42 protein-coding genes and 3 pseudogenes (2 of these 45 cut by a window edge) are annotated in these 57,671 nt (G+C 70.2%); 21 read left to right on the plus strand and 24 right to left on the minus strand.

Annotation, left to right across the window (positions count from 1 at the left end):
• The 5 genes from BG482_RS02715 to BG482_RS40440 form a co-directional block, all read left to right on the plus strand.
• Nucleotides 1–228: the final stretch of a glycosyl hydrolase 53 family protein gene (locus BG482_RS02715; protein ID WP_069767192.1), read on the plus strand. Its footprint begins 828 nt before the window's first position; only the last 228 of its 1,056 coding nucleotides appear in the window; its start codon lies beyond the left edge, outside the window; its stop codon occupies nucleotides 226–228.
• A 44-nt stretch (nucleotides 229–272) separates the two neighbouring features.
• Nucleotides 273–1,358: a rhamnogalacturonan acetylesterase gene (locus BG482_RS02720; protein ID WP_069767193.1), complete on the plus strand. Its 1,086-nt coding sequence runs from the start codon at nucleotides 273–275 to the stop codon at nucleotides 1,356–1,358.
• Between the two features lie 165 nt (nucleotides 1,359–1,523).
• On the plus strand, nucleotides 1,524–3,779 hold the full coding sequence (locus BG482_RS02730) for a glycoside hydrolase family 2 TIM barrel-domain containing protein (RefSeq protein WP_218108761.1): 2,256 nt from the start codon (nucleotides 1,524–1,526) through the stop codon (nucleotides 3,777–3,779).
• 65 nt (nucleotides 3,780–3,844) lie between these two features.
• Nucleotides 3,845–5,221: a right-handed parallel beta-helix repeat-containing protein gene (locus BG482_RS02735; RefSeq protein ID WP_079141535.1), complete on the plus strand. Its 1,377-nt coding sequence runs from the start codon at nucleotides 3,845–3,847 to the stop codon at nucleotides 5,219–5,221.
• Between the two features lie 590 nt (nucleotides 5,222–5,811).
• Nucleotides 5,812–6,033 carry a transposase family protein gene (locus tag BG482_RS40440; RefSeq protein WP_256096214.1) on the plus strand — a complete coding sequence of 74 codons (222 nt, stop codon included), beginning with the start codon at nucleotides 5,812–5,814 and terminating at the stop codon, nucleotides 6,031–6,033.
• 168 nt (nucleotides 6,034–6,201) lie between these two features.
• On the opposite strand, the gene BG482_RS02740 is transcribed toward BG482_RS40440, so the two are convergent.
• A complete protein-coding gene (locus BG482_RS02740; RefSeq protein WP_069767195.1) occupies nucleotides 6,202–7,113 on the minus strand; it encodes an SDR family oxidoreductase in 912 nt (303 codons plus the stop codon).
• Between the two features lie 148 nt (nucleotides 7,114–7,261).
• Here BG482_RS02740 and BG482_RS02745 point away from each other — a divergent pair, with 148 nt between their 5' ends.
• Nucleotides 7,262–8,191 carry a LysR family transcriptional regulator gene (locus BG482_RS02745; RefSeq protein WP_256096215.1) on the plus strand — a complete coding sequence of 310 codons (930 nt, stop codon included), beginning with the start codon at nucleotides 7,262–7,264 and terminating at the stop codon, nucleotides 8,189–8,191.
• A gap of 1,061 nt (nucleotides 8,192–9,252) precedes the next feature.
• On the opposite strand, the gene BG482_RS40445 is transcribed toward BG482_RS02745, so the two are convergent.
• From BG482_RS40445 to BG482_RS02750, 3 genes and pseudogenes are all read right to left on the minus strand, one after another.
• Nucleotides 9,253–9,801, minus strand: a complete 549-nt coding sequence (locus BG482_RS40445) for a putative immunity protein (RefSeq protein ID WP_079141536.1) — start codon at nucleotides 9,799–9,801, stop codon at nucleotides 9,253–9,255.
• Nucleotides 9,802–10,084: 283 nt separating this feature from the next.
• Nucleotides 10,085–10,470, minus strand: a pseudogene (locus BG482_RS40455) (transposase); the annotation flags it as partial.
• Between the two features lie 397 nt (nucleotides 10,471–10,867).
• Nucleotides 10,868–11,125: an amphi-Trp domain-containing protein gene (locus tag BG482_RS02750; RefSeq protein WP_069767197.1), complete on the minus strand. Its 258-nt coding sequence runs from the start codon at nucleotides 11,123–11,125 to the stop codon at nucleotides 10,868–10,870.
• A 372-nt stretch (nucleotides 11,126–11,497) separates the two neighbouring features.
• On the opposite strand from BG482_RS02750, the gene BG482_RS02755 reads away from it, so the two are divergent.
• A complete protein-coding gene (locus BG482_RS02755) occupies nucleotides 11,498–12,865 on the plus strand; it encodes a DUF2252 domain-containing protein (RefSeq protein WP_069767198.1) in 1,368 nt (455 codons plus the stop codon).
• Between the two features lie 219 nt (nucleotides 12,866–13,084).
• Here the strand turns inward: BG482_RS02755 and BG482_RS02760 are convergent, their stop codons facing one another.
• Nucleotides 13,085–13,453 (minus strand): DoxX family protein, encoded by a 369-nt coding sequence (locus tag BG482_RS02760; protein WP_069767199.1) that lies wholly within the window; start codon nucleotides 13,451–13,453, stop codon nucleotides 13,085–13,087.
• Between the two features lie 154 nt (nucleotides 13,454–13,607).
• Nucleotides 13,608–14,060, minus strand: a pseudogene (locus BG482_RS40460) (nuclear transport factor 2 family protein); the annotation flags it as partial.
• A gap of 64 nt (nucleotides 14,061–14,124) precedes the next feature.
• On the opposite strand from BG482_RS40460, the gene BG482_RS02765 reads away from it, so the two are divergent.
• The 3 genes from BG482_RS02765 (at nucleotide 14,125) to BG482_RS02775 (ending at nucleotide 16,675) form a co-directional block, all read left to right on the plus strand.
• The gene (locus tag BG482_RS02765) at nucleotides 14,125–15,015 is read left to right on the plus strand and encodes a LysR family transcriptional regulator (RefSeq protein ID WP_069767200.1); all 891 of its coding nucleotides are present in this window, start codon (nucleotides 14,125–14,127) and stop codon (nucleotides 15,013–15,015) included.
• Between the two features lie 383 nt (nucleotides 15,016–15,398).
• Complete coding sequence (locus BG482_RS02770; protein ID WP_069767201.1) at nucleotides 15,399–16,088, plus strand: metalloregulator ArsR/SmtB family transcription factor; 690 nt, start codon at nucleotides 15,399–15,401, stop codon at nucleotides 16,086–16,088.
• 32 nt (nucleotides 16,089–16,120) lie between these two features.
• Nucleotides 16,121–16,675, plus strand: a complete 555-nt coding sequence (locus BG482_RS02775; protein WP_069767202.1) for a DUF3291 domain-containing protein — start codon at nucleotides 16,121–16,123, stop codon at nucleotides 16,673–16,675.
• Between the two features lie 172 nt (nucleotides 16,676–16,847).
• Here BG482_RS02775 and BG482_RS02780 read toward each other — a convergent pair whose 3' ends face one another.
• The 6 genes from BG482_RS02780 to BG482_RS02805 all read right to left on the minus strand — a co-directional run bounded on the left by BG482_RS02780 (nucleotide 16,848) and on the right by BG482_RS02805 (nucleotide 23,920).
• Nucleotides 16,848–17,249: a hypothetical protein gene (locus BG482_RS02780; protein ID WP_069767203.1), complete on the minus strand. Its 402-nt coding sequence runs from the start codon at nucleotides 17,247–17,249 to the stop codon at nucleotides 16,848–16,850.
• A gap of 418 nt (nucleotides 17,250–17,667) precedes the next feature.
• Nucleotides 17,668–19,299: a glycoside hydrolase family 13 protein gene (locus BG482_RS02785; protein ID WP_069767204.1), complete on the minus strand. Its 1,632-nt coding sequence runs from the start codon at nucleotides 19,297–19,299 to the stop codon at nucleotides 17,668–17,670.
• A 71-nt stretch (nucleotides 19,300–19,370) separates the two neighbouring features.
• Nucleotides 19,371–20,291, minus strand: a complete 921-nt coding sequence (locus BG482_RS02790) for a carbohydrate ABC transporter permease (RefSeq protein ID WP_079141538.1) — start codon at nucleotides 20,289–20,291, stop codon at nucleotides 19,371–19,373.
• Nucleotides 20,288–21,268, minus strand: a complete 981-nt coding sequence (locus tag BG482_RS02795) for a carbohydrate ABC transporter permease (RefSeq protein ID WP_069767205.1) — start codon at nucleotides 21,266–21,268, stop codon at nucleotides 20,288–20,290. The genes BG482_RS02790 and BG482_RS02795 overlap by 4 nt, the downstream gene beginning before the upstream one ends.
• An 82-nt stretch (nucleotides 21,269–21,350) precedes the next feature.
• Nucleotides 21,351–22,643, minus strand: coding sequence for an ABC transporter substrate-binding protein (locus tag BG482_RS02800; protein ID WP_141746535.1), 1,293 nt, complete (start codon nucleotides 22,641–22,643; stop codon nucleotides 21,351–21,353).
• A gap of 218 nt (nucleotides 22,644–22,861) precedes the next feature.
• Nucleotides 22,862–23,920 carry a LacI family DNA-binding transcriptional regulator gene (locus BG482_RS02805; RefSeq protein WP_069767207.1) on the minus strand — a complete coding sequence of 353 codons (1,059 nt, stop codon included), beginning with the start codon at nucleotides 23,918–23,920 and terminating at the stop codon, nucleotides 22,862–22,864.
• 103 nt (nucleotides 23,921–24,023) lie between these two features.
• Between BG482_RS02805 and BG482_RS02810 the strand changes: the two genes are divergently transcribed.
• Nucleotides 24,024–25,349, plus strand: a complete 1,326-nt coding sequence (locus BG482_RS02810; protein WP_069767208.1) for a glycoside hydrolase family 32 protein — start codon at nucleotides 24,024–24,026, stop codon at nucleotides 25,347–25,349.
• A 273-nt stretch (nucleotides 25,350–25,622) separates the two neighbouring features.
• Here the strand turns inward: BG482_RS02810 and BG482_RS02815 are convergent, their stop codons facing one another.
• The 4 genes and pseudogenes from BG482_RS02815 to BG482_RS02825 form a co-directional block, all read right to left on the minus strand.
• Nucleotides 25,623–27,908, minus strand: a complete 2,286-nt coding sequence (locus BG482_RS02815) for a glycoside hydrolase family 3 N-terminal domain-containing protein (RefSeq protein WP_079141541.1) — start codon at nucleotides 27,906–27,908, stop codon at nucleotides 25,623–25,625.
• 790 nt (nucleotides 27,909–28,698) lie between these two features.
• Nucleotides 28,699–29,415: a DUF1345 domain-containing protein gene (locus BG482_RS02820; RefSeq protein WP_069767209.1), complete on the minus strand. Its 717-nt coding sequence runs from the start codon at nucleotides 29,413–29,415 to the stop codon at nucleotides 28,699–28,701.
• A gap of 463 nt (nucleotides 29,416–29,878) precedes the next feature.
• Nucleotides 29,879–30,055, minus strand: a pseudogene (locus BG482_RS44890) (VOC family protein); the annotation flags it as partial.
• A gap of 270 nt (nucleotides 30,056–30,325) precedes the next feature.
• The gene (locus tag BG482_RS02825) at nucleotides 30,326–31,324 is read right to left on the minus strand and encodes an NADP-dependent oxidoreductase (protein WP_069767210.1); all 999 of its coding nucleotides are present in this window, start codon (nucleotides 31,322–31,324) and stop codon (nucleotides 30,326–30,328) included.
• A 123-nt stretch (nucleotides 31,325–31,447) separates the two neighbouring features.
• Here BG482_RS02825 and BG482_RS02830 point away from each other — a divergent pair, with 123 nt between their 5' ends.
• The 5 genes from BG482_RS02830 (at nucleotide 31,448) to BG482_RS02850 (ending at nucleotide 38,721) form a co-directional block, all read left to right on the plus strand.
• Nucleotides 31,448–32,323, plus strand: a complete 876-nt coding sequence (locus tag BG482_RS02830) for a LysR family transcriptional regulator (protein ID WP_069767211.1) — start codon at nucleotides 31,448–31,450, stop codon at nucleotides 32,321–32,323.
• Nucleotides 32,324–32,502: 179 nt separating this feature from the next.
• The gene (locus BG482_RS02835; RefSeq protein ID WP_256096216.1) at nucleotides 32,503–32,973 is read left to right on the plus strand and encodes a LysR substrate-binding domain-containing protein; all 471 of its coding nucleotides are present in this window, start codon (nucleotides 32,503–32,505) and stop codon (nucleotides 32,971–32,973) included.
• Nucleotides 32,974–33,147: 174 nt separating this feature from the next.
• Entirely contained in the window at nucleotides 33,148–36,510 is a 3,363-nt protein-coding gene (locus tag BG482_RS02840; RefSeq protein WP_256096217.1) for a discoidin domain-containing protein, read from the plus strand.
• A 261-nt stretch (nucleotides 36,511–36,771) separates the two neighbouring features.
• A complete protein-coding gene (locus BG482_RS02845) occupies nucleotides 36,772–37,503 on the plus strand; it encodes an ABC transporter ATP-binding protein (protein ID WP_069767212.1) in 732 nt (243 codons plus the stop codon).
• 216 nt (nucleotides 37,504–37,719) lie between these two features.
• The gene (locus BG482_RS02850; RefSeq protein WP_370745738.1) at nucleotides 37,720–38,721 is read left to right on the plus strand and encodes an ABC transporter ATP-binding protein; all 1,002 of its coding nucleotides are present in this window, start codon (nucleotides 37,720–37,722) and stop codon (nucleotides 38,719–38,721) included.
• Between the two features lie 47 nt (nucleotides 38,722–38,768).
• Here BG482_RS02850 and BG482_RS02855 read toward each other — a convergent pair whose 3' ends face one another.
• From BG482_RS02855 to BG482_RS02865, 3 genes are all read right to left on the minus strand, one after another.
• Nucleotides 38,769–41,603 (minus strand): hypothetical protein, encoded by a 2,835-nt coding sequence (locus BG482_RS02855; protein ID WP_256096218.1) that lies wholly within the window; start codon nucleotides 41,601–41,603, stop codon nucleotides 38,769–38,771.
• Nucleotides 41,604–41,662: 59 nt separating this feature from the next.
• Nucleotides 41,663–44,935, minus strand: a complete 3,273-nt coding sequence (locus BG482_RS02860; RefSeq protein WP_069767214.1) for an ABC transporter permease — start codon at nucleotides 44,933–44,935, stop codon at nucleotides 41,663–41,665.
• Between the two features lie 462 nt (nucleotides 44,936–45,397).
• On the minus strand, nucleotides 45,398–45,697 hold the full coding sequence (locus BG482_RS02865; RefSeq protein WP_069767215.1) for a hypothetical protein: 300 nt from the start codon (nucleotides 45,695–45,697) through the stop codon (nucleotides 45,398–45,400).
• A 200-nt stretch (nucleotides 45,698–45,897) separates the two neighbouring features.
• Between BG482_RS02865 and BG482_RS02870 the strand changes: the two genes are divergently transcribed.
• From BG482_RS02870 to BG482_RS02880, 3 genes are all read left to right on the plus strand, one after another.
• Nucleotides 45,898–46,899, plus strand: a complete 1,002-nt coding sequence (locus BG482_RS02870) for an SDR family NAD(P)-dependent oxidoreductase (RefSeq protein WP_107450333.1) — start codon at nucleotides 45,898–45,900, stop codon at nucleotides 46,897–46,899.
• Nucleotides 46,900–46,947: 48 nt separating this feature from the next.
• Complete coding sequence (locus tag BG482_RS02875) at nucleotides 46,948–48,003, plus strand: terpene cyclase (protein WP_069767216.1); 1,056 nt, start codon at nucleotides 46,948–46,950, stop codon at nucleotides 48,001–48,003.
• 171 nt (nucleotides 48,004–48,174) lie between these two features.
• On the plus strand, nucleotides 48,175–48,426 hold the full coding sequence (locus BG482_RS02880) for a WD40 repeat domain-containing protein (RefSeq protein WP_256096220.1): 252 nt from the start codon (nucleotides 48,175–48,177) through the stop codon (nucleotides 48,424–48,426).
• Between the two features lie 18 nt (nucleotides 48,427–48,444).
• Here BG482_RS02880 and BG482_RS02885 read toward each other — a convergent pair whose 3' ends face one another.
• Nucleotides 48,445–48,852 (minus strand): hypothetical protein, encoded by a 408-nt coding sequence (locus tag BG482_RS02885; RefSeq protein ID WP_069767218.1) that lies wholly within the window; start codon nucleotides 48,850–48,852, stop codon nucleotides 48,445–48,447.
• A 645-nt stretch (nucleotides 48,853–49,497) separates the two neighbouring features.
• Here BG482_RS02885 and BG482_RS02890 point away from each other — a divergent pair.
• Nucleotides 49,498–51,258, plus strand: a complete 1,761-nt coding sequence (locus tag BG482_RS02890; RefSeq protein ID WP_069767219.1) for a S8 family serine peptidase — start codon at nucleotides 49,498–49,500, stop codon at nucleotides 51,256–51,258.
• A 310-nt stretch (nucleotides 51,259–51,568) separates the two neighbouring features.
• Here BG482_RS02890 and BG482_RS02895 read toward each other — a convergent pair whose 3' ends face one another.
• From BG482_RS02895 to BG482_RS02910, 4 genes are read right to left on the minus strand one after another with little or no spacing between them, the layout of a single operon-like run.
• A complete protein-coding gene (locus BG482_RS02895; protein WP_069767220.1) occupies nucleotides 51,569–52,957 on the minus strand; it encodes an acyl-CoA reductase in 1,389 nt (462 codons plus the stop codon).
• On the minus strand, nucleotides 52,957–54,297 hold the full coding sequence (locus tag BG482_RS02900; protein ID WP_069767361.1) for a hypothetical protein: 1,341 nt from the start codon (nucleotides 54,295–54,297) through the stop codon (nucleotides 52,957–52,959). The genes BG482_RS02895 and BG482_RS02900 overlap by 1 nt, the downstream gene beginning before the upstream one ends.
• A gap of 10 nt (nucleotides 54,298–54,307) precedes the next feature.
• Entirely contained in the window at nucleotides 54,308–55,033 is a 726-nt protein-coding gene (locus tag BG482_RS02905; RefSeq protein WP_069767221.1) for an ABC transporter ATP-binding protein, read from the minus strand.
• A gap of 11 nt (nucleotides 55,034–55,044) precedes the next feature.
• Nucleotides 55,045–56,289 (minus strand): ABC transporter substrate-binding protein, encoded by a 1,245-nt coding sequence (locus BG482_RS02910; protein ID WP_069767222.1) that lies wholly within the window; start codon nucleotides 56,287–56,289, stop codon nucleotides 55,045–55,047.
• A 129-nt stretch (nucleotides 56,290–56,418) separates the two neighbouring features.
• Between BG482_RS02910 and BG482_RS02915 the strand changes: the two genes are divergently transcribed.
• Nucleotides 56,419–57,671: the 5' end (the start) of an ATP-binding cassette domain-containing protein gene (locus tag BG482_RS02915; RefSeq protein WP_069767223.1), read on the plus strand. It continues 1,444 nt past the right edge of the window; only the first 1,253 of its 2,697 coding nucleotides appear in the window; it begins with the start codon at nucleotides 56,419–56,421; the stop codon falls past the right edge of the window.

Below are 57,671 nucleotides of genomic sequence, written 5' to 3' on the forward strand. Positions count from 1 at the left end.
TACGGCAAGCCGTTCCTGCAGAGTGAATTCGGCGGCCGGGTGGACCGGGCGTCCGCCACCCAGGCCTCGCTCGTCGCCTACATCAAGGCGCTGAAGGCCACCGGCGGCCAGGGCGTCTTCTACTGGGAGCCGGAAGGCATGTCCCCGTTCACCGGCTACAACATGGGCGCCTGGGACTCCTCCACCAAGCGGCCCACCGTCATCATGAACGGCTTCACCCAGGCCTGAACGACGCGCCTTCGCAGCATGCGCAGAACGGACCGGCGACTTCAATGCACACAACACTTTCTCTGCCCGGGCGTCGCAGGACATGCGCGGCCGTGGCCACCGTCCTGGCCCTGGCGGCTCTGACCGGCACCAGCGCGGCACACGCCGGCGCCGCCGGAAGCCAGGCCCTGCCCAACGGTTGTTCCGGCACTTCCCCGATCGTCTGCCATTACTCCGTCGCACCCGGCAACTACGACGTGAGCGTCTCCCTGGGCGGCGCCACCGCGGCCGGCCAGACCGACGTGTGGGCGGAAGCCCGGCGCCTGTTACTGCCGACCACCAAGACTGCGGCCGGTACCAGCGCCACATACGGTTTCACGGTCAACGTTCGCCAGCCCGAGGGGCAGCCCACCGGTCAGGGCGGCACCGGGACTGCCGGCTTGGACCTGCGCTTCAGCGGAACCAGCCCTCAAGTGGCAGCCGTTTCCGTCAAACCGGCACCGCACTCGCTCGCCGCCTACCTGGCCGGCGACTCCACCGTCTGCGACCAACCCGCGGCCCCCTACACCGGGTGGGGCCAGATGATCACCACGGCGGTCGGTCCCGGTGCGGTCGTGGCCAACTACGGCGACTCGGGAGAGAGTTCGGGAAGTTTCCTGTCCAACGCGGCTCTCTTCCCGGCCCTGCTGGCGAAGGTCGCAGCCGACGACCTGGTTTTCATCCAGTTCGGCCACAACGACAAACAGACCGCCGCTTCCGACTACCGCAACAACCTCACCACCATGATCACGCGGGTAAGGGCCAAGGGCGCTCTGCCCGTCCTGGTGACCCCGCCCGTGCGCCGTCTCTTCAACGGCAACGTGCTCACTCCCACAGCCCTGCACGTCAACGGCGCCGGCGTCAACCTCCCCGCCGAGATGCGCGCCGTCGCCACCGCAGAGAACACACCCCTGATCGACCTCACCGCCAAGAGCAAGGCACTGGTCGAATCCCTCGGTCCCTCCGCCTCCGCCCAGCTCTACCTGCGCTCCTCCGCCGATGGCGTCACGGACAACACCCACTTCTCGCAGTACGGCGCCGGCCGGATCGCCGGGCTCGTCCTCCAGGGGATCCGAGAACAACACCTTTCCCTGACCTCATACCTCCGCTGACGAAGTCACCCCAGCCGCGGCACCTGCCGTGCGGGCGGCGAACAGAGAGGACCGACCGTGTCGCCCTTGTCCCCTCCGAGAGGCTCTCGGTGCATCAGCCGCCGCAGCATGGTCGGCCTCCACACCACGGTCGGTGGCGCCACGGCCCGGAGAATCCGACTCTGCGTGCTCGCGCTCATGCTGGCGGTGCCGCTGGTGGTGCCCTTCACGACCGACAGCGCCTCGGCCGACGCCATTCCCGCAACAGCAACAGCAACAGCAACAGCAACAGCAACAGCAACAGCAACAGCAACCGGTAAACCCGTGAGCGGCGCCAACCGGTTCCGGACGGTCACGGACTTCGATCCGGGGTGGCTGTTCGACTACGGTGACGCGAGCGGCGCCGGCGCCGCATCCTACGACGACGGCGGCTGGCGCAAGGTCACCGTGCCGCACGACTGGAGCATCGAGGGCGAGAACCCGCCCGCCAGCCCCTTCTCGCAGTCGGCGGCGAGCACCGGCCGCGGAGGCTACCTGCCCTCGGGCATCGGCTGGTACCGCAAGCACTTCTCGCTCGTCGGGGTGCCCGCCGCACGCAAGGTGTACATCGACTTCGACGGCGTAATGGCCAATGCCGGCGTGTACGTGAACGGCACGCTCATCGGTACCCACCCGTACGGGGCCACCAGTTTCCGCTACGACATCACCTCGGCCGCGAAGTTCGGCGGCACCGACAACGTGATCGCCGTGAAGACCGACACCAGCCGGCAGCCGGCCTCGCGGTTCTACACCGGTGCGGGGATCTACCGCGACGTCCGCCTCATCGCTACGGACCCCGTGCACATCGACCAGTGGGCCACCCATGTCACCACTGCGAACGTCACCGGCTCCGCCGCCACGGTCCACGCGCAGACGACCGTGGTCAACAGCGGCAGCACGGCGGCGAGCGTGAGCGCCCAGGGCGTGCTCAGCGATCCGGGCGGGACGATCCTGCCCGGAACCGCCACCGGCCGGAAGACCGTTGCGGCCGGCGCCTCGGCCACCTTCACCTATGACATACCGGTCACCAACCCCGAGCTCTGGGACCTCAAGAGCCCCGACCTGTACTCGCTCGCGACCAAGGTCGACGTCGGCGGCATCACCGTCGACGACGACATCACATCGGTGGGCATCCGCAGCCTTGCCTTCAGCCCCTCCACGGGGATGAGCCTGAACGGCCACAGCGTCAAGTTCCAGGGTGTGGCGATCCACCAGGACTACCACGGGCTCGGAACGGCCGCACCGCAGCGCGCCGTGCAGCGCCGGCTCGCGCAGCTCAAGGCCCTTGGCGTGAACGCGATCCGGACGGCGCACGAACCCCCGAGCCCCGCCTTCCTCGATCTCACCGACCGGATGGGCTTCCTGGTGCTGGACGAGTTCTTCGACGTGTGGACTCAGCACAAGTACTCCGACGTCGGCGACTACGCCACCTACTTCAACCGGAGTTCCGTCTCGCCCACCGGCGCACCGGCCGTGCCGGGCGCTTCAGGACCGGCGCCCTGGTACCAGGTGGACACCACCAGTACCGTCCTGCGCGATCGCAACCATCCCAGCGTGGCGATGTGGAGCGCCGGCAACGAGATCCGCGACCCGCTGTCCACCCGTACGTCCCTGCTGAACAGGATCGTGTCGATCTCGCACGCACTGGATCCGACCCGCCCGGTCACCCAGGCGCTCTTCCGGCCGGGCGACAACGGCGACGTCACCGGCGCCACCCGGACCGCCCTGGACGTCTTCGGCGGCAACTACCGGCCCGACGACGTGATCAAGGCGATGGGCATGTCGCCGGTGCGGCCCGGGCTGTTCACCGAGATGGGCACGGCAACCTCGTCGTGGACGACGGTGAGGAACAACCCCGGCGTCACCGGCGAGTTCCTCTGGACCGGCGTCGACTACCTCGGTGAGGCCGACGGACTGTGGCCCACCGTCGGAAGCACCGCCGGCCTGATGGACGCGGTCGGGACGGTACGGCCCATCGGATACTCGTGGCAGACCACATGGGGCGCACCGCGGACGCCGTCGCCGGCCACCGGCACCGCAGCGAGCCAGGTGCTGCTCGCACCCGACCACCCCACGGTGTCCACGGACGGGGACGACATCTCGTACGTGAAGGCGACCGTCGCCGACTCGGCGGGCCGAGTCGTGACCGGCTCCTCGGCTGCGGTCGCTTTTACCATCAGCGGACCAGGCGTGATCGTGGCGGTCGACAGCGGCAGCCAGACACAGGAGAGCTTCCGCGGCACCGTGCGCAAGGCCTACCAGGGTGTCGCCTATGCACTCGTGCGGGCTACCGGAGCGGGCAGCATCACCGTGACCGCGAGCGTCAACGGCCTGGCTTCGGGCACGACCGGTCTGACCGGCACCACGGTCCCCTTCGTGCCGTGCGCGGGCAGCTGCGACTGACGGCGGACGCCTTGCCGCCTCGCTTGAATCAATGCCATCCATCCCAATGAAGTGGAGTCGGTCGCATGAGGCTTTCAAGGGTTGTGAAGCCCGTCGTCCTGGTCTCGACGGTCGTGGCGGGTCTCACCGCGCTCGTCGTGGGCCCGGCGGCGGTGGGCACCGCGGCCGCCGGAAGGGTCTACTACGTCTCCCCTACAGGGACGGACAGCGCCGCGGGAACGCAGGCGGCTCCGTGGGCGACGATCGCCCACGCGCAGTCCGTCGTGCAGGCCGGTGACACGGTGTATTTCCGGGGCGGCGCCTACACCTACACCCGTGCGGCAAGCAGTTGTCGGAGCCAGACGGACAGGGTCGACGCCATCACCCTGAACAAGGGGGGCAGTGCGGGGAACCCGATTCGCTACATGGCGTATCCGGGAGAAAGGCCGATCTTCGACTTCTCCCGCGTGAAGGACGACTGCCGGATCAAGGGGTTCGACGTCACCGGCAGCTGGATTCATCTCAAAGGGCTTGAAGTCACCGGCGCTCCCCAGAACAACAACCTCAACCACGAGTCCTGGGGGATCTGGGTGTCCGGGAGCAACAACACCTTCGAACAGCTCGATCTTCACCACAACATGGGACCCGGCTTGTTCCTCCAGGACGGCGGCGGCAACCTCGTCCTCAACTCGGACTCCCACGACAACTACGACCCGCACACCTCGAACGGGGCCGGCGAAAGCGCCGACGGCTTCGGGGCGCACATCTCGGCCAACCACCCCGGAAACGTGTTCCGCGGCTGTCGCGCGTGGTGGAACTCGGACGACGGGTTCGACCTCATCAACGCCTTCTCGCCGGTGACCATCGAGAATTCATGGGCCTGGCTGAACGGGTACCTGCCAGGCACGACCACCGCGTCCGGCAACGGGAACGGCTTCAAGGCGGGCGGCTACGGCGGAAAGTACGTCTCCAACGGTGTGAAGCACACCGTCCGTTCCTCGGTGGCGTTCAACAACAGGTCGTCGGGCTTCTACGCCAATCACCACACCGTGGCGGACGACTTCTTCAACAACACCAGCTACAGCAACCACCCCGACTTCAACATGCTCGGAATCTCCTCGAGCGGTGCCGCCATCGGCCTGGGCAAGCTGCGCAACAACATCGCCTACGGCGGCACGCTGCTGTCGAACATGACCGGGACGAACGCCGCGAACAACTCCTGGGACCTCGGAGTCACCCTCCCGAACGCAGGATTCCAGAGCGTCTCGACCTCCGGATGGGACGCGCCCCGGCGGTCGGACGGCGGCCTGCCGGTGCTGCCGCACCTGCACTTGGCCCCGAACAGCGCCTTGATCGACAAGGGAGTCGACGTCGGACTGCCGTACAGCGGGGCGACCCCGGATCTAGGCGCCTTCGAATCCCCCGGTCGGGGCGCAGGAAGCTCGTCCCGCCACTCGGGGTGAGCCTCGAACCGGCAGGCTGAGCCTCGCGCGCCGTCCCGGTTCGCCTTCCTCACCAGCGCCGACGCCGCCTCCTCGTGGGCTTCAGAGGACCCGGGACTGCACGTGGTCGCCGATGACAGCGTCGCTGCCCCGGCCCGGCACACCGGCAGCGACGCTAACGCAGTGTTCGACAGCGGTGATGTCAGTGGAGGCCACGTCAGCCATGAGGGTGGGCATACACCTAACCCACAGATGAGTAAGAAGCAGAGGCAACGTACCGGCGCGGCGCGGCGCGAGGACGAACGGAGGAACACCGCTCGTCGGCATGGAGGCGCAGCCGGCCCCGGACAGCGAGCCCGGCTCCCTTCTCTCGCGGCGGCTTCGGCTTGCTGCGCACCGACGCGTGCCCGCCCGGCCGGTCGCCAAATGCCCCGCTCGGCGAAGGGCTCGACGAGGGCGCGCCAGCGAACGCCCCCCGAACCAGGGCTTCGGCGTAGTCGGCTGGCGTCCGGTTCATGACGGTCTGTCAGGTTGATCGGCCGGAAAAGCGGGACAGGCACGGCATCCAAGATCATGGAGTTCTCGACGCCCCGTGACCTGCCTGGAAGACCGTGCCTGCCGACGCGTCATCGCTGATCCCGCCTGGCCTTGACCAACTCCGCGAGCATCCCGCGGTCACGCCGGAAGACGTGCCCGGGCTGCTGGAGCGCCTCGCCCAGGTGCCCGATCCGCGTGATCCCCGCGGAGTGCGCCACGCTGTGGTCGTCGTCCTCGCCTTGGCCGCCTGCGCCGTGCTGGCGGGGGCAACGTCAATACTGGCGGTCGACGAGTGAATCACCGACGCTCCGCCGTCGCATGGCGTATGCGGCTTGCTCATGTGAGCCCGAGGGCGTAGACGGTTTTGGTGGTGGTCTTGCCGGCCTTGCGGTTGGTGCGGCGGCGCTTGATCGGGACGGCCTGCCGGGCCCCGGGCCACCCAGTGTGCCCTCCAAGATGAATCGTCAATCGTTGAAGTAGTGGTCTTCCTTGATGTCCGCGATCAGCGTGGGACGCGTCGGCCGCCATCCCAGGCGTTCCAGCGTCACCGCGCTCGACGTCGGGCTGTCGATCGACACCAGGGGACCGAGAAAACCGAAGTGGTTGCCTGCGTCCTCGGCCGCGACGCTGACGACCGGCACCTTCAGCTGACGGCCGATGGCCTCAGCGATCTCCCGGAACGGCACCCCCTCATCGCCGACTGCGTGCAGACGCGAACCGGCAGGGGCGGCCTCCACAGCCAGCCGGTACAGGTGCGCCGCGTCCAGTCGGTGCACCGCAGGCCACCGGTTCGATCCGTCGCCGACATAGGCGGACACGCCCTTCGCGCGGGCGATGCCGATGAGAGTCGGGGTGAAACCCTTCAGGTCTCCCTCGCCGTGCACCAGCGGCGCGAGCCGTAGCGCAGCCGAGCGCACGCCGCGCTCTCCCATCGCGATCACGGCGTGCTCGGTCGGAACCCGCAGGGCCCACGCCCCCAGCCTTTCTACATCGGGAGTATCCGCTTCCGTGCCCAGTCGGCCGAACGTCAGGCCCAGGGTTCCCGAGGTCACCACGAATGGTTTGTCGGAGCCTTCAAGTGCTGCCCCGATCGCCTCGACGGCGCTCAGTTCGACCCGGGCGCGAGCGGCCGGATCCGTGGTCTCGGTAATGTGCTGGTTGGCCGCGTAAATGACCCCGTCCGCTGCAGTGGCGCCAGCACGCAAGCTGCCGAGGTCTTCCAGTTCGCCGCGGCGCACATCTGCGCCGACCGCTGACAACGTTGCGGCGGCCGAGTCTGAGCGGGCGAGGCCGATGACCTGATGGCCTGCTCCGAGGAGCTCGCGGACAACCGCGGATCCGATGTACCCGGTGGCACCGGTGACAAAAATGCGCACGATGACAATCCTCTTGTGGCGTCGAGTCAGCCCGGCCTATGGAGAGGGGTGGGCTTGTGCCTCAACGCTAAGAACCGCAGGCACTCCGCGTCCAAGTCCTGTTCCGCACCACGTGATGCGAAAGGGGTATCACGAGTATCCTGGCGGTGTGCCCGGCCATCCCTCCTCCTCGGCGGACCTCGACCTGCGCCTGGTGCGGTACTTCACGGTCGTCGCCGAGCACCGCAACTTCCACCGCGCGGCCGACGCCCTGCACCTCGCCCAGCCGTCGCTGAGCCGACAGATTCAGCGTCTCGAAGAACGAATGGGCGTCCGCCTGCTCGATCGCACGAAACAGGGCAGCCACCTCACCGAGGCGGGCCGGATCTTCCTGCCCCAGGCGCACGCACTCCTGCACTCCGCCCGGCAAGCCGTGGCGACGACCCGCGCCGCCGTTGGCCCCGCCGAATTCACCATCGGATACACGGGCGGCCTCATCGTGACCACCGCGGCGCGCGAACTGCGCAACCGGCGTCCCGACGCCGAGGTGCGCACCCTGCATCTGGACTTCAGCCAGGTAAAGGCGGCCCTCCTGGACTACCGGGTCGACGTGGTCCTCGCCCGAGAACCGTTCCCGACCGACCAACTGCGCGTGACGGACCTCTACGAGGAGCCCCGGGTGCTGCTGGTGCCCACCTTCCATCGCCTCGCCGGCCGCACGTCGGTCACCATTGACGACTTTGCGGACGAAGCCCTGGTCCGGTACACCGACGCGGCCTATGACGCATTCTGGCGTCTCGACCCACGCCCGAATGGACGTCCGGCACCCGAAGGCCCACTCGTCGCATCCGCGGCAGACAAACTCGAACTCATCGCCAGCGGCCAGGCCCTCGCCCTCGCGCCGGCCCGCGGCGAGCACACCTCCCTTCGACACGACCTCACGACCATTCCCGTTGAAGGAATCGAACCGTGCCGAGTCGTGCTTGCGACCAGGGCCGAAGACCGTGGACCGCTCGTCGAGGACTTCCTCGACATTGCTGTGAACCAGCTCATCAGGAGGGGCGCGACGCGCTCCCCAGACCTCGGGAAAATGCACTGACAGAGACCGACAACGGCTTGCAACCTCAATGGTTGGCGCAGTTAAGGATCAAGTCGACCGGCGCAGGTGCGAAGCCTGCCCCCAGCGCCGCGCACTCTTCATCGAACAATGCCTGGTGATCCGCAACAGGAGCCCACCCAGACCCACCCCGACCGCCGCGCGAGACCACCTTCGCCGAGGACGCCTCCCAACGCGGCCTGGCAACGCCCCCGCGCGATGGCGGCCTGGTGCAACGTCGCCATCGGAGCCCTGCGCCTGGCTGGGGCGACGCAACGCCCGCAACGCGGACCGCCCCCTCGCCCTCCTCGGACTTACCTGATCACGAAACGGACCTCACGCGACAACGCCGAAGCCCTGCCCCCCCCGAACCAGTCTGGATCGAACCCACAAGAGGTAGACATGTCCGCATCAGTGCTCGACATGTCGATGTCACTCGACGGAACACCTGGTTCGGAGAAGCCAGCCCGGATTGTCAGTCGGCAGGAACGTCCCGAAGAGGGAGTCGTACTCATCGCCCGACGCGGTCACCACCACCTGACGCCGGTTCGGTGCTGGTCACCGCATCCCGCAGTCGAGCGATGAGTTCAGGTACGGGCACCTGTCGCAACGACAATGCCGCAGCAACGCGAGCCCGGTGTTTGGCGATCTCGGGTTCGTCACGCATCAGGTCCCGCTCAAGGAGAGCAGCAGCGGCCTCCATGGCCTCCAAGCTGGGATGAGGTCACGGCGCGGACCCTGACAGGAGCCACTGACACGGCTCCGGGCCACCTCGTCGAGCCGGTTCAGAGAAGACTCCCAGAGCGCGAAAGCCGCAGAGGCCGCCTCCAAGGCCATCTGCGGCTACGACGCAGGCAGGAAGCTCAACGGCCACAAGCGCCACCTGGTCGTCGACACCCGTGGACTGCCAGCCACTGATCACCTGGGCCGCCATCACGTTCATGACCCGGCGTCCTGCCCGCAAGGGCGTCATCCCCGGCCGACCGGGGAAAGCAGCGTCGACTGCTGCCTGAATGAGGGCTGGGATACGCGGTCAGGGGGCCGCGCCAACTGGGCGCCGCAAGTCATTCAGCGAGGGTGCGCGAACGAAGGTCGGCATCCAGCATGCGAATCAGTTCACCCACCCGTCCACCGCCACCTGGCGCCGCTGGATACCGTTTGAGCACCTCCACGACGACCGGCGTCGCACGATGCACCGCTCGCTCAACGTGTTCGACACCAATGCCCGGATCGTGCCCAGCGACGAGTTCGGCTGCTCTTGCCGCGTGAGCGCCGGCTCCGAGAATGTGCTTGACCTGGGTTGCCTTGGCCAGCGGATGCAAGTAGGCGGCGCCTGCCGCAGACATCGCTGCCCGAGCTGCCTCACGCGCAGCCGCAGTGTCCGCGCTCCTGGCTGCCTTGAGGGCCGCCCACGCCGTGTCGCGCAAAGACTTCCCTCGCTCACCTCCCCGGGCGAACTCCCATGCGGCGCCGATGGCGTCTCGAGGCCGCGAGTCGCTCGGCTGATCGGCCTCGAATACCTCGAGCACCACCTCCGCGCACGCCGCAGCGAACGCGGTGACCTCACGAAGGTCTTGCTTGCTGAGAGCAATCTCAATCTCGTCCCCTGCCATAGGTCCATCCTCGACCACTGCGAAGGACAGCAAGGCGGCAGGGGAGTTCCGGGCTGCTGATCGTGGTCAGTCCTCTTCGATCAATCGGTGCGGACGTCTTTCGCTCCGGCTGGGAGACGGTCGTGCTCGCGGCTCGGGAGCGTGCCCGCTCGCGACAGGCACTCATGGTCGAGCGCTTCGGCTTGTCAGGAGCCGTGCAATACGACTGCTCGATGTGCCGCCGGTTGATCAGCAGGACGCCGGTCGGAGCGTACCTGCCGGGCAGCTGGCCACCACGCTCGCGCAGCCGGTCCGGACAGGCGGTCAGCCTGCGGGCGATGCTCGCGAAAGCGAGAAAGTGATCAGCCCTGCGTTCGTAACGACGGCGAGTCGGCGCAGCCGGCAAGCCAGTCCATCGCTCGTTCGATCGTCCAGCGGTGTCGAACGAGTCGCTGTGAGGTCTCGATGCCCTTATGTGCGATGCGGTGCTGAATGCCACGCTGTGCCTGCCACTGCCGCAGGTGACGGTAGTCGTAGCCCTTGTCCGCGTGGAGCTTGCCGGGCCTTCGTCGGCGTGGTCCTCGGCGGGACCGGATCGGAGGGATACCGCTTCACGAGCGGGATCAGGGCCTGACTGTCGTGGACATTGGCACCGGAGGTGCCGACGGACAGGGGCAGACCGGTCCGCTCGGTGCGGCCTACCAGGCCAGTCCCGAAGTCGGTCCTCAAGGACCAGGTTGTCGCCGCGGGCCCGGGGCTGAAGCAGGTCGATTCGGCGGCGAGGCCAGCCGGATTTCCCAGCGCGGGCGTGGAACGGTCCGAAGCCCGGGCCAAGGCCAATGCCGAGAAGCTCGGATCAGCGTCGGGGAGTTGCAGGCAGACTTTGCGGCGGGCCCGCACCAGTTGTGGAAGATGATCAGGCAGCAGGCAGGCCCACCCTATGGGCGATGACCGCAGCCGGTTCGCCCAGCAGCTCACAGGCCAGGTCCAGCAGCGGGGGGCGCCAGTTCGGGGTGATCGTCCCTGCTCTCCGCCATCACCAGCTCGGCTGTCGTCAGCCGTCTCTCACGGTCAGGGTGGGCTGCTGTCAGTCCTCCTCCGCGGTCCTGTCCGGTGCCTGCGGCATCCGCCAGGACAGTTCGACCTCCAGGTCGATCTCGCCGTCCTCCAGCTCGACCTCGATCTCGGTGTGGAGTTCGTCCGGGATCCGCACCGTGAGTCGGCCGGGGCCGAGTTCCAGTTCGGCTTGCCCACCACGCCTGACGGCGGCTGCCAAGGCCTCGAGTTGATCAGCCGCCTCGGCGCGCGACAGCGTCCGCTTCTGTTCGAATTCGAGATCGCTCACGGCAGCCTCCCGGGACCGTCGGTCGGAAACAGCGGGCGTCTCCCATTGTTCCCCCGCTCCCCCACGTCGGCCCGGCGAGGCCACCCCTGGCACCCGGTCCCGTCTTATGAGGTGCGACGGCTCGAAGTGGCGGCTCTCGCCGGGCATGGGACGCTGGAAGCGACACCCGCGAACAGGCACATGGCCGACGACAGACCCACTGACCGAGTTCCGGAACACGGGCGCCGGCCGACAGGAGCACCATCGCGCGGGCGGCCGGGCATCTTCGCACAGCGACGGGCTCCGGCACTGCGACTTCGTCCGGCGGGGGACGAGCGTGCCGACCACAGCGCCACGCCTCACCCGAGGCCCACCCCCTACAGGAGTCACCCCGTGGCCACGACCTCCCGCTCCCTCGACGAGCCCCCTGCGTTCGACGACTCCCCTGACACAGGACGGGCGGCGCGTGAACGCCTCCCCCTGTTCCTGCACGGTGAGTGGACTTCCTCGCCGCAGCGACGTGACCTGGTGAAGATCCTCCAGGAGGAGGCCGGGCCGCGGATCCCCGAGCTGATGCCGATCCGCTACAACAGGATGGCCGGGTCGCTGTCCGCCTTCTACCGCGGTACGCCCGCCGTCATGGCCGCCGACCTCGCCGGTGTCCCGGATTCCGGGTTGACCGTTCAGCTCTCGGGGGACGCGCATCTGTCCAACTTCGGGTTGTTCGCTTCCCCGGAGCGCCGGTTGCTCTTCGACCTGGACGACTTCGACGAGACGTTGCCGGGGCCCTTCGAGTGGGACGTCAAGCGCCTGGCCGCCAGCATCGTCGTGGCCGCCCTCGACAACGGCTCACCCGAGCAGGCCGCGGCAACCGCCGCGACCGAGGCGGTCCGGGGCTACCGTACGCATCTGGCCGAACTCGCCGCTGCCACCGAACTCGCCGTCTGGTACGAGCACATCGCGGCCGACGGCCTGCTCCAGGAGGTCGGCGACTTGCTGGAGCGGGCTCGGCTGCACAGCAGCCTGGACCATGCGCGGGAGACGGACAGCAGCAAGGCCATCGCCAAGCTCACCGCGCCCGGTTCTGACGGCCGGCCCCGTTTCGTCCACGATCCTCCCCTGGTGGAACCAGTGGCGGAGAAGGACCGTGCCGTGGTGAAGCACGTCTTCGAGGACTATCGCGCCACTCTGCCGCCTGCGCAGGCGAGGTTGCTGGACCGCTTCCGGTTCGTGGACGCGGCGCGCAAGGTGGTCGGTATCGGCAGCGTCGGTACCCGCTGCTACCTCCTGCTGCTGGAGGGACGGGTGGCGGGTGACCTCCTGCTGCTGCAGGCCAAGGAGGCGGAACCCTCCGTCCTCGCTCCGCACGTGCAGGTGCCCGTCTCCCACGAGGGGCGGCGCGTGGTGGAAGGCCAGCGGCTGCTCCAGGCCTTCGGTGACATCTTCCTCGGCTGGTCGACCGGACCCACCGGACGTCACTTCTACTGGCGCCAACTGCTCGACATGAAGGGCTCCGCGTCCCTCCAGGGCATGTCGGACAGCCTGATGCGCCAGTACGCCGCTCTGTGCGGCCGGGCGCTGGCACGCGGCCACGCACGCTCCGGGCACCGCGCCGCCGTCGCGGCCTACCTCGGCGACGACGACTCCTTCGACCGGGCCATCACCGCGTTCGCCCTCGCCTACGCCCGGCAGACCGTCGCCGACCACGCCGTCTTCACCCGGGCCATCAGCGACGGCCGGCTGCCCTCGGTCCGTTCCTGAGGCCCGTCTCCCTGCCCGTCACCGGCCCTGGGCCACCGCGGAGCGGAATCGGCGCGCCGGAGCCGGCTTCGAGAACGGTCACCTCGTCGAACGCCCCGGGGAACCCGCGCAGCGTGACCCGCCTCGGCCGACTCGCAACTCACTGGCGCTACTCTCGTCGGCGCGTGCGATGCATGGTCACTGAGGCGGGAAGAGCGCCAGCGATCGCTCGGACCCTGCTCAGGCGGCAAGATGTCCCCCCGCTATGAAGGCGGCGAGCACGAGATAGATCGAGTTCAGCATGACGAGCTTGGACTGGCCGAGGCGGCCATGGGTGACCATCGCGCCGACCATCAGAAGGATCCAGCACAGAGCGGTCACCGGCACCATGACCGGTGCGATGCCCAGCGTGGTGGGCAGGATCAGGCCCGCCGAGGCGAACAATTCCAGGATCCCGAGAGCCTTGACGAATCCGTCGCTGGCATGTGCGGTCCACTCGCCGCCATGCTGCGCGGCCAGCTTCTCCTTGGGAATGAACGTCTTGGTGATGCCGCCGAGCAGGGCGACGGCGGCCAGCAGCCCGGCAGTGATCCACAGTGCGAGGTCCATGAGGTACTCCTGATCTGGGTGGAATGAAGGAGGTCGGATCGTTCGGTTCCGGGCCGGTCGTGCGTCGCGCCCGGCCTCGGGGAGCTGCGGTCAGCGCCGAGCCCGCCGACGGAGTGGAGGCCGGGTACCTGACCTCGTAGAGGCGTTCGTTGAACCACCAGCCGTCCGGGGTGCGCTGGTCGTGGTCGTGGTCGTGGTCGTGGTACATGGCGCGGCGCAGGTGGGAAGCGCCGTCGCGCCTCCGCCCGGATTCCTGGATGCAGGCGCGGCCGGTCGCGGTGTCACCGTCCAGCCGAATGACGCCTGGGTGAACGTCCCGCACGAAGGACTGCCAACACCCTTGCCCCCCCCACGCGGCCCCGGCACGGATCTGCTCCCGGCTGACGACCTCCTGGTCGACGTGCGTCCACCGCATCACGCCCCGAGGTGTGAACAGCGAGGCATCACGGTCGAAGTCACGCATCATCACGGCGTCGGTGAGCTCGGCGCGCAGCGCCTCGATCTCGACTCGATCGGCGATCGCCTGCATGGCGCTCATCGTTTTCCCTGCCTTATCGATGCGTTCGTCAGGCACGTGCCGCCTGTCAGGTGGTGGTGTACTCAGCATCGATGCAGGTCAGCGGCGGATCAATGTAGAGTTCACGCAGAGACCCATAACATGGGGGTTATCCATGGAGCTGCGCGACATCGAGATCTTCCTGACGCTGGCCGAGGAACTGCACTTCGGCCGCACCGCCGAACGGCTCCACGTGTCCCAGGCCCGCGTCAGCCAGGCCATCGGCAGACAAGAACGGCGTCTCGGCGTGGCCCTGTTCGATCGCACCAGCCGGCGCGTGAGCCTGACTCCTGTCGGCCGACGCCTCCGTGAAGACCTCCAGCAGGCCCTCGACCTCCTCCAAGCGGGCCTGGCCCGCGCCGAAGCGGCCTCCCTGGGCGCCGGCCATACCCTGAAAGTGGGCGTCTTCGGCCACGCTGGACACGAACTACGGCCACTCGTCGACGCGTTCCTCGCTCGTCACCCCGGCTGCGACGTCCAGTTCGGCGAGATCAACGGCAGCGACCCATTCACCGCCCTGCGCACCGGGGACCATGACGTTCATGTGCTGTGGCTGCCCGTTGCCGAACCGGACCTCACCGTCGGTCCCACCGTGCTCACCGGAGGCCGCGTGCTGGCCCTGTCGACCGGCCATCCGCTGGCCGATCGCGACAGCGTGTCCCTGGAGGATCTCGCCGACAATTACGTCGTCGACCTCGGCCCCGAGGCCCCCGAGTACTGGGTATCGGCCATGGTTCCCACGCGCACACCGCTCGGCCGTCGCATCCCCCGCGGGCCCGCCGCACGGACCTTCCACGAGATTCTCTCCCTGGTGACCGCCGGACGCTGCGTCCATCCGCTCGGCGAAATCGTCGCCCGCTACAACAACCCCCCTGGCATCGCGTTTCTGCCCATCCACGACGCCCCCACCATCCAATTCGCCCTGACATGGCGCTCCAACCACGACAGCCCTGTCATCCGTGCGCTGGCCCAGACCGCCGCCGACCTCGGCCCCATCTCCTTGTGACCGAGGGGACTCCTCCAACCCCACCGCGCCGGTGGCGGCTGGGGTTGCCCCCAGATCTGTTCGCGGACGTGTCGGAGAAGCTGGTGGATGCCTGGCGTACGCGGGCGTCTCGAAGGAGTACCCGGCGAACCTGGAAGGATGGAAGCCGCCACGACGGCCGACGCTGGCCACGCATCGGGATTGTGGACTTGGACGTCGGGCGAGTGTGGTGCTCGGGGCGGAGACCGCCGGGAGCCGGGCGGATGCTCCATGTCCGGCAACGCGCACAGCTGCCGCGCGGGCTCGGAAGGTGTTCTTCAGGGCGCGCAGGGCCGGATCCCAGCCGCTCCATCTCCGCTCATCTCCGCTCTATCTCCGGCCTGTGTTGTTCATAGAATGGCCGAGTGGAGGACATCGAAGCGATCGCGGCGTTGCAAGATCCGGTGCGGCGCCGCCTGTACGAGTTCGTGGTGGGACAGGGTCGCGAGGTCGGCCGCAATGAAGCCGCGGAGGCGGTCGGCGTCGCGCGCACGCTCGCCGCGCACCATCTGGACAGGCTGGCCGAGGTGGGGCTGCTGGAGAGCGGCAGCCGACGCCTGACGGGCCGCTCGGGACCGGGGGCGGGCCGTCCCGCCAAGGTGTACACGCGGGCGCAGGCCGAGCGAACGGTGTCACTGCCCGCCCGGGACTACCGCACCGCCGCCGAGCTGCTCGCGGAGGCCGCCGAGCACGCCGGGCTGGATGCCGGGCTCACGGCGGCCGCGCGCCGCCGTGGCGAGTCCCTGCGCGGCTCGACGGCGCCCTGCGGCGGTCTCGAAGACGCCATGGAGATGCTGGCCGCCCGTGGCTACGAACCGCGCCTGGAAGAGGACGAAGGCGCCGGGGGGTCATCCGGGGCGGCCGTGCGCGTCGTCCGGATGCGCAACTGTCCCTTCCATGCCGTCGCCGAACGCTTTCCACCGCTGGTCTGCGGCATGAATCTCGCGCTGCTGGAGGGGCTGATCGGCACGGACGGTCCCGTCCGAGCCCGCATGGACGCCCAGCCGGGGAAGTGCTGCGTGGTGGTTGAGAATTCTAAAAACAACAGTGATTGACATAGAAATGCGGGCCGTGCTGGGATGACGTCATGACCGCATCCACGCATGCCGCCCACCTCGCCCAACTCAACGTCGCCACGCTCCGCCACCCGCTGGACGACCCGCGCACGGCCTCGTTCGTCGAGATGCTCGACCCGGTCAACGCCGCCGCCGACGACGCGCCCGGCTTCGTGTGGCGGCTCGTGGAGGAGGGGGCGCCCGACGCCACCGGCCTGCGCCCGGCGGGCGCGAACGTCATCGTCAACCTGACGGTGTGGCAGACCCAGGAAGCCCTGTGGGACTTCACCTACCGCAGCGGACACCTTGGGGCGATGCAGCGGCGCCGGGAATGGTTCGAGCGGCACGCCGAGGCGCATCTGGTGCTCTGGTGGGTCACCGCCGGTCACCTCCCGACCGTCAACGAGGCTCTGGAGCGGCTGGCGGACCTGCGGGCGCACGGGCCGTCTCCCCGCGCGTTCACTTTCGCCACCTCGTACACCGCGGCCGAGGCCGCCCAGCATCTTCAGACCGTGCCGTCGGCACAGCCTGAGCAGGCCGCACGCAGCGCGCGGCCGACACCGACCGGGGACGCGGCGGCGGTGTAGGGCGGCGGACAGTGCCTGAGGGCCGGGCAAGGACCGAGCCGGTGGATCCGGGCTCAGTCGGGGCGTCCGACGACTGCGGGGCCACCCCGTGTGCAGGGGGTGGCCCCGAAGGTGAGCGTCAGATCGATTCACGGGCGCCTGGGGCGTCGTCGGATACCGCGCCGCCCCTGTCTCAGCTGGATCCGCAGCCGCGCGGCAGGCAGGCGCGGAAGGCCAGGTTCTTGAGACCCGAATACGGGGTGTGGTCGTGCGTGCCGACAGCCACCTCGTAGCCCGCGTCCCCGGTGGCCCGCCAGGTGTTCGGGCTCACCCGCGCCTGGAGATACATGATGCCGTTCGTACGTGACTGGTCGTTCCACTCGGCGTCGATGACGCCGTTGTACGCGCCGTGACCATCCGAGGTCCAGTTCCAGCACACGTAGGCGGAGGCCCGGTACCCCGAGACCGCCGGAGTGTAGAACGTCATGCACTTGCGGCCGTCGGCCGCCGCTGCGGGCCCGGCCGTCGTCGCGCCGATCCCGATGGTGAGCAGAGCAGCCGCGACTACGCCGCCGACGGTTTTTCCCAGAGCCATGGTCGATCCTCCCGCAGGTTCTCGCATCGCCTTCCGGCGAGCCCGGTCGATCCGAGCGTCGCAGAGGCCCCAATTCCCGTCGTACGGCGCTCGGTTGGCCTTCCCGGTAAACTTGCGCGGTAGCACCTGCCACCCCGCTCCACCCAGGGCGGTACCTCGGTTCCACGGTCTTCCCGCCGCCGACACGGGCGGCTCCCTCGGAGCGGCCACCGGCTGACCCGCCGTCTCTGGCGGCCGCCGCGCGCAGTACGCCGCTGAACTGAGCCGCCGCTCAAAGGGCGAATCCCGCCAACAGCAGGAACCGAGTGCCTGCGACGTCGAAGGCAAAGGGTGTGGAGCCGGCACGGAGAACCAACTCGGTCGATGGACCAGGGCCCGTCCGGTCGGCGGGGAGGACACCGGACGGGCCCTGGTGGATTCAGGCGGTGCGCAGCCAGACCGTGGTGTCCTGGGGCAGTAGTCCGTCGTGGTCCAGGGGCCCGGAAGCGAGGAGCACGTCGTGGGCTTCGGGGAGAGCCATGGGCCGGTGGGAGAGGTTGACGGCGCACAGCAGTCCGTGGCCGCGTTCGAAGAGGAGTGTGCCGTCGGGGCTGTCGAGCCAGCGGAAGTCCTCGCCGCCCAGGGCCGGGGTGCTGCGGCGCAGGCGCAGGGCGTCGCGGTAGAGGCGGAGCATGGAGGCGGGGTCGGCCTGGTTGGCTTCGGCGGTGTACGACTTCCAGTTCTCGGGCTGAGGGAGCCAGGGGGTGGTGCCGGGTGGGCCGAAGCCGAAGGGTGGGGCGTCGCCGCTCCAGGGCAGGGGAACGCGGCAGCCGTCGCGGCCGCGGGCCGTGTGGCCGGAGCGTTCCCAGGTGGGGTCCTGGAGGACGTCGTCGGGGAGGTCCTCGACTTCGGGGAGACCGAGTTCCTCGCCCTGGTAGATGTACGCGCCGCCGGGCAGGGCCAGCATGAGCAGGGCTGCGGCGCGGGCGCGGCGGGTGCCCAGGTCCAGGTCGCAGGGCTGGGTGTGGTCGCGCAGCGGGGCGGTCACTCCGGTGTGGGCGCGGCCGTAGCGGGTGACGTGGCGGGTCTCGTCGTGGTTGGACAGGACCCAGGTGGCCGGGGCGCCGACGCCCGCGAGGTCGGTGATGCTGCGGTTGATGACCGTGCGCAACTCGTCGGCCTGCAGGGGGCATTTGAGGAAGTCGAAGTTGAAGGCCGTGTGGAGTTCGTCCGGGCGGAGGTAGCGTGCCAGGCGTCCGGGGCGGACATGGGCCTCGGCGACGAAGACGCGGGGGTCGGGGTAGCTGTCGGCGATGGCGCGCCAGTCGCGGAAGATGTCGTGGACGCCGTCGCGGTCCCAGTGCGGGTGGTTCGGCCGGTCTTCGTGGGCGATGACGGAGAACTCCGGCAGGCCGAGGTCGGGCAGTGCAGGGTCCTTGGCCATGCCGTGGGCGACGTCGATGCGGAAGCCGTCGACGCCGAGGTCGAACCAGAAGCGCAGGATCGACTCGAACTCGGCGCGGACCTCGGGGTTGTCCCAGTTCAGGTCGGGCTGTTCGGGGGCGAACAGGTGCAGGTACCACTGGCCGTCGGCGGTGCGGGTCCAGGTGGGTCCGCCGAAGGCCGCGTGCCAGTCGTTGGGGGGCTCGGATCCGTCTTCGCCCCTGCCGTCACGGAAGACGTACCTGTCCCGCTCGGGGGAGCCGGGGCCGGCGGCGAGCGCCTCCTTGAACCAGGTGTGCTGGTCGGAGGTGTGGTTGGGGACGATGTCCAGGATGACGCGCAGACCGAGTCCGTGGGCCTCGGCGATGGCCTGCCGGGCCTGGTCGAGGGTGCCGTAGGCGGGGTGGATGTCACGGTAGTCGGCGACGTCGTAGCCGCCGTCGGCCAGCGGGGAGGGGTACCAGGGGTTGATCCAGATCGCGTCGATGCCGAGGTCGGCCAGGTAGGGCAGGCGGGAGCGGAGGCCGGCGAGGTCCCCGGTGCCGTCGCCGTTCCCGTCGGCGAAGCTGCGTATGTAGACCTGGTAGATCACGGCGGAACGCCACCAGGTGTCGGGTGTTGTGCTCACGGTGTGCCGGGTCCTGACTGTTCGTTGTGCAGGTGGGGGCGGTGTCGCCGGTGAGGGCCGCGCGGACCGGGTCAGCCCTTGACGGCGCCGCTGGTCAGGCCGCGGACGAAGTACCTCTGCAGGAGCAGGAAGACGGCGAGCGGTACGAGGACGGAGAACAGGCCGGCGGCCGTGACGAGTTCCCAGCCGGTGCCCTGCTGGTTCAGCAGGTTGCTGACGGCGATGGTGACCGGCTGCTTGTCGCCGGGGCCCACGAAGACCAGGGCGACCAGGAGGTCGTTCCACACCCAGAGGAACTGGAAGATCGCGAAGGAGGCCAGCGCGGGGGCCGACATCGGCAGGATCAGCCGGTAGAAGGTCTGGAAGTGGCTCGCGCCGTCGATCTTCGCGGACTCGATGACGTCCCTGGGGAGGGTCGCCATGTAGTTGCGCAGCAGGTATACCGCGAGCGACATGCCGAACCCGATGTGGGCGAGCCAGGCGGCAGGGAAGGTGCCGTTGAGTTGCACGGAGGCGTACAGCTTGATGATCGGGACGAATGCGACGTAGTTCGGTACGACGAGCAGGCTCACGATGACGATGAAGAGGGTGTCGCGTCCCTTGAACGTCATGAAGGTGAAGGCATAGGCGGCGAAGGCGGCGATGAGCAGCGGCAGGAACACCGCCGGGAGGGTGATGGCCATGCTGTTGAGGAAGGCCGTGCCCAGGTCGGCCTGTTCGATGGCCTTGGAGTAGTTGCCGGTGGTCAGGTGGGTGAAGCCGCCGGGGTGGGCCAGCAGGGTCCACCAACCGCTGGAGCCCGCGTCGTCGACGCTGCGGAAGGACGTGACGACCACCCCGAGGGTGGGCACCGTCCACAGGGCGCACACCAGGAGCACGCTCAGCTTGGTGGGCAGCCTGCGCCCTGCGCCCCTGCCGCGGGGTGTCCGGGCGCGGCGCGGCCGCGCCGGGGCGGAGACCTTCTGCGTCGTCTGCGTGGTCTGGGTGCTCATGCCGACTCCTCCGCCCTGAACTGGCGAATCTGGTAGATCATGATCGGCACGATGGCGATGAGCAGCATGACGACGATCGCCGACGCGTAGCCGTAGTTGTAGTTCGTGTAGAGCTGGTTGAAGAACTCCAGGCCCACGACGTTGGTGTTGAACGATCCGTTGGTCATCACGTACACCACGTCGAAGACCTTCATCACGGTGATGAGGACCGTGACGAAGACGGTGATGATCGTTCCGCGGATCTGCGGGATGATGATCCGCCAGAAGATCCGGCCCTCGCCCGCGCCGTCCAGCCGGGCCGCCTCCAAGGTCTCCATAGGGACGCCCTTGATGGCGGCGGACAGCAAGACCATGGAGAAGCCCGCCTGTCCCCACAGCAGCATGATCATGAGCAGCATGCTGTTGGCGTGCGCGGTGCTCTGCTGGAGCCACGGCACGGGGTCATGGCCGAAGGCGGTGACGACCCCGTTCAGCAGGCCGGTCTGCTCGGTGCCGGCGGGCTGGGCGGCGTACATGAAGCGCCACACCGTCGCGGAGCCGACGGCGCTGATGGCCATGGGCAGGAAGACGATGGTCTTGGCGGCGTTCTCCGCGGAGGAGGACAGTCGGTCGGCGAGCAGGGCGACGAGCAGGCCCACCGCGATGCAGGCGGCTGGGACCAGGGCTATCCACAGCAGCGAGTTGAGGAGGGTCTGCCGGAAGGCCGGCGTGCCGAGGAGGCTGCTGAAGTTGTCCAGTCCGACGAAGCGGGTGCCGTCGCTGCTCTTGAGACTGTCGACGACGGTGACGACCGTGGGGTAGACCAGGTAGACGCCGATCGCCGCGATGGCCGGCGCGATGTAGAGATAGGGCTTGATCCGGTCTTCCCAGCGGCCCGGGAGGACTTCGGCGAGTTTGTTGAGCACCCAATAGACGGCCAGGGCGGCGGCGATGCCCGCCAGCACCGTGAGTACCGTCGAGAGTACTTGGCTGACCACGGCGGTTCCTTCCTCGAACACGGGGGTATCGGGCGGGGCGGCGGGGCGCCGGGAGTGCGTCCCGCCGCCCCGCCGTGCGTGGTCAGCCGGCGGGCCAGCTGGCGTCGATGTTCTTCAGGGCCGTGTCCAGCGACTCCCCGCCCGTGATCCAGGCCGTCATGTCCTTCCAGAAGGTGCCGGTGCCGACTGCGGTGGGCATCGCGTCGGAGCCGTCGAAGACGAAGCCGGTGGAGTCGTAGGCGACCTTGGCGACCGACTGGGTCGTCTTGAGCGGGTAGGCCGAGAGCGGGAAGTCCTTGTGCGGGGAGATGAAGGACGAACCGTTGCCCGCTGCCGTGGTGCCGAGGTCGGTGGCCGCGAGCAGTTTCATGACCTTGCGGGCGGCGGGGCTGTCCTTGTAGATGGAGGCGGTGTCGCCGCCGCCCTCGACCGGGTTCCCACCGTTCGCGGTGGCCGGCGGCAGACCGAAGACGCCGACCTCGGAGTCCAGGTTCTTCTGGACCGTCTTGGGGAAGAAGCCGGTGATGAAACTGCCCTGCTGGTACATGTAGCAGCCGGGCTTGCTCTTGAACATCGCGTTGCCGGCGGTGCCGAAGGCGTTGCTGGCGATGGATTTACGGCCGCCGAGCACGTTGCCGTCGGTGAAGGCGATCTTCTCGAACTGGGCGGCGGCCTTGCGGACCAGCGGCGAGTCGAACGTGACCTTGTGCGAGATCCACTCGTTGTACTTGTCGACGCCGCCGTACTTCAGGACCAGGTTCTCGATCCAGTCCGTGGCGGGCCAGCCGGTCGCCGTGCCGGACTCGATGCCCAGACACCAGGGCGTGTTCCCGTCGGCCTTGATCTTCGCCGTGAGGGTGTTGAGTTCGTCGAGGGACTTCGGCGCGGTGTACCCGGCCGACTCGAACGCCTTCTTCGGGTAGAAGACCAGGCCCTTGACGTTCATGCTGACCATCAGGCCGTAGGTCTTGCCGCCGGCCTTGGCCACGTCCAGCGTGCCCGCCGTCATGCTCTTGCTCAGCGCGGGAAGGTCGAGGACGTCGTCCAGCGGGGTGATCTTGCCCTTGGACGCGAGGTCCTTGACGATGCCCGGCTGCGGCAGCAGCGCGATGTCCGGCGCGTCGCCCGCCTGCACCTTCTGCACGAGCAGCTGATTGATGTTGTCCACCCGGCGCCACTCGACGGTGAGGCCCTGGGCCTTGGCCTCGGGGGCGAGCTTGGCCTTGAGACCGTCGATGATCGGCTGGTCCATGCCCGTCCAGATCGTGATGGTCTTCTTGTCGCTCGCGCTGCCGGAGCCGGACGCGCAACCGGTGGCGAGCAGGGCGAGCGCGCTGAGCGCACTGACACCCACAACCAGCTTCCGTGTGGACATGTGTTCCTCCTTGGCCGGTGCGCCGGCGGTCGGGGAGCCGCCGTCATGCACCTGAGGTGACCTGGTCTGCCGGGGCGGGTCTTGCACCAGGCCACCGCGGCGGGTTACTAATTCGGGTTAGTGGCCGAAAGCTAGCCGCCAGCCGTTTCGTGCGTCAAGGACTTGTTACGAGGGAGTTATCCGTGGATGACCATCCGTATCCGCGGGGCCGGCCCGGCTCAGGCCCCGGCGGGCCCGCCGGCCGGCGGAGCTGTGGAGGCGCGCAGCACGAGCGGGCAGTGCACCACGGTACGGCCGCCCTGCAGGGCAGGACCGCCCGCGGCCAGCTGCTCGGCGGCCAGTCGGCCCATCGCGTCGTACGGCAGCCGTACGGTGCTCAGCGCAGGGTGGATCTCGGCGGCGAGCTCGAACTGGTCGTCGTAGCCCATGACCGAGATGTCCTCGGGCACCCGGACCCCTGCCTCCAGGAGCGCGAGGAGCGCGCCGAACGCCATCCGGTCGTTGCCGCACATGATCGCGGTCGGCCGGGGACTGCGCTGCAGCAGTTTGCGGGACAGTTCGTACCCGGAGTCGGCGTGGTAGTTCCCGGACAGGACGGTGGACCGGCGGGGGTCGAGGCCCGCACCGCGCAGCGCCTCGCGGAATCCGCGCAGCCGGGCCTTGGTGGCCCAGACGCTGGCCGTACCGGTGAGGTAGGCGATGTCCCGGTGTCCGAGATCGAGCAGCGCCTGGGTGGCCTCCCGTCCGCCGCGCACCTCGTCGGGCAGGATCGTCGGGAAGGGGTCACCCGGGACGAAACAGTTCAGAAGAACCGTCGGCACCCGCGCGGCGTCGTCCGGGAGCGTCACCGATCTGGTGCCGGCCACGGCGAAGATCAGGGCGTCGGCCTGCCGGTCGAGGAGCTCGCCGACCAGCTGCGCGGCCTGGCGGTTCGAGCCGCCGGTGTTGACCAGGACCAGCAGGTTGCCGTGACGTACCGACGCTTCGTGCGCCCCCTTGATCGCGGCGGCCGCGAACACGCCGAAGTCGATGTCATGGCTGACGAAGCCGATGGTCGCGCTGCGCCCCTGGCGCAGCCCCTGCGCGGCCCGGTTGGGGCGGTAGTCGAGTTCGGCGGCCGCCTGCAGAACCCGTTGCCGGGTCTCGTCGCTGATCGTCTGGCCGGCTGTCCGGTTGAGGACGAAGGAGACGGTCGCCGGCGAGACGCCGGCCAGCCGCGCGACGTCGGCTCGGCGGGTCCTTCTGTCCCTGGGTGGGTGATCTTCATGGGTTGACACGCGGCAAGAGTACGAGATGCCCCGCCCGTGAGGATCGGTCACCGCACCGGCCGGTCTGATCTGCTCAACAGCGCATTCCATCATGATGAGAGGTATCTGCGATATGCCCACATGGCTGCACTACGCACCCGCGAAGGGCTGGATGAACGACCCCAACGGGCTGATCCACTGGCGGGGCCGACACCACCTGTTCTACCAGTACAATCCGGACGGAACGGAATTCTCCAACCAACACTGGGGCCATGCCAGCTCCCCGGATCTGCTCACGTGGACCGAGCATGAGACGGCGCTCTTCCCGGGCCCACCCGAAACCGCGCCGTACGACGCCACGGCCTGCTTCTCCGGCTGCGCCGTCGCCCACGACGGCGGCGTCTCGATCCTCTACACCGGTGTCCTCGGCGACGCCCAGCTTCCCTGCCTGGCACATGCCACCGACGACGGGCTGTCGGGCTTCGTCAAGGATCCGGCCAACCCCCTCGTCCCCGCACCGCCCGCCGCCGACATCACCGAGTTCCGCGATCACAGCGTGTGGCGCGAGGCCGGGGAGAACGGCGGGGCCGGCCGGTGGCGGCAGCTGGTCGCCGGCGCGCGCCGCGCGCACGGGGGCTCGGTGTTCGCCCTGTCATCGGCGGACCTGCGGGCGTGGGACTACGACGGCGTCTTCGTCGACCGGGCCGCCGCGAAGGTACCGGGAGCGGTGTGGGAGTGCCCGGACCACTTCACCGTGGAGGGCACGGGGGCGCTGCTCGTCTCGGTCATCCACGAGGACGGTGAGGAGGGGCCCGCGGTCTGGTGGATGACCGGCCCCGCGTCGGACAACGGTTTCGAGGTGCGCGAGAGGGGCGTCGCGGACGTCGGCGACCGCCTCTACGCCCCTCAATCCTACTGGGCCGCCGACGGCCGCCGGATCCAGTTCGGCTGGATCCGCACGCACGAGGACCCGGCCGGCCTCGTCGGTCCGGCGGTGGGTTTCATGTCCCTGCCGCGCGAGCTCTCGGTACGGCAGGGCCGCCTGCACTGCGAGCCGGCGGCCGAGCTGACGCAACTCCGACGGGCAGCGACACCCCTGCCGGAGACCGGCGCGGTCCGCCTTGATGAGGGAAGGGTCGCGGGTGAGCTGGTACTCGACTCCAAGGCAGCGGACGGCGTACGGAGCGTCGTCCTGCGTTCCGGGGACGGAGCCGAGATGACCGTGAGCCTGGCGGGGTTCGCCGCAGCCGACGGAGAACTGCGTTTGTTCTGGGACGCCGGCATCGTCGAGGTCTACCGCGGAGGCATCGCGGGGACCTGGTCGGATCTGCGGGTCGCCGAGGTCGCCGAGCTGCGGCTGGACGGCGGCCCGGGTGCGGCGGGCGGCCGGGCCCAGCTCTGGGAACTCGCCCGGCCGGACCGCCATACCGGTCCGGCCGCCGGGCACGCCGTCGGATGACGACACCTCCAGCAGCACATGGCAACGAACGGGGCGCACGCCACGCCCCGTCATCCCGGCGTCCAGCGGGTCCCGGTGACCGGACGGCCGAGGCTCTCCTCAACCTCCCGCACGCGGCAGACCCAAATGGAGAATTCTCGGCACGGGTCTGATCGACGCGGCTCCGTCATCGTGGCCGATGCCTGGAACTCGGTGTGGTGCAGGGCCGGAACGTCGGCTCCGGCCCTGCGGGGCCGACTCGGATGAGCGGCCCCTGGTCGCCGACTCGGGCGGTCAGCTGATCGTCAGCGTCGTCCTGGCCGTCGCGGTCGAGCTGTGTCCCACGTAGATGTCGATGTCACCTGTTTCGAGTTCGAACCGTCCCTGCGTGTCGTGTGTCCAGAAGCCGAGGTCCTCGGCGCCGAGGCGGAAGCGGACGGCGGTGCTCTTGCCCGGGGCCAGGCTCACCCTGCGGAAGCCACGCAGTCTGCGGACCGGTTGCACGATGCTCGCGACGGGATCGTGGAGGTAGAGCTGGACGACCTCGTCGCCCGCGCGCTCGCCGGTGTTGCGTACGGTGACCGCCACCTCGACCGTGTCGCCCTTGCGCAGGGCCCCCGCCGAGATCCGTCGCTTGCTCAGGGCGGGATCGCTGATGGTGAACGTCGTGTAGCTCAGGCCGTGTCCGAAGGGGAACTGCGGTCCGTCGGGCAGGTCGAGGTACTTGGAGGTGTATTTGTTGTCGGCGTCGTAGGGGCGGCCGGTGTTCTCGTGGTTGTAGTGGATCGGGATCTGTCCGACGGTGCGGGGGAAGCTCACCGGGAGCTTGCCGCCGGGGTTGACGGTGCCGAACAGCACGTCCGCGACGGCGTTGCCCGCCTCCATGCCGGAGTGCCAGGCCTCCAGGACGGCGGGGGCGGCATCCAGCCAGCTCCCCATGGTGAGGGGGCGCCCGTTGACCAGGACCACGACGAACGGCTTGCCGGTGGCCGCGATCGCGGTGATCAGATCCTCCTGCGCCCCGGGCAGCGTGATGTCGCTGCGGGCACTGGCCTCGCCGCTCATGGCCGGGGGCTCGCCGACCACGACGACGGTGACGTCCGCGGCCTGGGCCGCCGCGACCGCGTCCTTGATCCCCGAGGTGTCCGTACCGTCCGCGTTCACCCCCGCGACGGAGGTGACCTTGGCCTGCGGGGCCGCCGCCTTGATGCCCGCCAGCACGGTCACCGCGGGAAACTTCCCCGCCCCGGGGCCGGACCAAGTCCCTTGCAGGTCCGTGGAGTCGGCGAAGGGGCCGACCACGGCGATGGAGTGGGCCCCCGGGTGGAGGGGCAGGGCGTTCTCGTCGTTCTTCAGCAGCACCATGGAACGCGCGGCGGTCGCCCGTGCCGCGGCGCGGGTCCGCTTCGTCGGCTCCGTGATCGCCGCGGCCTCGTCGGCGTAGGGGTCGTCGAAGAGCCCGAGGCGGAACTTCAGGCGCAGGATGCGGGAGACCGCGTCGTCGAGGCGGCGGGCCGTGATCCGGCCGCTCTTGAGGAGTCGTCTGCCGTGGTCGGCGAGGTGGGTGCTGACCATTTCCATGTCCACCCCGGCGTTCAGGGCGAGCCGGCCGGCGTCGGCCCCGTCGGCGGCGAAGCCATGGACGATCAGTTCCTGAACGCCGGTGTAGTCGCTGACGACGAACCCGTCGAAGCCCCACTCGTCCTTGAGGATGTCGGTCAGTGTGTGCCGGTTGCCGTGGGCGGGGACGCCGCTGACGGTGTTGAAGGAGGCCATCACGGTGGCCACTCCGGCGTCCAGGGCCGCCTTGAAGGGCGGGAGGTAGTGGTTGCGCAGGTGGGCCTCGGAGGTGTCCACGGTGTTGTAGTCACGCCCGCCCTCCGCGCCTCCGTAGGCGACGAAGTGCTTGGCACAGGCCGCGAGCCGGTTGCCGGCGTCCAGGTGGGTGCCGTCGCCCTGGTATCCGCGGGTCTTGGCCGCGGCGAAGGCCGCCGCGAGGTAGGGGTCTTCTCCACTGCCCTCCGCGATGCGGCCCCAGCGCGGCTCGTGGGTGACGTCCATCATCGGCGAGAACGTCCAGCGCACGCCGTTGGAGCGCGCCTCCGCGGCCGAGACCTCGGCGTCTCGCTCGGTCACCGACGGGTCGAAGCTGGACGCCTGCGCGAGCGGGACGGGGAACGTGGTCCAGAAGCCGTGGATGACGTCCAGGCCGAACAGGAGCGGGATGCCCAGCCGCGATTCCTCGACGGCGAGGCGCTGGAGCTCGTTGGTGGATTTGGCGCCGTAGATGTTGAGCACGGACCCGAGCCTGCCGGTGCGGGCGGCCTTCTCCGCCTGATCGGTCTGCCCGCCGCCGGGACCGGTGTCGCCCGTCCAGGACAGCTGCTGCAGTTGCCCCAGCTTCTCCTCGACGGTCATCCGGCCCAACAAGGCCTTGATCTTCGCCTCGTAAGGGCCGGCCTCGTGCTTTGCGGCCGCGATCGAAGCGGACTGCTCGGCTCGTGCGGTTCCCGTGGCGGCTGCGGCAGCGACCGTACCGCCGAGTGCCGTGATGACCGTACGCCTGCGTACAACACCCATGCCTTCATCCTTTGAATAGGAGGGGCGGATAAGGGGTGACTCCTGAGCGCGTGTCTTTCAACAATTGCATTACGTTACGGAATGGTTGCGTCCACGTCAACGCCTTCTCCGGTGGTGACCCTGCAGCAATACCCCTTGGGAGTCGGTGAGTTATCCGCACTGGGATTGATCGGCGGCAGTGACCCGCATCGCCGAAGACGCCTGCGGACATCGGCGTCGGGTTTCGCTTATGAAACCCCTGCTGCGACTGCGGTGGGATATCTGTGCGGGTGGTTTCATCCGCCGGGCGGTGCTCGTCGCACGCGGTCGCCAGGGCGCCGAGCAGTTCGGTGCGTTGCTGGAGTTTGCTGGCTGTTGACGGTGAGGGCGTGGGCGCCGGCCATTGGGCGTACCGGTCGATGGATTCGCGGACGCCCGCCGCCAGCGTCGGCCAGGGCATTCTCCAACCGGCGAGGTGACCGGAAAGGGCCTGCCGATCGGCGGACGTGGGGGCGGTGTTTGCGGCAGGCCAGCGGCTGACAGTCGGCCACGACGGGCTGATCCGCGCGAACCTCGGGACTGCGGAATCAGGGCCCGGTCGGGGTTGTAGACGCAGGTGATCTTGGACTGGAAGGCCCACTGCCGGTTCGATTGGCCCGTGTCGGGCCACTGGATCACGTCGGCGCCGTCCGCGGTCGAGGCGCCCGAGACGCCGTCCGCCAGGGACGTGACGCAGACAGTGGGCCGAGGTCGCCGGGGCCGTACGACCCCGGTGCCGTCGTAGAGGAGGCGGCCTCGGCCACGCGGCCGGTCAGTGCAGGATGCTGACAGCCCGGGCGATCACGAGGAGGGAGGTGAACAGAGCGGAGACGCTCTGGATGCTCATCAGGAGCTTCGCGCGGGTCGACAGCGGCATCGTGTCGGTCGGACTGAACGCCGTGGAGTTCGTGACGGACATGTAGAGGTAGTCCACGAGGGTGGGGACCCAGTCCGACGTGCCGCTGGCGCCGTCGGCCACTTCCTCGATGGCGTCGTCATTCTCGTCCTGCGAGAAACGGAAATCCGCCAGGGGCAGCGCCGAGCGGGGCAACTGAGTGCGGCTGACGGGGCCGCCGCGGTCCAGCTCCCAGTAGGCCAGGCCGAAGACGATGATGTTGGTGAGCCACACCTGCAGGGCCGCCAACAACAGGGACCGACCGTCCTTCACCCCGGCGTACACCAGCTCGTGGACCAGGATGGCCAGCGCCACCAGATTACTGACGGCGATGACCGCCACGAGCGTGAGGGAAAGCACCCGGAATGCCTTCGTCTGCCGGGTCAGACGCTTCGGGTTGATCGCAATCAGCGGAATGAGCAGCAGGCACTCCAGGACGGGCAGCACGTAGCGCGGAGCGACCAGCAGCCGTTGCGGCAGGAACAGGTACAGGGCGATCGCGGCGAGCGTCGCGACGACCGCCGGCAGCCGCACTTCGCCCCTGCGTTCGTGCCGGGGATGCCTGGTGCTCGCCTCCGCACGCGTACGTGCCATATCGACTGGTCCTTCCGGTCGCCGCCACTGACAGCGCCACGACGCCTGCGTCCTTCAGCGGTGCAGGCCATCGGGCACCCCCAGCATCTACCCCGAGTATGGCTCTCCCCCGCCTGCCCGGTCCGGCGCGCGCGGCGCCGGCGTGACCGTCCGCGAGGGCCAGGCCGCGGGAAGGCAGGACGGCCTTCACGTGTAGGCCACGCCCTGTCGAGCGAGTGTGGAGGGGGGCGAGGGCGGCCAGGAGTTCCACGGCCTCGGTGACGTAGCGGCAGACAATGGTGGTTCCGACTCCGAACAGACGGGCACCCAGGCATGCGCAGCCTCTGGGAGACGGTTCTCTTGGTCGAAAACCCGTCTACCAGGGGCTCCACCACTGTGTCAGACCAACTATCAGACTGTCGGGGCAGGTTGAGCCCCTCATTGACCACCGGTCTGACACATGCGAACTCTGGACATCATTCGGTCAGCTGGTTGCCCTGACAGGCGCACTGCTGCGTCCGTGGGCTTGACCGCTGAGCTCGGCGTCCAGCGTCTCCTGAGCCACGCGCATGGCCTCGGCGTGCACGGGGTCCCGCAGCCTCTTCCACATCTCGGCCTCAGAGACGTCCTCAACGTGGCTGACCACCCACCAGATGTTGCCGATGTTGCCGCAGCGACACTGCCGTCCTGCGCCGCGCCGTCGTCGACAAGGCGGGCCGGCGGCCGTGGGGCAGGCCCGTCCCAGGACGGCGGCATGCCGTCCGACCACTCCTTGCCGTGCTCGCCCGAGGGCGTACGACGGGTGCGCACCAGGGGACCGGCCGCCTCGGCGATCGCATCGGGCGTCGCGAGGACACGGCGGAGCGGGGCACCGGTCCGGGAGGGAGCACGCGTCCTCGCTCCCCGAGGAAGGTGTACGACCACGTTCAGTTCACGAGACCACCGTCAGCACGATCTTGCCTTGGATGTGGCCCTGCGCGGCTCGCGTGTGTGCGCTGCCCGCTTCGGACAGCGGGTAGGTGCTGTCCACCCCGACCTGGAGCTTGCCCTCGTCGAACAGGCCTCCGATCCGGGCGAGCTGGGAGCCGTTGGAACGCACCTGAATGTTCGAGACCGTGATGCCCAGACGCGCCGTCTCTTCCGGGTCGTACTCGGCGAAGAACACCGGAAGCATGGTGCCTCCGCGCTTGAGCACGGTCAGGAAGCGTGAGCTGTCCGGGCCGCCGACGGCGTCGATCACGAGGTCGACACCGCTGACCACGTCCGCGGCCTGCGTCCTGGTGTAGTCGATGAACTCATCGCTGCCGAGCTTGCGCAGGAACTGCTCGTGCCGGCCTGAGGCCACCGCGATGACGTGTGCTCCCTTCCACTTGGCCAGTTGCACCGCGAAGTGACCCACTCCCCCGGCGGCCCCGTTGACCAGCACGGTCGTCCCCGGTGTGATCGGCACCGGCCGGTGCACCTGGCCGGTGAAAGGAGACGGCACGTCGTGGCCGAGGTCGACCAGGTACTGCCAGGCCGTGAGCACGGCCATCGGCGCCCCGGCCGCCTGCACGTGGTCGATACCGGCCGGCTTGCGAGCCAGGTCCGAAGCCTGCGCAGCCACGTACTCGGCGTACGTCCGGCCGTCGAATCCGGGGAACCGCAGCATGCCGAAGACCTCGTCACCGACGGCGAACCCGCGTACGTCCGGAGCAACCGCCTGGACCACACCCGACATATCCGTTCCGGGGATCAGAGGGAAGTCCAGCGCGGGCCTCATCTCTGCAGGCATGACCTTCATCCCCTCACGCAGATACCAGTCCGGCGGGTTGACGCCCACGGCGTGCACCCGGACCAGCACCTCGCCCGGGCCGATCTCGGGAACCGGCACCTCGTCATACTGCAGAACTTCCGGCCCGCCCGCTTCGTGGAACTGGATCGCCTTCATCGCGCCCGTCGCTCTCTTGAGGAAACATTGCTCCTCCAGTCAAAACCCAGTACGGCGGGGCCGTCCAAGACCGGTTCGGCAACCTGCCCATTCCGAAACGGCATGACACGTACGCTGGAAAGCGTGAACGATCTCGGACAGGACCTGGAACTGCGGCTGGTGCGCTACTTCACCGTGGTGGCGGCGCACCGCCACTTCGGTCGGGCCGCCGCCGAATTGCACGTGGCCCAGCCGGCGCTGAGCCGCCAGATCCAACGGCTCGAGAAGTATCTGGGCACACGACTGCTGGACCGCACCCCCCAGGGCGCCCACCTCACTCCGGCCGGCCAGACGTTCCTCCCCCAGGCCCAAGCCCTGCTGCAGGCCGCCCGCCAGGCCGAGCTGACCGTGCGTGAACAGGCCCAGACCGAACGAATCACCATCGGCTACGTCGAAGATCTGGTGATCACTGCCGCCGTACGGGAACTGCGCCGCCGTCACCCGGCCGCCGAGATCGCCACCCGGCATCTGAGCTGCCGCGACGTCCGGGCGCTGTCCGACAAGCGCGTCGACGCCCTGATCGCGCGACTCCCGCTGCCGCTCGCCGACGACGACTTGCTCACCACCCCGCTGTACGAGGAGCCACGGATGCTCGTGGTCCCGCACGGCCACCCCTTGGCCGACCGCGCATGGGTGACCGCGGAAGAACTGGCCGGCGAAGTGGCGGCCCCTTGCGCGTACGAGACCGCGGACTGGGCTTCCTACCGGATCCTCGGGGCCGACGTGCCGCCTGTCGAGAGTTACGAGGACAAGCTCGAACTCGTCGCAAGCGGCAGGGCGATCGCGGTGCTACCGGTCGGTGACCGGCGTAGCTCACTGCGCCCTGACCTCGTCACCGTTCCGATCGAGGGCGCTCCCGCCAGCCAGGTCGTCCTGGTCAGCCGCAAGGAGGACCCGAATCCGATGGTCAGAAATCTCCGGCTGGCGGCCGAGGCCGTCCTGACCACCTCGGCAGTCTGACCGGGACCAGGTCGCGATGACCACGGGCATCAGGTCTGCCGGGGCGTCGTCCGGCCCGAGGAGTACGGCCCAGAGCTCGACGTCAGCTTCGTCCCGCCGCACGAGCAGGACGCAACCACGGGTGCGACCGGGATGCCGACCCGGCTCGGGCCAGGTCGGCATCCAACCCCGTCCAGGAGGTGCACGCAGAGATCGCCTCCCTCGACGGGCCCCTGCGAGGGCGGCTGCGGATCGGCTCGGTCACCCGCACGGCCGGGAACTTCGACCAGCTCGGCCTGCTGCGGGGCTACCAGGAGGCGTACCCCGCGGTCGAGATCACCCTGTCCGGCTCCGGCGGTACGGACGCCGCCGCCCAGCTCCTGACCGGAGAACTGGAGGTCGCCGTCGCCGACCTGCACGAGCATCAGCCGCCCCCGGGCATCGCGTACCACCTGCTGCGCCCGGTACCGCTCGTGGCCGTTGCGGGCCGCCGGCACCGGCTGCGCGGGACCGGCGTCACGGATATGGGCAAGCCGGCCGACGCACGCTTCCTCGAGTGCGTGCCTCCCGATGCGGGTCTGCGCGCACAGGTGGATGCCGCGTCCGACCGGGCGCGGGCCCGCCGCCGGAGTGTCTGCTCACGGCGCAGCGCGGGAGATCTCGCCTCCTGAAGAGGCGGCCCCTGCACAGGCCTTGACACCGTCTGGCGCGGCGGCAAAGAATTCCCGCTGCAAACACCCGACTGAAACGTTTCAAACCTCTGGTGTCCCACGAGACCCCTCCTCCCCGGTCTCCAGGACGTCTCTCCTCCCCACGCTCACCGCACATCGACAGCAGGAGCCCGCATGTCCTCGGTAACGCGTCGGTCTGTCCTGCGCTCGGCCATAGCCGTGGCGCTCGCGCCCACCCTCGGCTCGGCACTTCTGCCGGGGCTCGCTCCCGCGGCGTCGGCCGCCGTCTCCTGGTCCGCAAAGTGGATCTGGGCTCCGTCCAGCTCGACCAACCAGTGGGTGGCCTTCCGCAGATCGTTCACCCTGGGCTCCGCGCCGTCGCAGGCGCTGACGCAGATCGCGGCGGACTCCAAGTACTGGCTGTGGGTCAACGGCACGCTGATCGTCTTCGACGGGCAGCTCAAGCGCGGCCCCAACCGCACCGGCACCTACTACGACGAGATCGACCTCGCCCCCTACCTCAGGAGCGGCAGCAACACGGTGGCGCTGCTGGTGTGGTACTTCGGCAAGCAGGGCTTCTCGCACAGCAGCAGCGGCAGCGGCGGCCTGCTGTTCCAGTCCGACATCACCACCGGTTCCACCACCACCCGGGTCGTCAGCGACGCCGGCTGGAAGCACACCGTCCACCCCGGCTACTCCAACAACACCAGCGGCACCCAGGTCAACAGCCGCCTGCCCGAGTCGAACGTCTACTACGACGCCCGCAGCGCCACCGCCATGACCGCCTGGGAGTCGACCGGCTTCGACGACAGCGCGTGGAGTGCCCCGACCGACTTCGGAGCCGCCGGCGCCGCGCCCTGGAACGATCTCGTCCAGCGGCCGGTCCCGCAGTTCCGGTACTCGGGCCTGAAGTCCTACGGGAACGCGTCCTCACTGCCGCCCACAGGACAGGGCACCACCGCCATCACGGCCACCTTGCCCTCGAACCTGCAGGTCACGCCGTACCTGAAGGTCGACGCTCCACCCGGCGCGGTGATCGGGATGCAGACCGACCACTACGCCGACGGTGACGGCCTGACCGGCCTCACCCGCGGGGCGGAGAACAACGTTCGGGCCACCTACGTCTGCGCGGGCGGGGTCCAGGAGTTCGAGGCGCTGGCCTGGATGAGCGGCACGGCGGTGAAGTACACGATCCCGGCCGGCGTCACCATCCTGGACCTGAAGTACCGGGAGTCCGGCTACGACACCGATTTCGCCGGATCGTTCAGCAGCAGCGAGGCCTTCTTCGACACCCTGTGGGGCAAGGCGGCGCGCACGATGTACGTCAACATGCGCGACAACTACATGGACTGCCCCACCCGCGAGCGCGCCCAGTGGTGGGGTGACGTGGTCAACCAGCTCAAAGAGGGCTTCTACACGTTCGACACCCGCTCCCACGCGCTCGGCGCCAAGGCCATCGCCCAGCTGGCCGCCTGGCAGAAGCCGGGCGGGGTGCTCTACTCGCCGATGCCGTCCACCATCTGGACCGCGGAACTGCCCGTCCAGATGCTCGCGTCGGTGTGGGCCTTCGGCACGTACCACCTCTACACGGGCAACTCCGACGCCGTCTCCGGCACCTACCCGGCGGTGAAGGCGTACCTGAACCTGTGGAGCCTGGACTCGGCCGGTCTGGTCAGCCACCGCGCCGGGGACTGGGACTGGGAGGACTGGGGCACCGACATCGACGCCCGCGTCCTGGACAACTGCTGGTACTACCTGGCCCTCGGCACGGCCATCACGCTCGCCGGCCTCAGCGGCAACAGCGGCGACGTCGCCGCCTGGCAGGCCAAGCGCGACAGCATCAAGGCCAACTTCGACCGCGTCCTGTGGGACACCTCCAAGAACGAGTACCGCTCCCCCGGCTACACCAAGGACACCGACGACCGTGCCAACGGCCTCGCCGTCGTCGCCGGCCTCGCGCCCGACTCCCGTCACCGGGCGATCACCGAGGTGCTGCGCACCCACCTCAACGCCAGCCCCTACATGGAGTTCTACGTCCTGGAGGCGCTCTACCTGATGGGCGCGGCCACCGTCGCCGAGGAGCGGATGCGCAACCGCTACGCAGCCCAGGTCGCCGACCCCGCCTGCTACACCCTGTGGGAGATCTGGGACAAGTCGGGTGGAACAGACAACCATGCCTGGAACGGCGGCCCCCTGTACACCATGTCCGCCTATGCCGCCGGCGTCCGTCCCACCAAGCCCGGCTGGACGACGTACGACGTCATCCCGCAGACCGGCACCCTCACGAAGATCAACACGGTCACGCCGACCGTCAAGGGCGACATCCGCTTCGGCATCACCCGCGACGGTTCCCAGGTCACCCTGACCCTCACCTCGCCGAGCGCAACGACGGCGCGAGTGGGCGTGCCGACCTATGGCGGCGCCTCACCGGTCGTCAAGGCCAACGGAACCACCGTCTTCACGGGCGGCGCCGCCACCGGCGGCGTCTCGGGCCTCAGCTACGCGAGCAAGGACGCCTCGTACGTCTACTTCACCCTCCAGCCGGGCACCTGGACGTTCACGGTCACCGGCGCGGGGCGCCTGGACGACCTCGCCCTCGGCCGACCGGTCACCGGCAACAGCAGCCTGGAGAACGGCGACTGGGGCAAGAACCGGCTCACCGACGGCAGGCTCACCAGCGTGACCGGCGCCAAGGGCTACACCAGCGTCGACTTCCCTTCCGCCGACGTCAGCGCAAACCCCGTCTGGGTGGAGATCGACCTCGGCGCCGACACCGACCTCGACGCCGTACGGCTCTTCCCGCGCACCGACACCCCGGCGGTCGGCGGCGGCACAGCCGGCTTCCCCGTCGACTTCACGATCCAGACCCGGCCCGACGGAGCCGGCGCCTACACCACCGCCCGCACGGTAACGGCCGAGCCCAACCCCGGCGGGCTCGCGCAGACATACGGCTTCAAGACCACCACCGCCCGCTACGTACGCCTGCAGGCCACCAGGCTCGGCACGCCTCCCGTCGACGAGACCACCAAGTACCGCCTCCAACTCGCCGAACTCACCGTCCCCACCGCCGCGACCGCCGTCACCGCCAACTACACGCTGGAGAACGGTGACTGGGGCAAGACACGGCTCCTCGACGGCACCCTCACCAGCGTGACCGGCGCGAAGGGCTTCACCAGCATCGACTTCCCGTCCGCCGACGTCAGCGCCACCCCGGTGTGGATCGAGATCGACCTCGGCGCGGACCGGGCCATCGGCTCCGTCACCCTGCACCCCCGCACGGACGCCGCCGCTGCCGGGGGCGGCACACCGGGCTTCCCCGTCGACTTCACGATCCAGACCCGCGCCGACGGAGCCGGCGCCTACACCACCGCCCGCACCATCACCGCCGAACCCAACCCGGGCGGAGCCGCTCAGACCTACACCCTCACCGCCGCGACAGGCCGCTACCTACGCCTCACCGCCACGAAGCTCGGCAAGCCCGCCTCTGACGAGAGCACCAGGTACCGCCTCCAGCTCGCCGAGATCCGTATCAAGTAACAACCCATGCGGAAACGGGGGCCCGTCATGCACCATGACCGGCCCCCCATCGCCATCGCCATCGCCATCGCCAACCAGTCTCTGTTCCCGCCGCCGGCTGAGCCCCGACCGGCTTTCCGGCGCTTCTCCAGACAGATCCACCGTGTCCCCGGTACGTCGTCCTCGTGTGTTCCCGCTTGACCTTCCGGCGGGGGCCCGGCATGGCCTACGGTGCGGATCAAGGACCGCCCCGATCGAGCCGGGGCGGGGCGGGGAGGACAGATGCGCGGGCAACCTAGCGGACACGGCACTGCGGCGGACGTCAGGGAGCCGACCGGGGACATGGTGGTGGTCGAGGACCTGCGCCGCACCTACGGCGGCGGCGACACCGCCGTACACGCCCTGCGCGGCGTGTCCTTCACCGTCCCGCGCGGCGAACTCGTCGCTCTCAGAGGGCGTTCCGGCTCAGGCAAGACCACCGTGCTCAACCTGATCGGTGGGCTCGACTCTCCCGACGGCGGGCGGATCACCGTGGACGGCACCGACCTGGCCGGTCTCGGTGAAGACGGCCTGCTGGCGTTGCGCCGCGACCGCATCGGCTTCGTCTTCCAGTCCTTCGGTCTCATCCCCGTGCTGACAGCTGCCGAGAACATCGGGGTTCCGTTGCGACTGCGGAAGGTCCCGGTCCGCGAACGCGAGGCCCGCGTCGACCTGTTGCTCTCCCTCGTCGGCCTCTCCGACCATGCCGACCAGCGTCCCGGCGAGCTTTCCGGCGGCCAGCAGCAGCGGGTGGCGGTGGCCCGGGCACTGGCGAACAACCCGGCCCTGATCATCGCCGACGAACCCACCGGCCAGCTCGACGCCGACACCGGCCTCACGGTGATGAACCTGCTGCGCGCCGTCGTCCGCAGTGAATCCGTCACCGCCCTGGTCGCCACCCATGACACGCAACTCCTGGCGCTGGCTGACCGCGTGCTCGAACTCCGCGACGGCCGCATCGTCGAGGACGCCTGACGGCGTGCCCGTCGACGGGCGACGGGAGCCGGGGCCCTTGCCCGGACCGGCCACCGGCCGGATGCCGCCTGGTGTTTCTGCGTCGGCGCCAGTCCTGCGCGCCACCCTGATCGGCGCGGCCACCGACCTGCCGGATCCCACTCCTCGTGGACACTTTCGCAATATCCTGGCGACTGCCTGACAGCGTTGTCCGCAGTCACTTTCTCGGGGGACCGTGTGCGAGTTCACGAACAGCAGACAGGGGCACCGGACCTGGACGAGCTGCGTCGGCGGGCCGTGGCCGCCGCCCCGCAGCGCGAGGCGGGGCTGGTCGTGTGCGAGAACCTGGTGCGGATCTACCAGAGCGAGGGCGTCGAGGTGCAGGCCCTGCAGGGCCTCGACCTCACGGTGGCCGAGGGCGAGATGATCGCGGTGGTCGGCGCCTCCGGGTCGGGCAAGTCGACCCTGCTGGGCATACTCTCCGGCCAGGACGTGCCCACCGCGGGTGGTGCCGAGGTCGCCGGGCACGATCTGCTGGCGATGAAGCGCCGCGAGCGGCTCGGTTACCGGCGTCGCACGGTGGGCTTCGTCTGGCAGCAGACCTCCCGCAACCTCCTGCCGTACCTCTCGGCGGCCGAGAACGTGATGCTTCCGATGACATACGCGGGGATCAAACGCTCCCGGCGTCGGGCCCGGGCGGAGGAACTGCTCGACCTGCTGTCCGTCGGCCACTGCCGGGACCGCACTCCCGACACGCTCTCGGGCGGGGAGCAGCAGCGGGTCGCCATCGCCGTCGCCAACGCCAACGAGCCGCGGGTGCTGTTCGCCGACGAACCCACCGGTGAACTCGACACCGCCACCAGCGACGAGGTCTTCGCCGCGCTGCGTCGGGCCAACGAGGAGCTGGGTGTCACCGTGGTCGTGGTCACCCATGACGCGCTGGTGTCCGAGCAGGTGCAGCGCACCGTACGGATCCGTGACGGGCGCACATCGACCGAGGTGCTGCGCCGGGTCGCCACCGGTGAGGACGGCGTCGAGGTGCACACCGCGGAGGAGTACGCGGTGCTGGACGGCAGTGGCCGGCTGCAGCTGCCGGGCGAGTTCACCGAGCGTCTGCACCTACGCAAGCGGGTGCGGCTCGTGCTGGAGAGCGACCACGTGGGTGTGTGGCCCGACGAGGCCGCGCGGCGCGCGCGGGCGGACGCGCACGACGCGGCGGGCGGTCCCTCCGAACGCTGAGCGAGCCGAGGGCGGTCGGCAGGGCGGGCGTCGTCACGGCGCGGGCTTCAGGCGAGGCGCAGTACGGCTCCCAGTCCGCGCCGGCGGGCGACGACGGCTTCGGCGACCGCGGCGGCAAGGATCAGCGCGGTCACGCCGACGACGAGGGCCACGGTCAGTGAGTTGTCGGTGTGCAGTGCGGGCTGGGTGGGGCCTCCGGTGAACTGCCGCAGGTCCAACGTCTGCGCCATCAGCCGTGGTTCCAGCAGCCCGAGCAGGGTGCCGCCCACCGCTGAGGCGAGTGCCAGTGGCAGCAGTTGCAGCAAGTGCAGGGCCCCCGCTTCTGTGCCGCCGAGTCCGAGTGTGCGCAGGAAGGAGGTCGTACGGCTGCGCTCGTGCGAGGTGAGGGTCAGTTCCAGGACGAGCGCGAGCAGGCCCGACAGGGCGGCCAGGAGCGAGGTGGTGGTGTAGATCGTGCCGAGTCCCCGGGTCAGGCCGTCGGTACGCAGAGCACTCAGCGTCTCGGAGCGGACGCGGATGCGGGCCAGTGGCCCCAACGTCCTGGCCGCCGCCGACCGCAGTGCGGCGGGTTCCGCGGTGGCGGGTGCGTCGCTTTTGAGGAGCAGGACGGTGCTGCCCGAGGGCTGCGGGGGCATCAAGCGGGCGGCTCTGGCGGTGGTGATCAGCAGGGGTGTCCCGGCGGCGATCTGCGCCGTGACCGGCCCCAGCAGCGGGTCGCGCAGTTCGGCGGCGGTGAGGGTGCCGGCCGGTGTGAAGACCAGGTCCTTCGGGCGCTGTCCGTCGCGTACGACCGTGCCGGTGAAGCCGCCGGTGCGCTCTCTCGCCCGCAGGTCGGGCGACAGGAGGGAGGGCAGGGGGGCGTTCGCGTCGGCCCGGGAATCCGTGGACGTGGTCAGCCGGGCCAGCAGGGTGGCGGCCAGCGGTGACTTCGGGGCGACGGCGGCCAGTTGCTCCGGGTCCACGGTGATGACGGCGACCGGCGAGATCACCGCGCCGTCGGCCTGTCCTGCCAGGTCGAGGGTGTACAGATGCTGGAGGGCGGTCCGTGTTCCGGTGGCACGGGTGTCCGATGCGGGCGTGACGGTCCCGGCCACGGTCGCACTCGCGTCGGCGCCGGTGGTCCAGGCCGCACCCGTGACCAGACCGTCGTCGATCGTACGGTGCACGAGGCCGCCGAACACGGCCGTTCCCAGGGTCAGGACCAGCACGAAGAGGGCCATCCCGGTCGCCGGGGCGTCGTGGGCGGCCCGGGCGGCCCCGATGAAGCCCACCGTTCCCCGGCTGCGCCGGCCCTGCCGCAGCACCAGGCGCAGCATGAACGGGTAGCACCGCAGCAGGATGAGTACGACGGTGAGCGCCACAAGCGCCGGCACGGCGCCGAGAATGCCGTCGGGGCCCTGTGAGCGCAGCGCGACCACGCCCGCTCCCGTCGCGATCAGTACCGTCAGCTCCAGGACCACGCGCCGGCCGACGGCGAGGTTCCGGCGTGAGCGCCGCAGTCGGACGGTTCTGCGTGGTTCACGGACCGCGAGCCAGGTCATCAGCAACACCGTCAGCGCCACGGCCGAGGCGGCGAGCGCGGCGGTCATCGGTTGTGGCGATCCGGACGTCCCGCTGGGAGCGAGGGGCTCTGCGGCCGCCCAGCCGAGCAGTGCGGCGACCGCCACCACCGGCCAGGCAACGGCGCAGCGCATCAGCACCAGTCGCCCGGTGGACGCGCCCCGCGCGCGCTGCAACCGCAGATGCGCCTGCCTCCGGCGCAGCAGCAGCCGTACCGCGACGGTGACAGTGGCCAGGGCGACCGCGGCCAGCGCGTCGACGGCGAACGTCGCCAGCTGTCTTGCCTGTTGGTCCTGAGCGGTGAAGGCGGCGAGGAGCGGCGTCAGGGAGTCGATCACCAGCAGGGGGCCGGTGGCCTGGCCGCCGACATGGCAGCCGAGGTCGCCGGTGATCGGGTCGGCTCCCTGGCACAGGGCCGTGCTCAGGTCCGCGCTGTAGTGGGACAGTGGGCCGGTCAGCGCGCGGGCCCGGTCGAGCGCCGCCCCGGACAGGTCGACGCGCAGTTGCCAGGTCATCCGGGGGCCGCCGACGCCGGCGCCGGCCAGCAGGTCGGCCGCGTCGAGGCCGATGAGGCCACGGACGGCGAGCACGGTGCCGGCGGAGTGCTCGGCCGGGTAGCGTGACGGCTGGTCCAGTGTCTCGCGGCCCGACCAGAAGTCGTCGCTCGCGGCCGTGGTGCGGTAGACGCCGCTCACGAGCAGCTTCGCGTGGGGTGGTGCGTCCTGCACGCCGAGCGTCTTGGCGAACTCGAGGGTCAGCAGGCTGCCGGCGCGGACCCCGAGCGCCTGCGCGGTGCTCTGCGACAACCCGATCTGGGGCGCCGTGCCCAACGGCGTGTGGTCAGCGGGCGGTCGGCCGCTGACGTAGTGCAGGTGGGCCCGCGCGGACGGCAGATAGCTGAGCGCCAGCTGGGTGCTGGTGTTCGCCGGGCCCGGGGGCCGCGGTGAGATCAGGGACGCCTGGTCGTAGTCGTAGCTGCCGCCGGTGACGGTCACATGATGTGCGGCGGGGCCGGTGAGCTGCTCGGTGAGAGTGCGGCCGGCGCGGAGCAGGCCGGCCGCGTCCACCGCGGGCGGCACCGTGTCGAATACCTCGGGTGTGGTGCTCAGGCTGATCAGGGGCGCTTGTGCCTGTGAGGCGTCGACACGTTGCCGCAGTGCGCGGTCCTCCTGGCCGCCCGCGAAGGCCGGGGCCCACGCGCAGAGCGCCGTGAACACCAGGACGACGGCCGCCAGGCAGGCCAGCAACGGCAGATCGCCGCGGGTCTCCTTGCGTATCAGACGCCGCGTCACCGCCGCTCCCGCTCCCACGGTTCGCGTCACGGTCCGTCCTTTCCGGTCGTGTCCCGGGCCGTCCCCGTCCGTCGTGCCGGGCCGCGGGCTCACCGGTCCTCACCCGCTCGCAGCACCCGTACCAGGTCCACCCGTGACAGCAGCCGGGCCAGCGCCAGCACCACCGCGCTGATGACGACAGCGGTGGCCACCGTGAAGAGCGCCACGGTCGCCCAGGGGATGACCAGTGGCAGCGGCGGATAGGGAGCCTGTCCGCTGTCGTCCACGGTGACCAGTGGCAGCACCGCCGACGCGAGGGCCATGCCCATCAGCGCCCCGGGAACCACCGCGAACAGGGCCAGCGCAAGTTGCTCGACGCCGAGCAGCGCGGACAGGTTTCCGGTGCGGACGCCGATCGCCCGCAGCAGGGCGAACTCCCTGCGGCGCTGCCGGGTGGAGACCACGGCGTGCACGGTGAAGGCGATGACCGCGAAACCGGGGGCCAGATAGCGGACCAGTTCCAGCACCCGGCGCAGCCCACTGCGGAACGGGTCTGCCTTGAGGGAGGCAGCGGTACGCGCTGTGGTGGCGACGCGGCCCAGCGCGGGCTCTGCCTCGGCGGCGGCGGCCGTGCGCGCGCTGTCGGTGCTGCTGAGCCACCAGAACGCCGGATCCGCCTGGTCGGCACCGGCCTGCGTCATCGCGGAGGCGAGTCGGCGCTGGTCGGCGATCAGATGCCCTTGTCCGCGGCCCAGTCCGGGCAGCGAGTCGAACCGGCCCACCACCTTGGCCGTGATCCGGGCGCCTCCCAGATCCAGCGTCGTGGTGCCGCCCACGCTCAGGCGCGCGGCGTTCAGCGTCGAGGCGTCGGCGCGCACCGGAAGCGGCGCGGGACGGCCGACCGGGCCCACGACGAGTCGCACCCGGCCGGCGGGTCGGGTCTCGTAGTCGCTGTCGGACAGGTAGCCGCCGAGGACGCCGTCGACGGCCTGGGAGGGCTGGATACCGGTGCTGACGGTGGTGCGGAGTACGTCGGTGCCGCCGGGAACGATGGAACACACCCCGGGGGTGCCGGGCTCGTACGCGCCGGCGGGTTTTCCCGCGCACGCGCCCGCGGTGGAATCCGAGGCGTGGTCCGTGCCGTCGGCCCAGGCCTGCCCACGGGGCAGCCGGGTCTCCCAGGTGTCCCCGGTGCCGCGCGCGCCCACCCGGATCAGTTCCAGGTCCAGTCGCGCGGGGCGCGTGCCCGGCTGAGGGAGGAGGTCGACGGCGGTCACCGTCAGCGGGTACTGCCTCGGGTGGCCGCCGCTCAGCGCCACCTCGAGTGGGACGACGACGGTGTGGCGGGCTCCGTCGGCGGCGGGCAGGTGGGTGGTCACCGTGCTGACGAGACCGGAGGCGTCCTGCAGGGTCAGCTGCACGCCCGGCGCCGCCCGGCTGCCATCGCTGCTCAGCCGCTCGTCCAGGAGCAGCGCGGTCGGCCGCCCGGGCAGCCGTATCCCGTGGACGTCCGGTGACGGGCTACGGGGAGCGGGGCCGCCGATCGTCCCGATCAGCTCCTCGGTGGCGCCGCCGGGCAGGTTCACCGTCGACCGCGTCACCGGCGTCACGGCGGCGACCGCCGGCAGCGCGCGGTAGGCGGCGCCCAGTACGGAGGAGGGGTAGTTGCCGGCTGTGGACGGGGAGATCCGCACGTCCGCGCCGACCGTGAACGCGGCCTCTTCGGAGGCCAGGGCGCCGAGGCAGGCCAGCGCGGTCGTCGCGAAGGCGCTCACCGACACGGCCAAGCACATCAGCACCACCGGTCCCGCGTTGCGCGCAGCCCGCCGGCCCAGCTGCCAGCCGGCCAGCGCGAGGACGACGCCCCGGCTACGACGGCCGACGGCGTCCAGCACGAGCGAGGCCGGCGGCAGCAGTCGTAGCAGCAGAAGCGCTGCGGCGCCCGCCACCAGGGTCGGCACCAGAACCAGCACCGGATCCGCGGACGCGCCGCCGGTACCCAGACCGGCCAGCAGTGAGTGGTGACGCCGCAGTTCCAGAAAGCCCAGGACGGCGACGGCCGCCAGGGCCAGGTCTGCGCCCAGCCGCTGCGCGGCGGCGGCCCGTGCGCCCCGGGCCGACCGCGTCCGCGTCGACGGCAGTACGGGCAGCAGCACCGCCGCGGCGTGCACCAGCAGGGTCAGACCCACCGCCGCCCATGCGCCGGTGCCCCGGTCGCCGGGGTGCAGCAGTCCGGCCAGGAAGGGCGCGGCGACAGCGGCCGGGACGCCGGTGAGCGCCCACTCCGCCGCGGCACCTGCCAGCAGCCGCGGGGTGCCGGCGCCTCTCGCCCGTTGCAGAGCCAGCTCGACCCGCCGACGCACCGTCAACTGCCGTGCGGCCAGGACCAGAGTGGCGAGGGCGAGGGCCGCCAGCATCACGCTCGGCAGGTACAGCGAGGACCGGGCCGCCACCATGGGCACCGTCAGGTCGTCGATCGCACCCGGCAGGCCGGAGACCACGGTCAGGTCGTCCAGCGACGGCTGCCGCCCGCCGAACACCGACACGCGACTCCGGCTCCCGGAGAATGCGCGCAGCCGTTCGCGCAGCCCGGCGAGGCTGCCCGCGTCGATCCGGGAGAAGTCGGGCTGCACACTCCAGTGGGCCGTCAGATGCCCGTTCAGGACGGCACTGCCATTGAGGGCCGACGCCGACACCACGAGCAGACTCTGGTCGGCGGTTTCCCCGGGGGCGAGGTCGCCGGCCATGGCCGGCCAGAATCCGACGGCGCCACGGGCCCGGAAGACACCGGTGATCCGTACGGTCATGGCGCGTCCGAAGGCGTCCTCCACCTGCAGGCGGGTGCCGGGTCCGACGCCCAGACGCCGGGCCAGTGCGTCGGGCACCGCAGCGTCGAGAGGGGCGGTGGATCCGGTGGCGACCCGGACGTCGGGGAGGGAGGTGAACGCGGCGGCCGGCGCGGCGGCCGTGCCGGCAGGCCACCGCCCGGCGACCAACTGCCCGAATTCGCCCCCGTTTTGAACAGCGACCGGGTGCAGCCCACCGGCTCCGGGAACGCGCGGTGGGCCGGCCGCTTCGCCGATCCCTGTCACCGAGACCGGCGACACGCCCAGCAGGCCGACGTAGGTCCGCTGCGGCACGCCGGCGAACACCCGCTCGACGGCGGCCCGCACCTCTCGATCGGCGGCGGCCATTCCGCCGGCCCGGAAGGACGCGCTGACGTTCACCTGCGCGTCGAGGCGGCCGGCAAGCCTCCGCACGGCGCCGTCCTGCACGGAACTCCCCGCCAGCGCCGCGAGCGCGGCCAGCGCCGTCGCACACAGCAGCACGGTCACCGCGACAGCGGCCAGCGCCGGCCCGTGCCGGGTGGCCCGCCTGACCACGGCGGGAAGCCGCCGCCGAGGAGGACGCGGGGCACCCGGGCGTGGCCGAGGTGAAGAAGTCAAGGCCGTGGCGGCCACATGCAACCCCCGCAGAATCGAACATGTGACGGTGACGGCGTGTCACAGTCCTACCAGGCATCCCCAAGACCGCACAAGAATCGCCGGTGCCATTTGGAGTTGCCGGGTGGTGCCAACCTTCCCAAAACGTCCAACTTCGTTTCCCCAAGCGGGCGTTGGCGCTCGTCGGCGTGGGGGGTGGTCGGCGGCAGCTCGGTCCTCGATGGCTGCGGAGACCCCGGCGCCCCAGGGGGCCGGGGGGATCGTTCCCGCTGCCGGCGGCCCCTCCCCCGGGCAGCCGCGTGCAGCCCCGCGCACGGCCCACCACCCTCCTCCCCCCCAACACGCCACAACCCGGGTGTCGCCTCAGCCCGGGACTCGGGGCCGCGATGTGACTCGCGGGGCTCAGGGGCGCCGGGCGATCCAGGTCGTACGGGTGGTCCGCACGCCCAGGTCGTTGCGCCGTGCGACGCCGTGCGGCCCGGAATCGTCCAGCAGGTCGTCCAGGGCAGTGAGATCGTCGTCGGAGAGGGCGCCTCTGCCATGGGAACGCAGCCTGGCCAGGCAGACCCGGGCGTACTCGTTCAGGGCCGCTCCCGCCTGATCGTGGGCGACGCGGATGTCGAAGGCGCGTCGTTCCTCGACGGTGAAGCCCGCGCCCGTCAGCGCTCCGGTCCAGTCGCCTCTTCGCCTGTGATGGGGCAACCTGCACCGCCGTCAGTCAGGTCACGCGACGGCGCGTTCCGGAGCGCGGGAGGGCGCATGCAGCGCGTGACGGCACGTGGAGTGCGCATGGTTGCGTCCTCTCGGTCCGCGCGCCCCCTGCCCTGGCGCGGGCTCCCGAGGCAGGGTGGGCGGTTGCCGGAGCAGAGCTGCCGTTCCGGCGCGTCGTCTGGGAGGGCTGGGTGGACCAGGTGGACGAGGGCCGTGACGAGCGCCGTGACGAGGTCCATTTCGACGGCCGTGTGGTCGTGGTGACCGGCGGGGGCCGGGGACTGGGCAGGGAGTACGCGGTGCTCCTCGCGGCGCGTGGCGCCAAGGTCCTGGTCAACGACGTGGGGACCGCAACAGACGGACACGGGGCGTCGCCCGCACCCGCGCGGGCCGTGGTGGAGGAGATCCGGGCGGCGGGCGGGGAAGCGCTGGCGGACGGGCACGACGTGGCCACCGTGGACGGCGCCCGGGCCGTCGCCGCGGCCGCACTGGAGCGGTGGGGGCGACTGGACGCCCTGGTCAACAACGCGGGCATCTCGATCCTGCGCCCGTTGGCCGAGCTCACCGACGACGAGTGCCGACGCGTGCTGGACACGCACGCGGGCGGGACGCTGAACATGCTGCGGGCCGTCTGGCCGCACATGGCCGCCGCCGGGTACGGGCGGATCGTCAACACGTGCTCCGACGCCCTGTTCGGCGACACCGGGCTCAGCGCGTACGCCGCAGGCAAGGGCGCCGTGCTGGGGCTGACCACCTCCTCGGCGGCGGAAGGCGCCGCGAGGGGCATCAAGGTCAACGCGGTCGTGCCCGTCGCCGCGACCCGCATGTCCCTGGAGGCGGTCCGGGACGACGAACGGACGACCGCGCTGCTCACCGAACTGTTCCCCGCCCGGCACGTCGCCCCGGTGGTGGCGTTGCTTGCCCACGAGAGCGCCCCCTGCACCGGGGAGCTCCTCCACGCGGCCGGCCGTCGCACCGCCCGGATCTTCCTGGGCGCCACCGAAGGCGTCGTCTGGACGCAGGACCCCACACCGGAGATGGTCCGGGACGGCTTCGCGCGGATCCACGACACCGGAGCGTTCCGCACACCGGGGAGCGTCAGCGAGTCCATGGGCTTCTCCCTCGCCCGGCTGGGCGCCGGGGCCGCCGGGCCGCCGACCCTCGACCTCACGACGCCGGCCGCCCGGGAATGACGTGTGCACACCCGCCCCACGCCGCCCCCTACAGCTCCGGGAGGACCCGTGCCGCAGGACATGGACTTCGACCTCCCCGCCGCCACGGAGATCAGCCCCGACCTCGAAGCCGCCGGCCGGCACAACCTGGACTGGGTGCGCCGCACCGGCCTGGCCGCTGACGACCGGTCACTGGCCTGGTACGTCTCCTGGGGCATGCCGCGCCTGGCCGCGCTCGGCTTCCCGCACGCCCGGGGTCCGGCCCTGGACCTGTTGGCGGACGCGATGGGGTTCTTCTTCGTCTTCGACGACCAGTTCGACGGTCCCCTCGGCCGGGATCCCGCCGAGACCGCCCGGGTCTGCCAGGCGCTGATCGACATCGCGCACGGCGCCCCGCCGCCGCCCGGCGCGGACGCCTGCATGACGGCGTTCGCCGACATCCGGGCCCGCAGCACCGAGGGCGCCCACCCGGCCTGGACCGCCCGCACGGCACACGAATGGGAGTACTACTTCGCCGCGCAGGCCCACGAAGCGCGGGGCCGTCTCCGCGGCACGCCGGCGGACCTCGACGCCTACCTCCAGGTCCGGCGCGGTATCGCCGCCACCGACCTGCCCCTCTCACTCGGAGAACGCGCGGCCGGCCTCACCGTCCCCGCGTCCGCCTTCCACAGTCCCGAGCTGCGCATCATGCGCCAGGTCGCCATCGACGTCACCCTGATGTGCAACGACGTCTACTCCCTGGAGAAGGAGGAGGCCCGCGGCGACATGGACAACCTCGTCCTCGTCCTCGAACAGGCCCGGCGCCTCACCCGCGGCGAAGCCCTCATCGCGGCCCGCAACGAGGTGGACCAGCGCGTCCTGCGGTTCCAGGAGCTGGCCGGACAGGTGCCCGCCGTCTGCGCGCAACTCGCCCTCTGCGAGCGGGAGCAGGCCGACGTCGCCGGTTACGTCCGCGTCATGACCGCGTGGATGAGCGGCTACCACGCCTGGCAGACCGGAACCCAGCGCTACCGGAACGCACCCCGGGTCGTTCCGCCCTCGGGCCCCGGCCACTTCGGCCAGATCCTGCGCACCGGCGAGCGCCGACCGCCGCGTCCTGGGCCGAGATCATTCCCGGCTCAGTGATCGACCAGCTCCCTGCAACAGTGGACGGGGCTGTGGGAGTCGGCCGAGTCATGGGCCGACCTGCTGCGCGACTGCCGCCGCCGCGGCATGCGCGATCCCGGGTTGATCGCCACCGGCAGCTGAGACAGCACCGCCCGGCTGTGGAACCTGCAATCCCACCTCTCGACCGTCTTGGACGGGCATGTGGGACACGTCAACTCCGTGGCCTTCCGGCCGGACGGGAAGGCTGTGGCCACGGCCTCCTCGGACGGCACCGTCCGGCTGTGGGGCACCATCGCTCAGAGCGCTACGAAAGTGCTGACCGGCCACAGCGACTACGTCGACACCGCGGGCCTTCGGATCCAACGGCCACACGCTCGCCAGGGATGGGTCACGTCAGTGGCCTTCAGCCCGGGCGGCTACCTGTGCGACATGGCCGCGTGAGAACGCCGCGGAAGCCGGTCAGGTCAGCAGGGTCACCGAGTAGTCGAAGGTGGTCCCGGTGACGGTGTAGGTGGCCGTCTGACCGTTGTCGCAGTAGGACACGTAGGAGCTGCCGAAGTCCTTGGTTCCGCCGACCGCATCGACGTACGGGCGGACGTCGGTGCCTTCCGGCCATGAGGTGGTGGACAGGTCGATGACCCTGGTCTGGTTGATCGGGTACTCGTCGGTCGGGGCGGACTGTTCGCCGGTGCGGGCGGTGACGGCCCAGGAAAGGACGAAGCCGGCGTTGTTGACGACGGCCATCTTCTGCACGCAGGGCCGGGCCTGCGCGGGCGTCGCCGCCGCGGTGACCGAGGGCAGGACGGCCAGTGCCGTCGCGCCCGCCAGGATCGCGGCCGACCTGTGACGTATCCGGGTCCGGTTCATGATCGAAACTCCTTCCCGGCCGGGGCCGTCCCGGCCGACGACCGCCCGAGTAGCCCGACGTTCCATCAGGAAACCTCTGTGGTGCATGAGTTGGGAGTTTCTCGCTACCTGACGTCTTCGCGAAGCAGACGTACAGCAGTCCACCACCACTGGGTGCCACCAGAGCCAGAGCCGGGCTCGCAGGCGGGTGTCTTCGCATCTGCCTCGGGAGGCGGCGCCGGGATCGACCGCGTTGGCCTTCGCCGCTTTCCACTCCATGAGGCACCGGGCGGCCGACCCCACGCCGGTCGCTCACGCGGATGGCGGCGGGGGCAAGGTGGACGCTGCCCTTGCCTGCCCGCTCGAAGGAACCCTCGTACGGTGAGCCGCTCGACGGCTTAGCCGAACCGTCGTCGACGCCGGGCCGCGGTCGACGTCGCCGAGCTGCCGGTGGATCAAGACCCCCCGACCCCGGAGTACGTCTCTTTTCGGCCATGCCCCCCTGACGTCCCTGCACGGAAAGGTACTTCCGTACAGGAGCACGCGCCTGACATCTTGCATCCACCACTCGTTTCGTACGGCCCGGCCGGTGCCCTCAGCACGGCCGGGCCGTCTCCGGAGGACGCATTGATATCCCAGATATCCCGCCGCCCCAGACGCACGCTGGTGCTCGCGGCCACGCTCGGCGCCGCCCTCGCGTTCGGCGCCCCGGGCGCCCTCGCGGGCACACTCCCCGTCCCCTCCTCTGCCGCGCCGGGCGTCAAGGCCCATGCTCCGGTCGCCGCGCCGGCCTCCCGGAGTGCGGCCTGGGTGGCCGGCACGCGTGCCTACCTCGTGATCACTGCTCCGGGTGACAGTTCGGCGGTCCGCTCCGCGATCACGGCCAACGGCGGCACCGTCTTCTCGAACTTCGACGCCATCGGCGTGATCGTCGCCCACTCGGCGTCCAGCGGATTCGCCGCCACCATGCGCGCCGTCGCCGGCGTGCAGCAGGTCGGCGCCACGCGCACCTCGGACGTCCCGGCCGACGCGTACAACCCGGCGCTCCCGGCCAATCCGGCACAGGCCTCGACCCCGGCCGGCGAACCGGTCCGGGCCGACATGAGCCAGATCAAGGCCGACCAGGCCTGGGCCGTGAACCCGGGCTCCGCCTCCGTCACGGTCGGCATCCTGGACACCGGTGTGGACGACCAGCACCAGGACCTGGCTCCCAACTTCGACGCGGCCGACTCGGTGTCCTGCGCCTACGGCAAGCCCGACACCCGTGCCGGCGCCTGGCGGGACGTCGACACGCACGGCACCCACGTAGCGGGCACCATCGCCGCGGCCAAGAACGGCAAGGGCGTCGTCGGCGTGGCCCCCGGGGTGAAGATCGCCGCGGTCCGGGTCGCCGAGCCGGGAAACTCGTTCTTCTTCGCCGAGAACACCATCTGCGGCTTCGTCTGGGCCGGTGACCACGGCTTCAAGGTCACCAACAACAGCTACTACACGGACCCGTGGCAGTTCAACTGCCCGGACAACATCGACCAGGCCGCCATCATCGAGGGTGTCAAGCGCGCCCAGGATTACGCTGAGGGCAAGGGCTCCCTCCAGATCGCCGCCGCGGGCAACGAGAACTACGACCTCGCCCACAAGACGACCGATTCCGCGAGCCCGAACGACTCGACGCCGGTCACCCGCACCATCACCAACGCCTGCCTCGACATCCCGACCGAGCTGCCGGGCGTGGTCACGGTCGCGGCCAACGGCACGGGCGTCACCAAGGCCTCGTTCTCGAACTACGGGCAGGGCGTCATCGACGTCGCGGCGCCGGGCAGCAACGTGTACTCCACCGTCCCCGGCGGCGGCTACGGCAGCAAGAGCGGCACGTCGATGGCCACCCCGCACGTGGTCGGCGTGGCGGCGCTCATCGCCAGCGCCGATCCGGGCATCACCCCGGCGCAGATCCGCGCCAAGCTGGCCGCCCAGGCCAACGACGTCGCCTGCCCCTCGGACAGCCGCTGCACGGGCACGACGGCCGACAACTCGTTCTTCGGCGAGGGACAGGTCGACGCCCTCAAGGCCGTCGGGACCACCCCGCCGCCCGGCAAGTACTTCGAGAACCTCGCGGACTTCGCCATCAACGACAACGCGACCGTGGAAAGCGCGATCGCCGTCACCGGCGTGAGCGGCAACGCCCCGGCCACCCTCAAGGTGGGCGTGGACATCAAGCACACCTACATCGGCGACCTGAAGGTCGACCTGGTGGCACCGGACGGCACCGTCTACACGCTGCACAACCACACCGGCGGCAGCGCCGACAACATCGCCCAGACCTACACCGTGAACGCCTCCTCGGAGGTCGCGAACGGCACCTGGAAGCTGCGCGTCAACGACAACGCCGCCTCCGACACAGGCAAGATCGACGCCTGGAACCTGACCTTCTAGGACAGGTCCGGCCGATCATGTTCGGAGCCTGACGACCAGGGCGGCCGCTTCGGCGGTGCCGAGGAAGGCCGCAACGGCGCTCATCGTGGCGAGTCGCGGCCGCCCTCTGCTGCTTCAAGCGGTTGATCGCTCGTTCGGCGGTGCTGCGTTTCCTGTACCGCTCTTCGTCGAGGCCTGGTGGCCGCCCGCCGCGTGAGCCCTTGCGCAGGCGGGCGGCCCGGCTGTCGGTCTTCTCCGGGAACGTGTGCCCGATGCCGCGTCTCCGCCACGCGGTTTCACCCTGATGACCTGGCGGTTCGGCCCCTCGCGGTCACTCGTCGTTCACCCACCGCATGAGCCGTTGCAGCGGGTAGAAGCCGTCGTGCGAGAGGCCCGGTGGCATGCCGCCCGCCCTGCCGAGGGAGACCACGCGTTGCACGCCGGCGCAGGCGAGAGCGTCGCGCAGCTCCGCCTTGCGGGTGTCGGGGTACACGCCGACCGTCTGGGTGGCGACCCCGGCATGGGTGACGGCGTCGGACAGGGCGGCGACCGCGACGACGTCCACGATCTTCCCGTCGGGGTGGAAGTCCACCGGTTCGGGAGAGCGGATGACCAGGCCCCGGCCGTCGTAGCCGCCCCACACGCGGTACTCCGGCTCCATGGACCGCAGGACGTCGATCTCCTCCCGCAGTTCCGCGGCGACCCGTGGACCGCCGGCCGAGCTGAACTCCCGTGCCACGCCAAGGCGTTCGCACAGCAGGGCGGCGTAACGGTCGGCGTCTTCCCAGGATCCCTCGACGAACTGGAAGCGACTGGCCACGCAGGCCTGCTGGTTGAAGAAGGTGGCGTCGGCAGCGCCCGCGTCGGCAGCCCGGGCCAGGCTGTCCTCGGACGCGAAGGCCTCGCGACCGATCATCGAGATGGAGGTCTTGGGGTCGAAGGAGACAAGCTCGAACCCCGGGCCGACGTACTTCAACGCGCTGCGGATGGTGGACTCACCGCCCCAGGCGACCAGCTTGTCGAAGAACTGCGGGCGGAAGAGCACGCTCTCCACCGCCTCGTCGCCGCCGCGCCAGTACACCGCGGAGAACGACCGCACCACCGGGTGCCCGGGGGCGACCGCGGCCATGGTGCGCAGGATCGCGGTCGCGGTGAACAGGTCGTTCGAGGGCAGTTTCAGGAGGTTGACGCCCTTGGTGAGCGCGCCGCGCACCACGGACATCGCCGCGACTCCGGGTGCGTTGCCCGCGATGATGTGCACCAGGCGGGGCGGGAACGCGCGGGTGGCCGCGATCCGATCGTCGGGCAGGCGTACCTCGCGCCAGCCGTCGAGCACGTCCGCGCCGCCGAGTTCGTGGTCGATCTGGGCGTACAGGCCGGGGCGCTGGAAGCTGCGCCACAGCACGGCGTAGGCGCGCTCCAGCACCTCCGCGGGCAGCGGGCTGACCGGGACCATCCGCTCCAGGGCTTCGGCGAGCAGGCCCGCACGGTCCGCCTTGAGGGCCTCGCCGGTCTCCACGAGCAGGTCGACGATCTCCGCCACGGGCACGTGGAAGGCGGGGCCGGGTTCGGTGCGGGGCCACACGAGGCGGTCGAGGTCGAGGGCCGGTGCGGTGAACCGGCCGAGGTCGACGGGGGTGCTCGGGTCGGCCTCGCCCCGGATCACATGGACGACGTTCACGGGGGCGGCCGCGGCGCCGTCGAGTGTCGTACGGCTCATCAGTGGATCATCCCTCGCACGTAGGAGTCGAGTGTCGCGGCACAGGTGATCTTGTCGTCGCCGCCGAGGTCGCCGTAGCGCCGGATGTCCGGCAGGACCGCCGGTCCCGGGCGGCCGCAGGCGCAGGGCGAGAAGTCGACGAAGACCCGGTCGCCGCTGATCAGGCCGCCCCAGCGGCCCTCCAGGGAGACGTCGAGGAACGCGAACCGGCCCTCGACGACGCCGTGTCCGGGGTTGAGCAGCTTTTCGCCCGGTTCGTCGAGCACCAGGGGGATCACCCAGGGCGGCACGTGGTAGGCGCCCTGCTCACAGGCGAGGCAGGAGCCCTGGAGCTCGGTCATGCCGTAGCTGCGTACGCGGCGGACACCGTCGTAGAAAGCGGTCAGTTGCTGCTGGTAGTCGTCGGGCAGGGCGCGGCCCTTGTTGCCGCCGCCGCTGAGCACCAGCGTGTCCGGGTGCAGGCTGCCGTCGGTCAGGCCGCGGGCGCGCAGGGCCTGGATGAGGGTGAACTGCTGGTTGTTCATGCCGGCGATCAGCAGCGGTTCGTCGCGGTGGGCGACGATGTCGTCGACGATCTCGGCCATGGCCGCGCCCAGTTCCCGCTGGCGGGACTCGGAGACGGTCTCGAAGGAGCTGATCTCCTGTGGAGTGGCGGCGCCCTCGGCGATCCGGCGGCGCAGCAGGGCGCTGCTCATCAGCTCGGACACGCGCATCGGGTCGTCGGTGAGCAGCCTGGTCCCGCCGGGCTGCGCGAAGACCTCGGCGTGCCAGCGGAAGCCGTCGATGGAGCGCATCGGTCCGCTCGCGGGTGCGAGCAGATAGCCGCGGCGGGTGGGTTTCGCCGGCAGGGGGTCGGGCCAGCAGGTGAGGTGCTCCAGGACGTCGTGCAGGAAAGTCAGGTCGCTGGCATCGCAGTTGAGGAAGGAGACCTTCCCGGAGGTGCCGCTGGTGATGTACGGGCGGTGGCCGGCGGCGGTGATGCGGTCGGTCCACTCGTCGATGTCGCGGACGCCGTCCATGTCGACGTCACCGGGTTCGACCGCGGAGACGGTGGTGTACCAGCGCAGGAGCCGGTCCCAGCGGCCGGCGGTGATGAGGGAGACGGGGTAGGACTTGTAGCTGGTGTGCGAGAAGAGCAGCGGCACGAGGTCGTCGAGGCCGGTGATCTCGTCGACGCCGGTCTCCGCCGCCCGGGTGCGCAGCAGCGGAACCCGCTGGCGGTGGGCGGTGAAGGTCTCCCGGGCCGCCTCCAGCTGCAACTCCTGCAGTTCGCCGACTGGTTGGTCGAACGTGTCGCCGGAAAGGACGAGGGATCGGATCTGCTCGCGTGCGCCTGGCACAGCGTTCACCTCAATCAGTTGCGTACGTTGTCTTTTCCGCGGGGGTGCGCGCGAGGTACGAGGACTCGATCGCGTCGAGGTCGCCGCGCAGTTCTGCCGGGGTGCCGGTCATGGTGACGCGGCCGCGATGCAGGACGTACACGCGGTCGGCGACGTCCAGCACCTTGCGCACGTGCTGTTCGACCAGCAGTGCGCCGAGGCCGCGGTCGGCCGCCTCGCGTACCGCGCGCAGGAGGCGGTCGACCACCAACGGGGCCAGGCCGAGGGAGAGTTCGTCCGCGAGGAGCAGTTTGGGCGTGCGGCACAGGGCGCGGGCCAGTGACAGCATCTGCTGCTCGCCTCCGGACAGCTCGCCCGCGCTGGTGCTGAGGCGCTTTTCGAGCTCGGGGAAGAGTTCCAGCGCGTGCTGGGATCTCACCCGGCCGACCCGCAGGTTGTCCGCGGTGTCGAGCCGGGTGAAGACCGCCCGCTCACCGACATACGCCAGGCCCTGGCGGGCGCGGCGGTGCAGCGGTGTCCGGCCGGGTTCGCCCAGCCAGCGCACCTCGCCGCCCATCGGGGCCAGGCTTCCGGAGAGCGCCCGCAGGGTGGTGGTCTTGCCTGCGCCGTTGGGACCGAGCAGGGCGACGACCTCGCCGGGGCGGACCTCCAGCTCGAGGTCGCGTACGACGGGCCGGCTGCCGTATCCGACGGACAGAGAGCGTGCTTCGATCAGGGGTGGGTCGGTGTCGTGCACGGGCCTGCTCCTCAGCCCGACGACATGGCCGTCAGGACCTTGCGGACGTCGACGAAGGTCGATCCGGGCTTGGCCCACTCGATCTTCCCGTCGCGGATGGTCAGTTCGGTGGCGGTGGTGTTGTGGATGCGGTCGAGCCCCTTGATCGGCAGGGCCGTGGACGCCTTCCAGCTCAGCGGCGGGGTCAGGCCGCCGGTGCTGATGCCCGGGCTGGTGTCGAGCTCCTGCACGAGGGCCTTCGCGGTGATCGTCGGGAGCGTCTTGGCGGCCTCGGTGAAGACCTTGAAGGCCACCCAGGTCGTCTCGTTGGCGCCGTTGCTGGTGTCGATGTCCTTGTCGCCCTTGGTGGCTGCGACGAAGTCCTTCCATGCGGCGTCGGAGGTCGGCGGGAAGTAGCCGGTGATCGCGGCGCCCTCCAGCGGCCCGCCGGCCCCGCCGGTGCTCTCGGCGAGCTGCGGGGTCAGGTTGCCGACGACGCTGCCGAGCTTCGTCTTGGCGCCGGACTGCACGTACGACTTCACGAACAGGCCGGAGGCGGTGCCCATGATGACGCTCACGCAGTCGCTTCCCTTGGTCGCGGCGGCGACCTGCGGGGCGAGGTCGCTGGCGGTGAGCGGCACCTTGATGTCCTTGGGCGCCGCGCCTCCGGCGGAGAGCGCGCCGACGGTGAGGAACTGCGAGACGACGGCGGCGGCCGCCACGTCGTAGCGCACGCCTGAGATCTTGTTGCAGCCGCTCTGCACCAGTTGCCGGCCGTGGGCCGCGAACACCACCGGGGTGCCGCCGTTGACCGGGAACGACAGCGGGTTGGAGAACTCGGCCGCCGAGACTCCGGTGCCGCCGATGTACGGGATGGCGGCCTTCTGCAGGATGGGCATGTAGCGATCACCGGCGAGGCTGTAGGAGCCCACCACCGCGACCACCTTCTCGGCCACCGCCTGCTGGGCGCACTTCTCGGCCTCGTCGGGGTTGTTCTTCTCGTTGCAGGTGAGGACCTTCAGCGGCGCGCCCTTGATCCCGCCGTTGGCGTTGATCCACTTCTCGTAGGCCTGGGCGGTGAGCCGGACCCCGGGCTGGGCGCTGCCCTGGGTGTCCTCCGGCGTCCAGACCATCACCTTGACGGGTGTGCCCTTCAGGGCGGAGGTCTCCTCTTTCGAACTCCCGGACGCCTCTCCCCCGCAACCGGCGGCGAGCAGGGCTCCGGTGACCGCGAGGCAGCCTGCTGCGGCGGTTCTGCGTCGGCGTGAGTGGTTCATGGTTCCTCCGCTGGGCTCGTCGTCGAGATGCCGAACAGCATGGGGTGCGTTTTGTGGTTAGTGAAGTACTCTCGGCACAATTATTTAAATGAATGTGCTGTCTCGCTCCTGCCCTCGGGAGGTTCCTCGATGGACGACGTCCTACGTTTCGCGCTGCTCGGCCTCGCGCTCGGCGCCCTGTACGCGCTCACCGCGCACGGCATCGTGCTGGTCTACCGGGGCTCCGGCGTCCTGAACTTCGCGCACGGCGCGATCGGTATGGCCGGGGCCTATGTCCAATGGGAACTCGCAGCCCAGCACGGCGTGCCGTACTGGCCCGCCACCGCGTGCGGTGTGCTCTTCTCCGCGGCGCTGGGCGTGCTCACCCACCTGTTGGTGCTCCGCCCGCTGCGCAGAGCGTCCTCGCTGGCCCGCCTGGTCGGCACCCTGGCGGTCTTCATCGTGCTCACCGCGATCGCCGTCAAGCGCTACGGCGACGGCCTCGAGTTGCTGCCGGGCAAACTGCCCACCAAGCTGCTGACGATCGCCGGGGCCACGGTCTCCGAGGACCGCATGTGGCTGATCGGCATCGCGGTCGCGGTGACCGTGCTCCTCCACCTCCTCTACAAGCGCACCCTGTTCGGCCTGGGCACCAGCGCGGTCGCTGAGAACGAGGGCGTGGCCGCCTCGCTCGGCTGGTCCCCGGACCTGATCGCCACCGCCAACTGGGCCCTGGGATCGGCGCTCGCGGGGCTGACGGGCATCCTGATCGTGCCGGTCATCGGTCTGTCGGTGACCGGGCTGACCACCCTCCTGCTCAGCGCCCTGGCCGCCGCCCTGGTCGGCAGGTTCTCCTCGTTCCCCGTCACGCTGGCAGGTGGCCTGGTCATCGGCGTCGTACAGTCCGAACTGACCCGCTTCGGCTCCGGCGTCACCGGACTCGCCGCCTCGGTCCCCTTCCTCTTCATCGCCCTGGTGCTGGTCGCACGCGGCCGGGCGCTGCCGCTGCGCGGCACGTTCCTGGACCGGCTGCCCGGTCTGGGCACCGGAAAGGTCCGACCCCTGCCGTCGGCGCTCGCCGTCGTGGCCGGGCTGACGCTGGTCAGCCTGGCGACACCGCTGTGGGCCGACGCGATCACCACCACCCTGGTGCTGTCGCTGATCATCCTGTCGATCGTCGTGGTCACCGGGTACGCGGGACAGGTCTCCCTCGCGGCCTACGCACTGGCCGGGACGGGCGCCTTCCTCGCCGGGCACGCGGCGGCGGACTGGGGTTGGCCTTTCGAACTCGCCCTGCTGGCAGGGGTGTTGGGCACAGTGCCGATCGGTCTGCTGTTCGCGCTCCCCGCGGTCCGCACCCGTGGCGTCAATCTCGCGATCATCACTCTCGGCCTCGGCACCAC

This window comes from Streptomyces sp. LUP30 (genome assembly GCF_001746365.1).
Taxonomy (GTDB): Bacteria; Actinomycetota; Actinomycetes; order Streptomycetales; family Streptomycetaceae; genus Streptomyces.

Bases quoted from the DNA above. Each gene is read 5' to 3' on its own strand.
- BG482_RS02720 (WP_069767193.1), top strand. From the start codon at position 273: ATGCACACAACACTTTCTCTGCCCGGGCGTCGCAGGACATGCGCGGCC.
- BG482_RS02735 (WP_079141535.1), top strand. From the start codon at position 3,845: ATGAGGCTTTCAAGGGTTGTGAAGCCCGTCGTCCTGGTCTCGACGGTC.
- BG482_RS40445 (WP_079141536.1), bottom strand. From the start codon at position 9,801: ATGGCAGGGGACGAGATTGAGATTGCTCTCAGCAAGCAAGACCTTCGT.
- BG482_RS02760 (WP_069767199.1), bottom strand. From the start codon at position 13,453: ATGGACCTCGCACTGTGGATCACTGCCGGGCTGCTGGCCGCCGTCGCC.
- BG482_RS02765 (WP_069767200.1), top strand. From the start codon at position 14,125: ATGGAGCTGCGCGACATCGAGATCTTCCTGACGCTGGCCGAGGAACTG.
- BG482_RS02775 (WP_069767202.1), top strand. From the start codon at position 16,121: ATGACCGCATCCACGCATGCCGCCCACCTCGCCCAACTCAACGTCGCC.
- BG482_RS02780 (WP_069767203.1), bottom strand. From the start codon at position 17,249: ATGGCTCTGGGAAAAACCGTCGGCGGCGTAGTCGCGGCTGCTCTGCTC.
- BG482_RS02790 (WP_079141538.1), bottom strand. From the start codon at position 20,291: ATGAGCACCCAGACCACGCAGACGACGCAGAAGGTCTCCGCCCCGGCG.
- BG482_RS02800 (WP_141746535.1), bottom strand. From the start codon at position 22,643: ATGTCCACACGGAAGCTGGTTGTGGGTGTCAGTGCGCTCAGCGCGCTC.
- BG482_RS02810 (WP_069767208.1), top strand. From the start codon at position 24,024: ATGCCCACATGGCTGCACTACGCACCCGCGAAGGGCTGGATGAACGAC.
- BG482_RS02815 (WP_079141541.1), bottom strand. From the start codon at position 27,908: ATGGGTGTTGTACGCAGGCGTACGGTCATCACGGCACTCGGCGGTACG.
- BG482_RS02820 (WP_069767209.1), bottom strand. From the start codon at position 29,415: ATGGCACGTACGCGTGCGGAGGCGAGCACCAGGCATCCCCGGCACGAA.
- BG482_RS02825 (WP_069767210.1), bottom strand. From the start codon at position 31,324: ATGAAGGCGATCCAGTTCCACGAAGCGGGCGGGCCGGAAGTTCTGCAG.
- BG482_RS02840 (WP_256096217.1), top strand. From the start codon at position 33,148: ATGTCCTCGGTAACGCGTCGGTCTGTCCTGCGCTCGGCCATAGCCGTG.
- BG482_RS02845 (WP_069767212.1), top strand. From the start codon at position 36,772: ATGCGCGGGCAACCTAGCGGACACGGCACTGCGGCGGACGTCAGGGAG.
- BG482_RS02885 (WP_069767218.1), bottom strand. From the start codon at position 48,852: ATGAACCGGACCCGGATACGTCACAGGTCGGCCGCGATCCTGGCGGGC.
- BG482_RS02895 (WP_069767220.1), bottom strand. From the start codon at position 52,957: ATGAGCCGTACGACACTCGACGGCGCCGCGGCCGCCCCCGTGAACGTC.
- BG482_RS02910 (WP_069767222.1), bottom strand. From the start codon at position 56,289: ATGAACCACTCACGCCGACGCAGAACCGCCGCAGCAGGCTGCCTCGCG.